General features: G+C 73.7%; 47 protein-coding genes and 4 pseudogenes (1 of these 51 only partly in view). 23 read left to right on the top strand and 28 right to left on the bottom strand.

Annotated elements, in window-relative coordinates:
- Window positions 1-1,476, top strand: partial view of a PP2C family serine/threonine-protein phosphatase gene (locus ACZ5OX_RS02465; protein ID WP_465628328.1) — the 3' portion only. It extends 243 nt beyond the left edge of the window; 1,476 of the gene's 1,719 nt are visible here — the last part of the coding sequence; its start codon lies beyond the left edge, outside the window; its stop codon occupies window positions 1,474-1,476.
- A 127-nt stretch (window positions 1,477-1,603) separates the two neighbouring features.
- Here the strand turns inward: ACZ5OX_RS02465 and ACZ5OX_RS02460 are convergent, their stop codons facing one another.
- The 4 genes from ACZ5OX_RS02460 to ureA form a co-directional block, all read right to left on the bottom strand.
- Window positions 1,604-2,203 (bottom strand): TetR/AcrR family transcriptional regulator, encoded by a 600-nt coding sequence (locus ACZ5OX_RS02460; RefSeq protein WP_465628326.1) that lies wholly within the window; start codon window positions 2,201-2,203, stop codon window positions 1,604-1,606.
- A gap of 76 nt (window positions 2,204-2,279) precedes the next feature.
- A complete protein-coding gene (locus ACZ5OX_RS02455) occupies window positions 2,280-3,329 on the bottom strand; it encodes an agmatine deiminase family protein (RefSeq protein ID WP_465628324.1) in 1,050 nt (349 codons plus the stop codon).
- Between the two features lie 44 nt (window positions 3,330-3,373).
- Entirely contained in the window at window positions 3,374-5,095 is a 1,722-nt protein-coding gene (locus ACZ5OX_RS02450; RefSeq protein ID WP_465628322.1) for an urease subunit alpha, read from the bottom strand.
- Window positions 5,092-5,802: an urease subunit gamma gene (ureA, locus tag ACZ5OX_RS02445; RefSeq protein WP_465628320.1), complete on the bottom strand. Its 711-nt coding sequence runs from the start codon at window positions 5,800-5,802 to the stop codon at window positions 5,092-5,094. The genes ACZ5OX_RS02450 and ureA overlap by 4 nt, the downstream gene beginning before the upstream one ends.
- Window positions 5,803-6,357: 555 nt before the next feature.
- On the opposite strand from ureA, the gene ACZ5OX_RS02440 reads away from it, so the two are divergent.
- Window positions 6,358-6,873, top strand: coding sequence for an ATP-binding protein (locus ACZ5OX_RS02440; RefSeq protein ID WP_465628318.1), 516 nt, complete (start codon window positions 6,358-6,360; stop codon window positions 6,871-6,873).
- A 453-nt stretch (window positions 6,874-7,326) separates the two neighbouring features.
- Window positions 7,327-9,624 (top strand): SpoIIE family protein phosphatase, encoded by a 2,298-nt coding sequence (locus ACZ5OX_RS02435; RefSeq protein ID WP_465628316.1) that lies wholly within the window; start codon window positions 7,327-7,329, stop codon window positions 9,622-9,624.
- 180 nt (window positions 9,625-9,804) lie between these two features.
- Here ACZ5OX_RS02435 and ACZ5OX_RS02430 read toward each other — a convergent pair whose 3' ends face one another.
- The 4 genes from ACZ5OX_RS02430 to ACZ5OX_RS02415 form a co-directional block, all read right to left on the bottom strand.
- Window positions 9,805-10,725, bottom strand: coding sequence for a (2Fe-2S)-binding protein (locus ACZ5OX_RS02430; RefSeq protein ID WP_465628314.1), 921 nt, complete (start codon window positions 10,723-10,725; stop codon window positions 9,805-9,807).
- A 160-nt stretch (window positions 10,726-10,885) separates the two neighbouring features.
- Window positions 10,886-11,728, bottom strand: coding sequence for a tetratricopeptide repeat protein (locus ACZ5OX_RS02425; protein ID WP_449810033.1), 843 nt, complete (start codon window positions 11,726-11,728; stop codon window positions 10,886-10,888).
- A gap of 284 nt (window positions 11,729-12,012) precedes the next feature.
- Window positions 12,013-12,861: a hypothetical protein gene (locus tag ACZ5OX_RS02420; RefSeq protein WP_465628313.1), complete on the bottom strand. Its 849-nt coding sequence runs from the start codon at window positions 12,859-12,861 to the stop codon at window positions 12,013-12,015.
- Window positions 12,862-13,035: 174 nt separating this feature from the next.
- On the bottom strand, window positions 13,036-13,674 hold the full coding sequence (locus ACZ5OX_RS02415) for a nucleotidyltransferase family protein (RefSeq protein ID WP_465628312.1): 639 nt from the start codon (window positions 13,672-13,674) through the stop codon (window positions 13,036-13,038).
- Window positions 13,675-13,889: 215 nt separating this feature from the next.
- On the opposite strand from ACZ5OX_RS02415, the gene ACZ5OX_RS02410 reads away from it, so the two are divergent.
- Entirely contained in the window at window positions 13,890-14,669 is a 780-nt protein-coding gene (locus ACZ5OX_RS02410) for an HNH endonuclease family protein (protein ID WP_449792839.1), read from the top strand.
- Between the two features lie 83 nt (window positions 14,670-14,752).
- Window positions 14,753-16,321: an alpha/beta hydrolase gene (locus ACZ5OX_RS02405; RefSeq protein WP_465628311.1), complete on the top strand. Its 1,569-nt coding sequence runs from the start codon at window positions 14,753-14,755 to the stop codon at window positions 16,319-16,321.
- A gap of 64 nt (window positions 16,322-16,385) precedes the next feature.
- Here the strand turns inward: ACZ5OX_RS02405 and ACZ5OX_RS02400 are convergent, their stop codons facing one another.
- Complete coding sequence (locus tag ACZ5OX_RS02400; protein ID WP_465628310.1) at window positions 16,386-18,842, bottom strand: glycosyltransferase family 39 protein; 2,457 nt, start codon at window positions 18,840-18,842, stop codon at window positions 16,386-16,388.
- 71 nt (window positions 18,843-18,913) lie between these two features.
- A complete protein-coding gene (locus tag ACZ5OX_RS02395; RefSeq protein WP_465628309.1) occupies window positions 18,914-20,035 on the bottom strand; it encodes an alpha/beta hydrolase in 1,122 nt (373 codons plus the stop codon).
- A gap of 150 nt (window positions 20,036-20,185) precedes the next feature.
- Here ACZ5OX_RS02395 and ACZ5OX_RS02390 point away from each other — a divergent pair, with 150 nt between their 5' ends.
- The 5 genes and pseudogenes from ACZ5OX_RS02390 (at window position 20,186) to ACZ5OX_RS02370 (ending at window position 24,546) form a co-directional block, all read left to right on the top strand.
- Window positions 20,186-21,103 (top strand): hypothetical protein, encoded by a 918-nt coding sequence (locus ACZ5OX_RS02390; protein WP_465628308.1) that lies wholly within the window; start codon window positions 20,186-20,188, stop codon window positions 21,101-21,103.
- 107 nt (window positions 21,104-21,210) lie between these two features.
- Window positions 21,211-21,897: pseudogene (locus tag ACZ5OX_RS02385) on the top strand (S1 family peptidase); the annotation flags it as partial.
- 207 nt (window positions 21,898-22,104) lie between these two features.
- Window positions 22,105-22,830, top strand: a pseudogene (locus ACZ5OX_RS02380) (Ig domain-containing protein); the annotation flags it as partial.
- Window positions 22,831-22,932: 102 nt separating this feature from the next.
- On the top strand, window positions 22,933-23,598 hold the full coding sequence (locus tag ACZ5OX_RS02375) for an HAD family hydrolase (protein ID WP_465628307.1): 666 nt from the start codon (window positions 22,933-22,935) through the stop codon (window positions 23,596-23,598).
- Window positions 23,599-23,646: 48 nt separating this feature from the next.
- On the top strand, window positions 23,647-24,546 hold the full coding sequence (locus ACZ5OX_RS02370) for an aminoglycoside phosphotransferase family protein (protein WP_465628305.1): 900 nt from the start codon (window positions 23,647-23,649) through the stop codon (window positions 24,544-24,546).
- A gap of 57 nt (window positions 24,547-24,603) precedes the next feature.
- Here the strand turns inward: ACZ5OX_RS02370 and ACZ5OX_RS02365 are convergent, their stop codons facing one another.
- The 5 genes from ACZ5OX_RS02365 to ACZ5OX_RS02345 form a co-directional block, all read right to left on the bottom strand.
- Window positions 24,604-25,134, bottom strand: coding sequence for an RICIN domain-containing protein (locus tag ACZ5OX_RS02365; RefSeq protein WP_465628303.1), 531 nt, complete (start codon window positions 25,132-25,134; stop codon window positions 24,604-24,606).
- A gap of 128 nt (window positions 25,135-25,262) precedes the next feature.
- Window positions 25,263-26,249: an AraC-like ligand-binding domain-containing protein gene (locus ACZ5OX_RS02360; protein ID WP_465628301.1), complete on the bottom strand. Its 987-nt coding sequence runs from the start codon at window positions 26,247-26,249 to the stop codon at window positions 25,263-25,265.
- A 353-nt stretch (window positions 26,250-26,602) separates the two neighbouring features.
- Window positions 26,603-27,154 carry a hypothetical protein gene (locus tag ACZ5OX_RS02355; protein WP_465628299.1) on the bottom strand — a complete coding sequence of 184 codons (552 nt, stop codon included), beginning with the start codon at window positions 27,152-27,154 and terminating at the stop codon, window positions 26,603-26,605.
- Between the two features lie 14 nt (window positions 27,155-27,168).
- The gene (locus ACZ5OX_RS02350) at window positions 27,169-27,561 is read right to left on the bottom strand and encodes an ATP-binding protein (protein ID WP_465628297.1); all 393 of its coding nucleotides are present in this window, start codon (window positions 27,559-27,561) and stop codon (window positions 27,169-27,171) included.
- Window positions 27,562-28,026: 465 nt separating this feature from the next.
- The gene (locus ACZ5OX_RS02345; protein WP_465628295.1) at window positions 28,027-29,226 is read right to left on the bottom strand and encodes a helix-turn-helix domain-containing protein; all 1,200 of its coding nucleotides are present in this window, start codon (window positions 29,224-29,226) and stop codon (window positions 28,027-28,029) included.
- A gap of 482 nt (window positions 29,227-29,708) precedes the next feature.
- Here ACZ5OX_RS02345 and ACZ5OX_RS02340 point away from each other — a divergent pair, with 482 nt between their 5' ends.
- The 3 genes from ACZ5OX_RS02340 to ACZ5OX_RS02330 all read left to right on the top strand — a co-directional run bounded on the left by ACZ5OX_RS02340 (window position 29,709) and on the right by ACZ5OX_RS02330 (window position 32,053).
- Window positions 29,709-30,272 (top strand): NUDIX hydrolase, encoded by a 564-nt coding sequence (locus ACZ5OX_RS02340; protein ID WP_465628293.1) that lies wholly within the window; start codon window positions 29,709-29,711, stop codon window positions 30,270-30,272.
- Between the two features lie 385 nt (window positions 30,273-30,657).
- Complete coding sequence (locus ACZ5OX_RS02335) at window positions 30,658-31,017, top strand: hypothetical protein (protein ID WP_465628291.1); 360 nt, start codon at window positions 30,658-30,660, stop codon at window positions 31,015-31,017.
- Window positions 31,018-31,222: 205 nt separating this feature from the next.
- The gene (locus ACZ5OX_RS02330) at window positions 31,223-32,053 is read left to right on the top strand and encodes a hypothetical protein (RefSeq protein ID WP_465628289.1); all 831 of its coding nucleotides are present in this window, start codon (window positions 31,223-31,225) and stop codon (window positions 32,051-32,053) included.
- Here the strand turns inward: ACZ5OX_RS02330 and ACZ5OX_RS02325 are convergent.
- The 4 genes and pseudogenes from ACZ5OX_RS02325 to ACZ5OX_RS02310 all read right to left on the bottom strand — a co-directional run.
- Window positions 32,050-32,541, bottom strand: coding sequence for a VOC family protein (locus ACZ5OX_RS02325; RefSeq protein WP_465628287.1), 492 nt, complete (start codon window positions 32,539-32,541; stop codon window positions 32,050-32,052). The two genes, ACZ5OX_RS02330 and ACZ5OX_RS02325, sit on opposite strands and share 4 nt — an antisense overlap.
- 391 nt (window positions 32,542-32,932) lie before the next feature.
- Complete coding sequence (locus ACZ5OX_RS02320) at window positions 32,933-33,628, bottom strand: aspartate/glutamate racemase family protein (RefSeq protein WP_465628877.1); 696 nt, start codon at window positions 33,626-33,628, stop codon at window positions 32,933-32,935.
- Between the two features lie 67 nt (window positions 33,629-33,695).
- The gene (locus ACZ5OX_RS02315) at window positions 33,696-35,546 is read right to left on the bottom strand and encodes a CocE/NonD family hydrolase (protein WP_465628285.1); all 1,851 of its coding nucleotides are present in this window, start codon (window positions 35,544-35,546) and stop codon (window positions 33,696-33,698) included.
- A gap of 173 nt (window positions 35,547-35,719) precedes the next feature.
- Window positions 35,720-36,670 (bottom strand): annotated as a pseudogene (locus ACZ5OX_RS02310) (hydrolase); the annotation flags it as partial.
- Window positions 36,671-36,917: 247 nt separating this feature from the next.
- Here ACZ5OX_RS02310 and nicT point away from each other — a divergent pair.
- Window positions 36,918-38,042 (top strand): Nickel transporter NicT, encoded by a 1,125-nt coding sequence (gene nicT, locus ACZ5OX_RS02305; protein ID WP_465628284.1) that lies wholly within the window; start codon window positions 36,918-36,920, stop codon window positions 38,040-38,042.
- A 97-nt stretch (window positions 38,043-38,139) separates the two neighbouring features.
- Here nicT and ACZ5OX_RS02300 read toward each other — a convergent pair whose 3' ends face one another.
- Entirely contained in the window at window positions 38,140-39,078 is a 939-nt protein-coding gene (locus ACZ5OX_RS02300) for an SGNH/GDSL hydrolase family protein (RefSeq protein WP_465628283.1), read from the bottom strand.
- 336 nt (window positions 39,079-39,414) lie between these two features.
- On the opposite strand from ACZ5OX_RS02300, the gene ACZ5OX_RS02295 reads away from it, so the two are divergent.
- Window positions 39,415-41,070, top strand: a complete 1,656-nt coding sequence (locus tag ACZ5OX_RS02295; protein ID WP_465628282.1) for an FAD-binding dehydrogenase — start codon at window positions 39,415-39,417, stop codon at window positions 41,068-41,070.
- Window positions 41,071-41,196: 126 nt separating this feature from the next.
- Here ACZ5OX_RS02295 and ACZ5OX_RS02290 read toward each other — a convergent pair whose 3' ends face one another.
- Entirely contained in the window at window positions 41,197-42,186 is a 990-nt protein-coding gene (locus tag ACZ5OX_RS02290) for an AraC family transcriptional regulator (protein ID WP_465628281.1), read from the bottom strand.
- A gap of 334 nt (window positions 42,187-42,520) precedes the next feature.
- Between ACZ5OX_RS02290 and ACZ5OX_RS02285 the strand changes: the two genes are divergently transcribed.
- From ACZ5OX_RS02285 to ACZ5OX_RS02275, 3 genes are all read left to right on the top strand, one after another.
- Entirely contained in the window at window positions 42,521-42,937 is a 417-nt protein-coding gene (locus ACZ5OX_RS02285) for a (2Fe-2S) ferredoxin domain-containing protein (protein ID WP_402410993.1), read from the top strand.
- A gap of 150 nt (window positions 42,938-43,087) precedes the next feature.
- Window positions 43,088-43,342, top strand: coding sequence for a hypothetical protein (locus ACZ5OX_RS02280; protein WP_359912273.1), 255 nt, complete (start codon window positions 43,088-43,090; stop codon window positions 43,340-43,342).
- 209 nt (window positions 43,343-43,551) lie between these two features.
- The gene (locus ACZ5OX_RS02275; protein ID WP_465628280.1) at window positions 43,552-45,219 is read left to right on the top strand and encodes a purple acid phosphatase family protein; all 1,668 of its coding nucleotides are present in this window, start codon (window positions 43,552-43,554) and stop codon (window positions 45,217-45,219) included.
- A gap of 58 nt (window positions 45,220-45,277) precedes the next feature.
- Here ACZ5OX_RS02275 and ACZ5OX_RS02270 read toward each other — a convergent pair whose 3' ends face one another.
- Window positions 45,278-45,610 carry a YnfA family protein gene (locus ACZ5OX_RS02270; RefSeq protein WP_465628279.1) on the bottom strand — a complete coding sequence of 111 codons (333 nt, stop codon included), beginning with the start codon at window positions 45,608-45,610 and terminating at the stop codon, window positions 45,278-45,280.
- Between the two features lie 19 nt (window positions 45,611-45,629).
- Window positions 45,630-46,844: a pyridoxal phosphate-dependent aminotransferase gene (locus ACZ5OX_RS02265; RefSeq protein ID WP_392868994.1), complete on the bottom strand. Its 1,215-nt coding sequence runs from the start codon at window positions 46,842-46,844 to the stop codon at window positions 45,630-45,632.
- Window positions 46,845-46,941: 97 nt separating this feature from the next.
- Between ACZ5OX_RS02265 and ACZ5OX_RS02260 the strand changes: the two are divergent.
- Both ACZ5OX_RS02260 and ACZ5OX_RS02255 read left to right on the top strand, forming a co-directional pair.
- A pseudogene (locus ACZ5OX_RS02260) lies at window positions 46,942-47,295 on the top strand (winged helix-turn-helix transcriptional regulator); the annotation flags it as partial.
- Window positions 47,296-47,547: 252 nt separating this feature from the next.
- On the top strand, window positions 47,548-48,321 hold the full coding sequence (locus tag ACZ5OX_RS02255) for an SGNH/GDSL hydrolase family protein (protein ID WP_449789968.1): 774 nt from the start codon (window positions 47,548-47,550) through the stop codon (window positions 48,319-48,321).
- Here ACZ5OX_RS02255 and ACZ5OX_RS02250 read toward each other — a convergent pair.
- Entirely contained in the window at window positions 48,318-48,986 is a 669-nt protein-coding gene (locus ACZ5OX_RS02250; RefSeq protein ID WP_465628278.1) for a GNAT family N-acetyltransferase, read from the bottom strand. The genes ACZ5OX_RS02255 and ACZ5OX_RS02250 overlap by 4 nt on opposite strands.
- A 145-nt stretch (window positions 48,987-49,131) precedes the next feature.
- Between ACZ5OX_RS02250 and ACZ5OX_RS02245 the strand changes: the two genes are divergently transcribed.
- On the top strand, window positions 49,132-50,085 hold the full coding sequence (locus ACZ5OX_RS02245) for a pentapeptide repeat-containing protein (RefSeq protein ID WP_465628277.1): 954 nt from the start codon (window positions 49,132-49,134) through the stop codon (window positions 50,083-50,085).
- 15 nt (window positions 50,086-50,100) lie between these two features.
- Here ACZ5OX_RS02245 and ACZ5OX_RS02240 read toward each other — a convergent pair whose 3' ends face one another.
- The 3 genes from ACZ5OX_RS02240 to ACZ5OX_RS02230 form a co-directional block, all read right to left on the bottom strand.
- Window positions 50,101-50,670, bottom strand: a complete 570-nt coding sequence (locus ACZ5OX_RS02240; RefSeq protein WP_465628276.1) for a DinB family protein — start codon at window positions 50,668-50,670, stop codon at window positions 50,101-50,103.
- A 95-nt stretch (window positions 50,671-50,765) separates the two neighbouring features.
- Window positions 50,766-51,500: a tyrosine-protein phosphatase gene (locus ACZ5OX_RS02235; protein WP_465628275.1), complete on the bottom strand. Its 735-nt coding sequence runs from the start codon at window positions 51,498-51,500 to the stop codon at window positions 50,766-50,768.
- Window positions 51,501-51,522: 22 nt separating this feature from the next.
- Window positions 51,523-52,158 carry a TetR/AcrR family transcriptional regulator gene (locus tag ACZ5OX_RS02230; protein ID WP_465628274.1) on the bottom strand — a complete coding sequence of 212 codons (636 nt, stop codon included), beginning with the start codon at window positions 52,156-52,158 and terminating at the stop codon, window positions 51,523-51,525.
- A 184-nt stretch (window positions 52,159-52,342) separates the two neighbouring features.
- Here ACZ5OX_RS02230 and ACZ5OX_RS02225 point away from each other — a divergent pair, with 184 nt between their 5' ends.
- The gene (locus ACZ5OX_RS02225) at window positions 52,343-52,684 is read left to right on the top strand and encodes a DUF5713 family protein (RefSeq protein ID WP_465628273.1); all 342 of its coding nucleotides are present in this window, start codon (window positions 52,343-52,345) and stop codon (window positions 52,682-52,684) included.
- Window positions 52,685-52,710: 26 nt separating this feature from the next.
- Here the strand turns inward: ACZ5OX_RS02225 and ACZ5OX_RS02220 are convergent, their stop codons facing one another.
- Window positions 52,711-53,610: an aminoglycoside phosphotransferase family protein gene (locus ACZ5OX_RS02220; RefSeq protein ID WP_465628272.1), complete on the bottom strand. Its 900-nt coding sequence runs from the start codon at window positions 53,608-53,610 to the stop codon at window positions 52,711-52,713.
- Window positions 53,611-53,869: 259 nt separating this feature from the next.
- On the opposite strand from ACZ5OX_RS02220, the gene ACZ5OX_RS02215 reads away from it, so the two are divergent.
- Window positions 53,870-56,359, top strand: a complete 2,490-nt coding sequence (locus ACZ5OX_RS02215; RefSeq protein ID WP_465628271.1) for a Tex family protein — start codon at window positions 53,870-53,872, stop codon at window positions 56,357-56,359.
- Window positions 56,360-56,452 lie beyond the last annotated feature (93 nt).

Here is a 56,452-nt window from a genome sequence, read left to right as displayed (position 1 = left end):
CCGGCGGGCCCGGACACCCGGGACAGCATCGACGACTGGTTCGACACCGCGGTCGGCGTGATCGGCGGCGGATCGGCGGGGATCGGGCGACAGCGGACCTCCACGGAGACCCACCGGTTCCCGGCACCCGCCTTCGCCGACGACACACCGAAGGCCGCGCCCGCACCGAAGCCCGCGCCGGTCCCTGAACCCGAGCCCGCACCGAAGGCCGCGCCCGTCCCTGAACCCGAGCCCGAGCCGACGCCCGCGCCAGCACCGGAGGCCGCGCCCGTCCCTGAGCCGGCATCGGCAGCCGAACCAGCCCCGGAGCCCGCGGCCGTACCCGTCTCGGACCCGGTCTCGTTGGAGAAGCCCACCCCGCCGCCCACCCCCGAGCCGGAACCCGAGCCCGAGCGCACCCCCGAACCGGAACCGGCCCCCACCCCCGACCCGGATCCCGAACCAGAACCCCAGGCCCCCGCCCCCGAGCCCGAACCCGTCCACACCCCCGAGCCCGACCCGGAGCCCGCGGCCCAGGCCGTCCTCGATCCCCGCCTGGCCGTCCGCGCACCGCTCGCCGGCGGCGCCGCCGTCCCGCACGTCGGCGAACGCCCCCCGACGTACGGACCCGAGCCGACCGCCGTACCCGAGGCGGATCCGGGCGCCCTGCACGCCCTCGTACCGGACACCGTGCTGGACGGCGCCCAGTACGGCTCCACCGTGCTGCGCGCCGCCTCCGTCCGGGGCGACTCCGCGCGCTACCGGGGCGAGCCGCGCCGCGACGCCCTGCTGGTCACCCGGTTCGGCGAGGGCCCCGACGGCCTGCTGCTCGCCGTCCTCGGCGGCTTCGACCGTGCGGGCGGCGGCGCGGAGGACGAGGCGCCCGCCCCGGAGGCGGTCGCGGCCGCCACCGGCGAGGCGTGCCACCAGCTCGCCGCCGCGATCGGGCGCAGCCGGGCCGGCCTGGCCGCCGACCTGCGTGACGGCGCCCGTGACCGGCTCCGCTACGGCCTCCAGCGGCTGGCCACCGGCGCGGCCGCCCCGCTGCGGGCCCTGGCGCCCCGGCCGGAGGAGACGCCGTCCCCGGCCTCGCTGCACTGCCTGCTGGTGTCACTGGACCCGGGGGCCGGCTACCGCGCGGCCTTCGGTGTCGGCCCGGGCGGGCTCTACCTGCTGCGCTCCGGCCACTGGATCGACGCGTACGCGGCCCGCCTGCTGCACCACCCGGACGGTCAGCCGCCGGTGCCGGAGGCTCCGGTGCCCGGCCCGCGTCCGTTCCGCTTCCGGCTCGTCCCCGCGACACCGGGCGACATCCTGCTCCTCTGCACTCCGGGTCTCGCCCGCCCCGTCGCCGACGAGCCGGCTGTCGCCCACTTCCTGTCCACCCACTGGACGCACCCCCACCCCCCGGGCACCGTCGACTTCCTCCGCCAGGTGCAGGTTCGTGCCAAGGGCTACGCCGACGACCGCACGGCCGCCGCCGTCTGGACCGAGTGACACCGCACCGGCCAGGGCCGGAACAGCCAGGGCCGGAACAGCTAGACCCGGACCGGCCAGGGCCGGAGCAGCCAGGGCCGGAACAGGCAGGACCGGCCAGGCCCGGACCGGCCGGGCCCGGGGCGCGTCAGGCGCGCAGCAGGACGCCTGTGACGGCGGTGGCCTGGGTGAGGGCGGCGGGGCGGTGGGCGTCCGGGAGGCCGATGGCGACGGGGACGGCGAGGCCGTCGAGCAGGGCGCGGATCTGTACCGCGCGGTCGGCGGCGGGTCCCGGGGTGAAGTGGCCGGCGGCGGTGCCCTCCTCGATGAGGGTGACCAGGTCGGCCTGCCAGGGGGCCTCGATCTCCTGCTGCCCCTGGCGGATCTCGGCGCTCGCGGGGGAGCGGCCCCACACCTCGACCCAGAGGATCCAGCGCGGGTCGCCCGGGCCCTCCGGCAGGTAGAGGCGCAGGTAGGCGTCGAGGCGCTGCCAGGGGTCGAGGGAGTGGTCGGCGAGGGCCTCACGGCGGCGGGCGCCGAGTCGGCCCTCGCTCCAGCGGAGGGTCTCCAGCAGCAGCTGGTCCTTGCTGCCGAAGTAGTAGAGCAGGTGTCCGGCGCTCATCTGGAGCTGTTTGCCGAGCCCGGCCATGGTGAGTTTGGCGAGCCCGTGTTCGGCGATCGCGGCCCGCGCGGTGGCGAAGACCTCCTCGCGGGGGCGGGCCGGCCGGCGCGGGCGGGGGTCGGCCATGTGCGGGTCTCCTCGGTGGAACGGCGCTCGGAAGGCTACCCGGGTGGGCGCGCGGGGCGCCCACCCGGGTGGGGCGTCAGAGCGCCTTCGGCTGCTGCTGGGTGATGCAGTGGATGCCGCCGCCGTTGGCGAAGATCTCGCGGGCGTCCACGAGTTCGACGGTGCGGCCCGGGTAGGCCTCGGCGAGGATCGCGGCGGCCTCCTGGTCGCGCGGGTCGTCGAAGGCGCACAGGACGACCGCGCCGTTGGCCACGTAGTGGTTGATGTACGAGTAGTCGACGGGCTCGCCGTCCTCGTCCAGCAGGACGGTGGGGGCGGGCAGTTCGATGACCTCCAGCTGTCGGCCCTGGGCGTCGGTGGAGGCGCGCAGGACGGCGACCAGCTCGCGGCAGACCTCGTGGTCCGGGTGCGAGGGGTCGGGCTGGACGTGGGCGACCACGACGCCCGGGCGCACGAAGGAGGCGACGATGTCGATGTGTCCGCGGGTGCCGAACTCGTCGTAGTCGCGGGTGAGTCCGCGCGGCAGCCAGATCGCCTTGGTGGTGCCGAGGAAGGCGTGCAGCTCGGCCTCGACCTCCTCCTTGGTCCAGTCCGCGTTGCGGCCCTCGCCGAGCTGGACGGTCTCGGTGACCAGCACCGTGCCCTCGCCGTCGACGTGGATGCCGCCGCCCTCGTTGATCAGCCGGGAGGCGAAGCGCTGAACATTCGTCAGTTCGCTGATGTGCTCGGCGATGTGCTGGTCCTTGTTCCAGCGGGCCCAGGACTGCGCGCCCCAGCCGTTGAAGATCCAGTCGGCGGCGGCCAGCGAGCCCTTGCCGTCGATCAGGAAGGACGGGCCGATGTCGCGCATCCACGCGTCGTTCAGCGGGCGTTCGACGATCTCGACCCGCTCGGAGACGTACTTGCGCGCCTCCTCCGTCTCGCCGGTGTTGACGATCAGCGTGACCGGCTCGTACCCGACGATGGTGTCGGCGACGGCGGCCCAGGCCTGGCGGGCGGCGTGCAGCTGCTCGGGGCCGTCGAACGTCGGGTTGGCGGTGGGGAAGGCCATCCAGGTGCGCTCGTGCGGGTGCCACTCGGCGGGCATCCGGTAGCCGAGCGAGGCGGGCGTGGTGGTGGTCATCATCGAGTCCTAAGGGAATCCTGGGCCTTGGCCGGATCGTCGGGGGGTCAGAGGAAGTAGAGGCGGCTGAGCGAGACGCTGTCCGCGGGCTCGGAGCGCAGCGGCGAGCCGTCCAGCGAGACCAGGCCGGTCTCGGTGACCTCGACCCGGCCGATGCGGGCGTTGCGCACCATGTCGCGCGGCCCGATGCCGCGGGTGTTGCGCACGCCGACCCGGCGGCGGCGGGTGGGCAGCCCGTCGGCGGCCTGGTCGAGGTAGGCGCCGTCGGCGGCGACCTGGGCGACGAAGGCCACCGAGATGTCGGCGGCGGTCGCGCCGTGGGCGCCGAACTGCGGCCCCAGGACGAGGGGTTCGCAGCGGTCGGTGGAGGCGTTGGGGTCGCCGACCACGCCGTACGCGGGGAAGCCGGCCTTGAGGACCAGCTGCGGCTTGGCGCCGAAGTGGTCCGGGCGCCACAGCACGAGGTCGGCGAGCTTGCCGACCTCGATCGAGCCGACCTCGTGCGCGAGGCCGTGCGCGATGGCCGGGTTGATGGTGAGTTTGGCGATGTAGCGCAGCACGCGCTCGTTGTCGTCGCCGCCCTCCGTCGTCCCGTACGAGCCGGTGCCGTCGAGCGGGCCGAGTTCGGCCTTCATCTTCCCGGCCATGGCGAAGGTGCGGCGCACCGTCTCGCCGGCCCTGCCCATGCCCTGGGCGTCGGAGGAGGTGATGCCGATGACCCCGAGGTCGTGCAGCACGTCCTCGGCGCCCATGGTGCCGGCCCGGATGCGGTCGCGGGCCATCGCGGCGTCGCCGGGCAGGTCGGGCTTGAGGTCGTGGGCGGAGACGATCATGTCGTAGTGCTCGCCGAGGGCGTCCCGGCCGAACGGCAGCGTCGGGTTGGTGGAGGAGCCGATGACGTTCGGCACGCCCGCCATCTTGAGCACGTTGGGGACGTGTCCGCCGCCGCAGCCCTCGATGTGGAAGGCGTGGATGGTGCGGCCTTCGAGGACCTTCAGGGTGTCCTCGACGGAGAGGCACTCGTTCAGGCCGTCGGTGTGCAGGGCGACCTGCACGTCGTACTCCTCGGCGACCCGCAGCGCGGTGTCCAGGGCGCGGGTGTGCGCGCCCATGTCCTCGTGCACCTTGAAGCCGGACGCGCCGCCCTCGGCCAGCGCCTCGATCAGCGGGGCCTCGTCGGAGGACGAACCGCGGCCCAGGAAGCCGATGTTGACGGGCCAGGCGTCGAAGGCGTTGAAGGCGTGGCGCAGCGCCCAGGGGGAGTTGACGCCGACGCCCCAGACCGGGCCGAACTCCTGGCCGATGATCGTGGTGACGCCGGAGGCCAGCGAGGCCTCCATGATCCGCGGCGAGAGCAGGTGGACGTGGGTGTCGACGGCGCCGGCGGTGGCGATCAGGCCCTCGCCGGAGACGATGGTGGTGCCGGTGCCGACGACCACGTCCACGCCGTCCAGGGTGTCCGGGTTGCCGGCCCGCCCGATCGAGGCGATCCGGCCGCCGATCAGGCCGATCGAGGTCTTGCGGATGCCCTGGGCCGCGTCGATCACCAGCACGTTGCTGATCACCACGTCGCAGGTGTCCCGGACGGCGGCGGGCTTGAGGTGCAGGCCGTCGCGGGCGGTCTTGCCGAAGCCGGCCAGGAACTCGTCGCCGGGCGCCTGGGAGTCGGACTCCACGCGGACGATCAGTCCGCTGTCGCCGAGCCGGACGCGGTCCCCGGCGCGCGGGCCGTGGACGGCGATGTAGTCGTGCGGGCTGATCGAGGTCATTCCCCCACCTCCGGGTCGTCGAAGCTGGTCAGGTAGCCGGTCGCGCGGGCCTTCGCCAGGGCGGCCTCCTTGGCGCCGGGCGCGTCCAGCGGGCCGTCCACGAGCCCGGCGAAGCCGATCGCGACCCGCTCGCCGCCGATCGGCACCAGGCCGACCTCGACGGTGGTGCCGGGGTCGAAGCGCACCGAGGAGCCGGCCGGGACGGCCAGGTGGGTTCCGTAGGCGGCGGCCCGGTCGAAGGCCAGACGCGGGTTGGCCTCGAAGAAGTGGAAGTGCGAGGTGACCGAGATCGGCACCCCGGAGGTGTTGTGGACGGGGAGCAGCAGCGTCTCCTCGACCGGGTCGTAGCCGGTGCCGTCGCCGATCAGCGCGCTGCCGGGGGCCTCGTCGCCGAGCGAGCCGGCTCCCTTGAACGGGTCGTTGACGACGGCGAGGCGGGTGCCGTCCTCGAACACGGCCTCGACCTGGACGACGGTGACCACGTCCGGCACGCCGGGCAGCACGTCGGCGGCGGTCAGCACGGAGCGGCCGGCCTCGATGGCCTCGGCCAGGCGCCGGCCGTCGCGGGCGGCCTCGCAGACGGTGTCCGCGATCAGGGCGGTGGCCTCGGGGATGTTGAGGCGCACGCCCCGGGCGCGGCGGGCGCGGGCCAGTTCGGCTGCCGTGAAGATCAGCAGCCGGTCCCGTTCGGTGGGGGTCAGTCGCACGGTTCCTCGCTCGCGGGTCGTCGGGCCCCTCGGCCGGGCGGGGGGCCTCGGCTCGGGCCTCGGGGGCCGCCTGGGGAGATGTTAGAACGTCGTTCAAACATCTCGGGTCATTGAACCCGGACCGGGCCGCCCTGTCCAGCGTTGCCGCTCCGCGGGCGTTCGGCCTGCCGGGCGGGGGATGGGGGTGAGGGGCCCGGCGGGGGAGCGGGGGCGACGGCTGCGACGGGGCCGTGGGCCGGAGCCGGGGCCCGGCGCGCGGCGGGAGCGGGGCAAGGGGCGCGTGGTCGGGCGTGCGGTCCGTACGGGCGCCGGGTGTGCGCGGGATCGGGCGGGGGCGTCCTCGAAAACGGCCTCTGCGCTTCGCAAACCTGTCCGGCGCGGGCAGTTGGATCACGCGAACCACCCCGTGCCCCTTTCACCCCACGTGATCGGACGCACACTGTTGCAAACGCCGTCAACTGGGCATGAGGATGAGTGGTCAGAACGAGGGGGCCACCCGGCCGGCGGGGGATCCGGAGGCAGGGGGCCCGGATTCCAGGGCGGGGGCATCTGTTGATGGACGGTCAGTCGCGATTCCCGCGGCAGCGGACGAGTTCCGGCGACGCCTACCGGTCCGGGCCGGTCCAGGGGCCGGTCGTCGGCACCGGGACGGCCCTGCCGGGCACACCGGCTCCGGGGTGTGCCCTGCACCGGCGGTTGCACCTCACGCTCGACCCGGCGGACCTGGTCGGGGTGGGCGCGGTCAGGCACCGGCTGCGTTCGGCGTTGAGCCACTGGGGGGTGCCGGAGCTGTCCGACACCGCCGAGCTGCTCTCCTCCGAGCTGGTCACCAACGCGCTGCTGCACACCGGCAAGGGCGCGGTGTTCGACGCGGTGCTCGGCACGGACCACCGGCTGCGCATCGAGGTGCAGGACGGCACCAGCAGACTTCCCGGGCGCCGCCGCGATCCGGAGGCCGAGTACGCCACCTCGGGGCGCGGCCTGCAGCTGGTGGAGGCGCTCGCGGACTCCTGGGGCGTGCAGCTGCGCGGCGACGGCAAGGTCACCTGGTTCGAACTCGCCACGCCCTGAGCCGCGCACCCGTCGACGCCCGGGACCTGCGCCCTTACGGTTCCGGGCCGCCATCGCCGGTATGGCCGTACGATTGTTCGTCGTCGATTGATTCGCTGTCGAAGCAAGCCCTGAACAGAAGGCGGGCCGGAAGGTTTCCGGCCCGTTGGCATTGCCGCTCGGCCGAACATTGGCCAGGATGGTGGGAATGTGTGTCCACGTGCGGGAAGCAGCGGGGAGACCGAACCTCGACTGGCCACCGCCCGTCGCACCGTCCTATCCAGCACGACCCATCACACCGCCACGCGGCCCGTCCGGACGGTCGGCGCGGTCCGCCACGGCAGCGGCAGGAGCAGCATGCCCACTGAGCCCGAGTCGCCGGGGCCGGCGCTTCCTCCCGGCGCGTCGCCCGTCGTCGAGCCGCGAACGGTAGAGCCGAGGACCGTGGAGTCGAGGACCACCGAGCCGAGAGCCGTGGAACCGCGGACCGCCGAGCCGAGAGCCGTGGAGCCGGGAGCCGTCGGACCGCGCGTCGCCGAGCAGCCGGGCGCCCCGGAGCCGCGCACCCTCGGGAACGGCCGGGTCAGGCCGCCCGCCCAGCCCTCGCGCCGCGGCTCCGCGGTGCGCCCGTCCCCGAGCCTCGCCGCCGCCCGGCTCGCGCCCGTGCTCTCCGGGGGGCTGCCGCCCTCCACCGCGGACACCATGCCGGACTGGCTGGAGCCCGCGATGGCCGCCAACGGCATCGGCTCCTTCGACTGGGACATCCGCCGCGACGTCCTGGAGGGCGACCAGCGGGCCTGCGCGATCGTCGGACTGGACGCCCTGGAGCGGGTCCGCTTCGACCGCACCGCCGCCTCCTTCCTGACCCTGCTGCACCCCGAGGACGCGCCCGTGGTGCGCCGCCGGGTCGAGCGCGCGGTCGCCGAGCTGGGCCAGTGCGGCGCCTACTACCGCACCGTCGGGGCGAACGGCGGCATGCGCGCGGTGCGCTTCCGCGGCCGGGTGCTCGCCGACGCCTTCGGTCGGGCCTCCCGGATGGTCGGCTTCGTCTGGGACGCCACCGTCGAGCTGCACAAGCGCGACCACGCCGACCGGATGGCCCAGCTGCGCGAGGAGCGTTCCCGCTTCATCAAGGAGGCGGCGCGCGCCCTCTCCGAAGCCGTCACCGTGCGTGACGTGGCCCGGGTGTTCACCGAGCTGCCGCTGCCCGGACTGCCGCCGGACGGTCTGGTGCTGGCCTCCTTCGAGGCCGGACGGGCCCAGATCCTCGGCGCCTCCGGCTACCGCGCCGACACGCTGGCCGTCTGGGACCGCACCGTGCTGCCGACCGGCCACCCGGCCGCCGAGGCGCTGCGCCACCGGGCGCCGGTCTTCGTCTCGACCCGCGAGGAGTTCCGCGACGGCTACCTCGAGGTGTGGGAGCCGACCAGCCGCAGCGGCCGGGGCTCCTGGGCGTACCTGCCACTGGTCGCCAGCGGCCGGGCGATCGGCGTCTGCGTGGTCAGCTTCGACGACGAGCGCGAGCTGGACGCCGACGAGCGCACCCTGCTGTCCACCCTGGGCGGGCTGGTCGCCCAGTCGCTGGCCCGGGCCCGGCTGCACGACGCCGAGCACGAGCTCGCGGCCGGCCTCCAGCGGGTGATGCTGCCGCGCACCGTCCCGTCCGTCCCGGGCGTGACCACCGCCGTGCGCTACCTCGCGGCCGGCTCCGGCCTCCAGATCGGCGGCGACTGGTACGACGTGGTGCCGCTGCCCGGCGGGCACGTCGGCCTGGTGATCGGCGACGTCCAGGGCCACGACGTGCACGCTGCCGGGATCATGGGCCAGCTGCGGATCGCGCTGCGCGCCTACGCGGCCGAGGGTCACCCGCCCGCCGCCGTGATGGCCCGCGCCTCCCGCTTCCTCGCCGACCTGGACACCGACCACTTCGCGACCTGCACCTACGCCGAGGTCAACGTGGACTACGGCGTGGTCTACGCGGTCCGGGCCGGCCACCTCGACCCGGTGGTGCGCCGCGCGGACGGCACCGCCGCCGTGGTGCCGGTGGCCGGCGGGCTGCCGCTGGGCATCGACCCGGACCAGGAGTACCGCGTCACCCGGTTCAGCCTGGACCCTGGCGAGACCGTGCTGCTCTGTACCGACGGCCTGGTCGAGGCGCGCGGCATGGACCTCGACGAGGGCGTCGCCCGGCTCACCCGGACGCTCGCCCGCCCGCTGCCGGACGCCGCCGAGGCCGCCCACGACCCGCTGGAGGAGCTGGCCGACCGGATCGCCTCCCAGGCCGCCGACTCCAGCGAGCGCGAGGACGACATAGCGCTGCTGCTCCTGCGCTGGGACGGCCCGGCCGGCGGCCTGGCCGCCCAGCAGCTGCGCCGCCGCATCGGCCAGGCCGACCTCGCGCGGGTCGCCGAGGTCCGGGCCGAGCTGCGCGACGCGCTGCGCCGCTGGGGCGTCGCCGAGTTCATCGACACCGCCGAGCTGCTCTCCTCCGAACTGGTCACCAACGCCATCCGGCACACCGACCGGGACGCCATGTTCACCGCCCGGCTCTACCGGGAGCCGGAGGCGGACGGTGGCCGGGCCCGGCTGCGGGTCGAGGTGGAGGACGAGTCGGACCTCTGGCCGACCCGCCGCACGCCGGGGGAGCAGGCCTCCTCCGGACGCGGGCTGATGCTGGTCGAGGCACTCGCGGACTCCTGGGGCGTGGAGCCGCGCGGCTCCGGCAAACGGATGTGGTTCGAGCTCAGCGGGACGGCGTCGGCGGCGGCCTGAGGCCCCGTCGGCTCAGGCCCGGCTGGACGACCGCGCCCCGGCCGGGGAATGGCGGATTCGCCGGCAATGCGCCGAGGAGAGGGATTCCTGACCCGGTGACGATCGCACGGTCATAGGAATGTGCGGCGGATTGTTCCTGGAATGACGGGCTTTTCGAACCTGATGTCGCACAGATTTTCGTCAACGCCGCGTGACGCGAGGGCAGCCGCCGCACATGTCCTGCGGATCCGCGGTGTAGACGAGGCAGCAACTGGCCCGGGATCGCTCCGGGCCCGGGGCGCCGCCCGACCCGGGCGCCGGGGGCGCGAAGCCGGCGCCCGGAGTGAAGGGGGCCGGTGCGGGGGCGGGTCGGCCGTCCGCGCCGGGCGTGTGCGCGGGGTCGAGGGGCTCGCCGGGCGCCAGCAGCGTGGACAGTTCGGCGCGCGCCCGCTCCTGCTCCCCGAGCAGCCCGCCCGCGTAGCAGAGCCCCTCCACCACCGCGTCGGTGGCCATCGCCCACAGCACCCGGGGTCCGCGCCGCGCCTCCGGGCCGAAGGCGGTGAGCACCGGGGCCAGGAAGGCGCCCAGCGCGGACCGCAGCGCGGCGGCCAGCGCCGGCTCGTCCGGCACCGCCCCGGCCTGGCCCGAGCCGGCCGCCGGATCCTCCGGCAGGCAGACGAACTCCGCCGGGCGGACGGTCAGTTCGACCGCGTCCGGGTGTCGGTGCAGCGCGACGTCCCCGAGTGCGAGCAGCGGGACGCGCCGCTCCAGGAACCAGGGCAGCGTGAACAGCAGCGAGACCGGCCAGACGAAGCGGTGCAGCCCGAAGCCGGCCGCGACGTCCGGGCGCAGCGGCCGCCCGTAGCGGGCGAGGCCCTGCCGGGCGTCGTGGGCGATCAGCTCGCGGACCGTCTCGGGGCGGGCGGCGAGGTCGGCGGCGGTCAGCCAGCCGTCGCCGTGCCGGGGCCGGGCGCAGCGCACCGTCAGGATGGGGGTGAGCCCGGACAGCCGGTGGTACGAGGGCGCGCCCGGGGTGGTGGGCGCGGGAGCGGGGACGGGGGTGCGCGCGCCGGTGGTGCGGGGGGCGCGCGGCGTGGGGCCGGGCCGGGTGCTCGCGGTCATGGGCGGCCCCATCGGGTCGACCGGGGCGCCCATGGTCCGCCCGGCGGTGCCCGGCGGCGGTGGCGCGCCGGACGCGGCCGGACCGGGGCATGGCGGTGCCCGGGGAACGGCAAGGCGACCTGGCCGGGGTACTGCTCCCCCCGGCCAGGTTAGCCTCACCTTAGCTGATTGTCCCCCCGGTCTCGCTCGCGATGCGTCCGTCCGTGAGAGCCCCCGGCGTGCGGCGGAGCCCCAGCTGGCGCGCGAGCCAGACCGGCACTCCGCCCAGGGCGGCCACCAGCCGGGCCGCCTCGGCCCGCAGCCGCGCCGCCTCGGGCGGCTCGGACACCTCGGCGAGCGCGGCGAGCGCCGGCGCCACCCCCACCGTGAAGCCGAGTTGCTCGCGCAGCCGTAGGGAGGCGTCGAAGCCCTCCCGGGCGTTCCCGCGGTCCCCGCGGGAGAGCGCCAGTGCGGCCAGGTGTCGCCAGGTGTACGAGCGCAGCAGTTCGTCCCCGCGCTCACCGGCGCCGTCGTGCGCCCGGCGGTAGGCGATCCAGGCGGCGCTGCGGTCGCGCAGCAGGTTCTCGGCGACCAGCCCGCGCCGGAAGTCCAGCAGCGGGCGGCCCGGGGCGTCCGGTGGCAGCAGGGCCGAGGTGCGGCCGAGCGCGGCCTGCGCCTCGTCCAGCCGGTCCCGCGGGCCGAGCACGCTCGCCACGTACGCGAGGAAGCCGCGGGCGCAGGCGGCGGCCGCGCGCTGTTCGGTGCCGGAGGCCAGCGCCTCCGCCAGGCGCAGCGCCTGCTCCGCCTGGGTCCAGTTCGCGGCGGTGAACAGGCACTGCTCGATGAGGAGTTCGGCCCGTCCCAGGGCCGTGGCCGGGTCGTGCTCGGCGGCCGGTCGCAGCAGTTCGGCGGCCTCCTGCCAGCACCCCCGGGACCTCAGCCGCCACACGGTGTCACCCGGCTCCTCCGCTGCCGCCCGCCCCCGCCCCTCCGGGCCGCTCGGGTCCCATCCGTGCTCCGACAACGCCACCTCCTTGTGTGCGCCATCCGGCAAGGGCGCGGACCCGCCCCTGAGGCCCTGCCGCCACGACCCGTGCGCATGGCGACGACAGGGCGAAAGGCCCGCGCTGTGGCCGCAATTCAACACGGGGGTGAGCTTGTGCACCAGATCACGAGCGAAGGTTGTTGCTTTTGGAGGAAAAATGATCTAGGGGTGCGCACGGGAGGAGACGCGGAGGAGACGCGGAGGAGGGGAAGGAGGAGGGGAAGAGGAGGGGGAAGGGGCCGCCCGCCGGGCGGCCCGGTGGGTCAGGAGGTCCAGCCGGTCTCCATCAGGGCCTCGGCGGCGCCGTTCGCGGGCTGCGGCACACCCGCCAGGTCCAGGCTGAACAGGGCGACCAGCAGCTGTTCGCCCCGCACGGTGGCCTGGTGCGAATAACCCGCGAGGGTGAACATCGCGGCGGCCATCTCCTCGGCGTGCAGGGTCTGCAGCCACAGGCACTCGACCGACTTCACGTCGGCGGGCTCGGTCCAGGTGTCCACCTGGGCGACCATCCGGCTGCCCAGCAGGGTGACCCCGTCGCGCTCCTGGGCCTCGGTCAGCTCCAGGTCGTCGAAGCCGAGCCACTCCAGGTAGCGGGCGGCGGTGAACACCGCGTCCTGCGAGGTGCGCACCGGGTGCGGGCGGAACGGCGTGCGGTGGCGGAACGGGCGGGAGCGGCCGGCCGCGGGCGGCGCGGGCGGGGCCGGGGTGGGCACGTTCACCGGGTGGGCCGGGTACGGGCGGGCGGCCTGCGGGCCGGGGGCGGCGAGCGGGGCGGCGGTGCCGGTGCCCAGCCGGGTGGCGCGGTCGACCGGTAGCCGGACGGTGGCGCCGCAGTTGCAGGTGAACTCGGGCTGCGGCCACTGGTCGGAGCGGCCGCAGTGCGGGCAGCGCATGCTCAGCCAGGAGTCCTCCCAGGAGCGGAAGCGCACCTGCACCGGCACCCCGCCGCGCAGCAGCGGCACCTTGAGCGAGGCCCCGCACGGGCAGGGCAGGGACGGCGGTTCGTAGAGGTGCTCGCGGCGGCAGGCGGGGCAGCGGATGGCCCGGGCGCCACCGCCCGGCCCCGGCCGCGTGGGGTCGTGTCCGGTGTAGTCGTCGGGCAGTCCGGCCATCGCGGGCTCCGTCCGTCGGTGTCGGGTGGGTGGGACGATTCCCATGCTCCCCGAAATGTCCGGCGCCGGACGCGGAATGGGGCAATCCTCAGGGACGGATCAGGGGCTCCTGCCCACCCGGGTAGGGGTGGAATCCTTCCGCGGGGGGATGCCCGGCGGGCCGGACCTGGACGTTCACCCAGCGGACCAGCGGGCCAGGTCGGCGGGGGTGTCGAGGTCGTCAGGGACGGCGACGTCGGCGCACTCGACCAGGACGAGCTCCGCCGCGTGCGCCGTCAGCAGGGCGCGGGCCCCGGCGTCGCCCCGGGCGCCCGCCGCCGCCTCGGCGAAGTGCCGGGCGCCGATCAGCACCGGGTGCCCGCGCCGCCCGTCGTAGGCCGCGGCGGCCAGGTCGGCGCCCGCCCGGTGGGCGGCCAGCAGCCGGGACACCGCGGCCGGGGTGACGCCCGGGGTGTCCACCAGCATCACCAGCGCCGCCGAGGCGTGCGGCGGCAGCGCGGCCAGGCCGGCCCGCAGCGAGGTGCCCATGCCCTGCTTCCAGTCCGGATTGCCGACCAGCCGGCAGCCCGGCAGGTGCGCGGTGGCCCGTACCCGGTCGCCCTGCGCGCCCAGCACCACGGTGACGTCCGCGCAGCCGCCGGCCCGGACCACCGCCGCCGCGTGCTCCACCAGCGGCCGGCCCCCGTACCGCAGCAGTGCCTTGGGGCGCCCGCCGAGGCGGCTCCCGCCCCCGGCGGCGAGGATCAGGGCGGCGACCGGGCCCGGCCCGGCGGGTGTCGGTGGTGTCTGCACGGGGTCAGGTGGTGTCTGCACGGGGCCAGCCTGCCCGGTCCGGGCCGGGGCGTGCGCGGCGGGGGCCGGCGAGGGGCGCCGCGTTCGCCGGCCGGACGCCCTCGCGGGGGAGGGGGTGTGAGCGGGTGTGAGCTTCGACATGCTCGGGGCCGCCGCGTGGCGTCGGCTTGACCTGCTCTCGGGGCGGCTGATCTGCTGGTTCGCCGTCAACCCGCCCCTGACCCCGGGAGTTCTCCGTGCCCGCCCGCCGCTCCACGCTGTCCGCCGCCACCGTGTTCCTGATATGCGCGCTCGCGCTGGTCGGCTGGTTGATCGGCGGCCGCGACCACAAGTCGACCGGCCCCAAGGCCGACGGCGGCACCGCCGCCCCCGCCGCCGGGGCCACCGGCACCAGCCCGCTGCAGAACCCGGACGGCACCAAGCCCGGCCTGGCGCCGCTGACCACCCCCGAGGAGCAGAAGGCCGGCCGGGACGTCATAGCCAAGGTCGCCACCGCCGCCGTCGGAACCAAGGACGGCTACGACCGCAACGAGTTCGGCCCCGCCTGGACGGACAACGTCGACGGCGTCCCGTTCGGCGGCAACAAGTGCGACACCCGCAACGACCTGCTCGCCCGCGACGGCACCGGCGTCGAGCACAAGGACGGCTCGGACTGCACCGTCACCGCGATGACCATCTGGGACCCGTACACCGGCAAGAGCGTCCAGTGGACCAAGCAGCAGGCCTCCAAGATCCAGATCGACCACGTGATGCCGCTGTCCTACGACTGGCAGATGGGTGCCAGCAAGTGGGACAAGGCCAAGCGCGTCCAGATCGCCAACGACCCGCTCAACCTGATCCCCGCCGACGGCTCGCAGAACGCCTCCAAGGGCGACTCCGGCCCGGCCACCTGGCTGCCCGCCAACACCGAGATCCGCTGCTCCTACGCGGTGCGCTTCGCCCAGGTCTCGCTGAAGTACCAGCTGCCCGTCTCCGAGGCCGACAAGAAGGCCATGCTCCAGCAGTGCGGCGGCTGACGAAACGTTAATCCCGTGCAGCCGGGGGCGGGTGCGGTGTGCGCGCGGCGCGTGCCGGGTGGTACTTGTGGGCGGTGGCCCCGATGATCCCCCGGCTCCCCCGCCCGCCCGGGCGCACCCTGCCCGCCCTCGCCGCCGCACTCGCCCTCGCGCTGTCGAGCGGCTGCACGGGCGCCGCCCCCGGCCCGCCCGCCCGGCCGCCGCTGGCCGAGCGGGTCGCCGCCACCGCCGCGCCCGCCCTGCGCGCGCTCTACGACCAGCGGATCGACTGGCGGCACTGCCCCGACGAGGACGGCGACGACCCGGACCGGGCCGCCGTGCGGTGCGCCACCCTCAAGGTCCCGCTGGACTACGCCGACCCGGGCGGGCCCACCGTCGACGTCGCCCTCGCCATGGTGCCCGCCGCCGACCGCGCGCACCGGCTCGGCGCCCTGCTGCTCAACCCCGGCGGCCCCGGCAACTCCGGCGTCGACATGGTCCGTTGGGGATGGAAGGGCTACCAGGGGCCGCTGCACGACCGGTACGACCTGGTCGGCTTCGACCCGCGCGGCGCCGGGGACACCACCCCGGTCCACTGCCTGGACGACCGCACCCGCGACCAGTGGGACGCCACCGACGACCCGGCCTACGACCACGGCCGGATCCTCGCCGAGGCCTGCCGCGCCCGGCACGCCGACCTGCTCCCGCACCTCGGCACCCGCGACACCGCCCGCGACCTCGACGTCCTGCGCGGCGCCCTCGGCGAACGCCGGCTGGACTTCCTCGGCTTCTCCTACGGCACCCACCTCGGCGCCGTCTACGCGGAGCAGTTCCCCGACCGCACCGGCCGGCTCGTCCTCGACGGCGCCGTCGACCACGGCGCCTCCGCCGCGCGGCTCGGCACCGAACAGGCCGCCGCCGCCGAGGCCGGGCTCCGGGCCTTCGCCGCCGCCTGCGCCACCGACGACGGAGCGGCCTGCCCACTCGGCGCCGACCCCGCCGCCGCCCCGCAGCGCCTCGCCCGCTTCCTCGACGGACTGCGCGACCACCCGCTGCGCGCCGCCGACGGCCGCGCGCTCACCGCCGCGCTCGGCTGGGACGCCGCCCTGGACGTGCTCTCCGACGGCCGCCGCTCCTGGCCCCGGCTGCGCGAGGCCCTCGCACCGGCCGTCACCCGGGGCGAGGCCGAGGGTCTGCTCGCCCTCGCCGACGGCGCCGACCGCCGCGACGAGGACGGCCGCTACCGGACCCCGGCCGACGCCTACGCCGCCATCTCCTGCGCGGACGGCCCGCCCCCGCCCACCGACGCGGAACTGCGCCCGGCCCTCGCCGAACTCGCCGCCCGCGCCCCGCTGGTCAGCGGCCACGACCCGGTGGGCACCCTGCTCGACCCGGACTGCCGCCCCTGGCCGTTCCACAGCCCCGAGCCGCCGCGGCCGATCCGGGCGGCGGGCAGCGCCCCGATCCTGGTGATCGGCTCCACCGGCGACCCGGTCACCCCGTACGTCTGGGCGCAGCGGCTCGCCGCCGGGCTGGAGCGCGGGGTGCTGCTCACCCGGGACGGCGACGGGCACACCGGGTACGACAAGAGCGGCTGCGTCCGGGACGCGGTGGCCTCCTACCTGGTGGACGGCCGGCTGCCGGCGTCCGGGACGCACTGCCCGTCGGACTGAGGAACCGGGGACGGGAGAGGGGGTGTGCCGCGCGAACGCGGCACGCCCCCTCGGGGGTTCGGGCTCAGGAGGTGGGAGCCGTCAGGTCGTAGAAGGTGGTGGAGCCGATGGTCTTCGCCGTGTAGTGCGCCGTCACCCAGGACTCGATCCGGGCGGACTCGCTCTGCTGCCCGCCTTCGTCGCCGCCCGCGCCGCCGCCGAAGCCGCGGTGGGAGCCGCCCGTGCCGATGAACCAGTGCACCTTCCCCTCCTCGACGTACTTCCGGAAGCCGGCCAGGGTCAGCGAGGGGTCGGTGCCGTTGAAGCCGCCGAGGGCCATCACCGGTTCACCGGTGGCGAGTTGGTAGCCGGCCGCGGTCTGCGAGCCGATCGTGGCGGCCGCCCAGGTGTAGTGGTCGGCGTTCTCCTCGATCATGGCGGCGACCTCGCCGGTCACCTTGGGGCCGTCGAGCAGCCCGCCCATGCCGCCGGGCGGCGGGCCGCCGGCCGAGCCGCCGGTGAGGCCGCCCGGGGCCTCGGGGGTCGGCAGGCCGGGGACCATGCCGGTGCCGGTGCCGCCGGTGCCGCCGGTGCCGCGCTCGTGGCGGCCGTTGGCGTGCTCGGAGCCCGCACCGCCGCCGTCGAAGCCCTGGGCGCCGTTGAAGCCCTGCCCACCGTTGAAGCCCTGCCCGCCGGTGAAGCCCTGGGCACCCGGGAAGCCCGGCAGGCCGCCCTGGCCGTTCTGACCACCGTGGCCGTTCTGACCACCTTGGCCGAACCAGCGCCCGTTGCCGCCACCGGGGAAGCCCTTCGCGCCGTTGCCGCCCCTGCGCCCCGTGCCGCCGGGCCCGGACGCGCCGTCCACGCCCGGCCCCGCGGTCACGATCGAGCCGGTGTGCGGGGTGTTCACCGTGTCCACCGCGTACGCCGCCGGTCCGCCGAGCGCCGCCGCCACGCCCACCAGGCCCGCCACCGAGGCGATCCGCGCGCCGGTCCGGCCGCGGGCCCGTCCGGCCACCTGCCCGGCGACCAGCGCGGCCGCCGCCACCAGACCGCCGACCAGCACCGCCCAGCGCAGCCACGGCAGGAAGCCCGGGCTGCGGCCGAGCAGCACGAACGCCCAGACCGCCGTCACCGCGAGCGTCCCGGCCAGCACCAGCGCCCAGGGCAGCCGGTGCCGGGCCCGCCACAGCCCGTCCACGCCCATGCCGACCAGCGCCGCGACCGCCGGGGCCAGCGCCACCGTGTAGTACTGGTGGAAGATCCCGGACATGAAGCTGAAGACCAGCATGGTGGACAGCAGCCAGCCGCCCCAGACCAGGAAGGCCGCGCGGGCGGTGTCGGTGCGGGCGTGGCGGCGGGTCGCCCAGAGGCCGACGGCCAGCAGGATCAGCGCGGCCGGCAGCAGCCAGGCGATCTGCCCGCCGATGTCCGTGCCGAACATCCGGGTCAGCCCGGTCTCGCCCCAGCCGCGGCCGCCGCCGTGCGCCGTGGCGCCGCCCGGCAGGTCCAGCCCGGCCGGCATCCGGCCGCCGCCGCCCACGCTGCCGCGCTCGTTGCCGTCGACCCGGCCGAGGCCGTTGTAGCCGAAGGTGAGCGAGAGGAAGCTGTTGTCCTGCGAGCCGCCGATGTACGGGCGGGCCGAGGCGGGCATCAGCTCGACGATCGCCACCCACCAGCCGCCCGAGACCAGCAGCGCCGCGCCCGCGAGCAGGCTCTGGCGCACCCGCCGCCAGAACCCGGTGGGCGCCGCCACCAGGTGGATCACCGCGAAGGCGGGCAGCACCAGGAAGGCCGCCAGGGTCTTGGTGAGGAAGGCGAGGCCGAACATCACCCCGGTGAAGACCAGCCACCGGGTGCCCGCCGCCTCGACCGCCCGCACCAGCCCGTACGCCGCCAGCGTCAGCAGCAGCACCAGCAGCGCGTCCGGGTTGTTGAAGCGGAACATCAGCGCCGCGACCGGGGTGAGCGCCAGCGCGGCGCCCGCCAGCAGGCCGCCCAGCGGGGAGAAGCGGCGGCGCACCGTCGCGTACAGCACGCCGACGGTGGCCGCGCCCATCACCGCCTGCGGGGCGAGGACCGACCAGGAGGAGAGGCCGAAGACCCGCGCCGACAGCGCCATCGGCCACAGCGCGGCCGGGGGCTTGTCGACGGTGATGAAGTTCGCCGCGTCCGAGGAGCCGAAGAAGAAGGCCTTCCAGCTCTGGGAGCCGGCCTGCACGGCGGCCGAGTAGAAGGAGTTGGCCCAGCCGGAGGCGCTCAGGCCCCACAGGTAGAGGACGGCGGTCGCGGCCAGCAGCGCGAGCAGCGCCGGGCGCACCCAGCGCGGGTCGTCCGCGCGCCCGCGCCAGGCGCGGGCGGGGAGGGTGCGCAGCCGGCCGGACCAGGAGGCCGGGCCCTTGGGGCCGGCCGGCGGCAGGGGCTGCTCGGGGAAGAGCGGTGCCGGGCCCGGCCGGACCGGGGCCGGCACCTCCGGCGGCGGGTGGTTCGCGGCCTCGGGCCACGGTTCGCCGGCCGGAGGGGAGTAGCTGCTCGTGATCATGCGCGATACGGTGCGTGGCGCGGCTGAGAGAACCGTGAGACGGGGCTGTGAGACGCGTGTGATCCGGAACGTCAGGCGGACGGCGGCATGGTGAGGTGCTTGCCCAGCCACTCCAGGGCCGGGGGGATCTCCCGGGTCCAGGTGTGGAAGTTGTGGCCGGCGGTGTCCAGGGTGATGGTGGACATCTTGGTGGGGGCCTTGAAGGCGGCGACCATGGCCTTGGTCTCGTCGTAGTTGTTCTCGTCGTACGCGGTGGTCAGCAGCAGCGAGACGGGGGCCGCGGGCTGGTTCTTCAGCCACCACAGCAGGTCGTTCTCCTGCTTCAGCTGGGCGCTGCCGCCGAACAGGTCGCCGGTGGTCGGGTCGTGGGCGGCGCTGTAGTAGCCGGAGAGAGCGACCGCCGCGCGGTAGGAGTCGGGCTTGCGCAGCGCGAACTTGAGCGCGCAGTAGCCGCCGGTGGAGTTGCCGATCACGGCCCGGTTGGCCGGGTCGGTGCCGATCCGGTAGGTGGTGGCGAGGGCCTTGGGCAGGTCGGAGGTGAAGAAGGTCTCCACCTGGGGGCCGTTCGGCACGTCCACGCACTCGGTGTCCCGGTCGCCGACCAGGGTGGGGCGGGTCATCACCAGGACGGTCGGCGGCAGCTTCTTCCGCTCTATCGCGTCCAGCGTCGACGCCGGGTACTGCATCAGCGAGATCAGCTTCTCCGGGGTGCCCGGGTAGCCGGTGAGCACCAGGGCCATCGGGAAGCGCTGCTTGGCGTAGTCCGGCTGGAAGTACTGCGGCGGCAGGTAGACGTACGCCTCGGTGGTCAGCCCGCTGCCGGCCCCCCGGACGTCGACCTTCTGGATCTGGCCGGAGCGCTCCGGGTCCGAGCCCTGCGCGGAGTAGAACTTCTGCTCACCGGTGACGGCCACCCCGGAGGCGTTGGGCTGGTGGTCGACCACCGTGCCGAGCCCGCCGCTGGTGCCCAGCAGGTCCGTCCAGGAGCTGTAGAAGCCGAAGTAGCTGTTGGCGATCAGACCCATCGCGGCCAGCACCGACACCTGGGTGGCCAGGAACGCGCCGATCCGGCCCAGCCACGCCTTCCAGCCCTTCCCGCCGAACCGCGGCCACAGCCACATGGTGGCGGCGAAGACGGCTATCGCGAGGAGGGAGGTGATGATCTGGAGCGGGAGTCCGGTGAGACTGAGCACGGCCCCGATCGTAGTTGACCTCCGTGGACGGTCCTGGGGGCGGTCCCTTCCGGTGGCCGTCCGAATCGGGTTGACCGGGGTGGTTCGTGCTCGACAGCATGTCGCCCGACGCGTACGGGGAGTGCGCCGGGATGACGGTGGGGTGGGGTCGTGGAGTTCAGGGGTAGGGCGGTCATGGCGGTCGGCGGGGTGCTGCTGCTGGCGGCGTGTTCCGGTGGGGGTGGCGAAGGGGCGGCGGCGCCGAGCGCCTCGGCGGCGGTGGTGCCGAGCGCTTCGGCGACGCCGTTCGGCACGACGCTCGCCCAGTCCCTGGAGCCGGTCGCTGCCGGGCTGGCGAAGGTGGCCGCGGCGACGACGATGAAGGAGGTCGAGACCGCGCTCGCCGTCACCGAGTCCAACGCCGACCGCGCCGTCCGGAACCTGAAGGCCGCCGCCGCACCGGACGGGGCCGACGCGGCGCGTACCGAGCTGGTGGCGGGCCTGGACAGGCTCTCCTCCGAGGCGCTGACGATCCGCACCGACCTCAACCTCAAGAGGTACTGCACGGTCGGCGTCATCCGGGCGCAGCTCGGCGGCGGCCAGGGGGTGGTGGCGATCCCCGCCGCGCTCGCCAAGCTGGCGACGGCCGGCCAGCAGGCCGCCTTCACCGTCCCGCCGCTGCCCAAGCCGCAGCCGACGCCGCGTGTGCTGGAGAACGGCACCCTGGTCCGTGACGGCGGGAGCAACGGCAAGGGCACCTTGGAGGTCAGGAACAACAGCGCCACGGACGTGGTCTTCACGATCGGGGTGGACGGCACGTCGGTGGCCTCGGTGTACGCGGCCAAGGGGAAGGAGGCCGTCATCGAGGGCGTCAAGGCGGGCTCGTACGACTTCTACTACCTCGCCGGGGAGGACTGGGATTCCGACGAGAAGCAGTTCTGGCAGAACTGTCGTTCCGTCAAGTTCTCCGAGAAGTACGACTTCAAGCCGGCCGGGACGACCTGGACGATGACCCTCGGCGCGAAGGAGGGCGAGGGTACCCCCGCCAAGACCGAGTCGGGGAGCGTGGCCACCGCCCCGCAGCCATAACCCCGGCCCGTAACGGGCATACCGGGACGGGTCGTTGCCGTCGGGTGGCACAACAGGCCATGGAGGGTGGCGAGTTCGGTCACAATCCTTGACCCCTTGAAGTGGCCATGGCACTTTCGTGCGGCGCGGGCGTCGGCGACCAGTCGTACACCCCGCGATCCCCCACAAGGAGAGCCATGTTCAAGAGGATTGTCGCGGTGGCCGGTACGAGCGCCGTCGTCGCGGGCGGGCTGGCCTTCGCGGCCGCCCCCGCGCACGCCGTTCAGGCGGCCGACCTGACCTCCACCATCGCCCTGAGCAACTGCTCGGCCTCGCTGGTCCGTTACCCCACCTCGGTGGCCGGCGACCGCGCGCTGATGCTCACCAACGGGCACTGCCTGCCGACCATGCCCTCGGCCGGCCAGGTGATCCAGAACGCCACCGCCAGCCGTAGCGGCACCCTGCTCGACGGCGCGGGCAACAGCCTGGGCACCGTCCAGGCCGACAAGGTGCTCTATGCGACGATGACCGGCACCGACGTCGCGCTCTACCAACTCACCGACACCTACGGGTCGATCACCTCCAAGTACGGCGCCACCGCGCTGACCATCAGCGACACGCACCCGACCGACGGCGCGTCGATGTACATACCCTCGTCGTACTGGAAGCAGGTCTGGAACTGCTCCGTGAACGGCTTCGTGCCGACCCTGCGCGAGGACGAGTGGACCTGGCACGACTCGCTGCGCTACAGCTCCGGCTGCAACACCACCCACGGCACCTCCGGTTCGCCGATCGTCGACTCCGCCAGCGGGCGGATCATCGGCATCAACAACACCGGCAACGACGACGGCGCCATGTGCACCCTCAACAACCCGTGCGAGGTGGCCGCCGACGGCACCACCAAGGCCTACAAGGGCCAGAGCTACGGCGAGGAGACGTACTGGTTCACCACCTGCCTGAACTCCTCCACCCGGGCCATCGACCTCAACACGGCCGGCTGCCTGCTCACCAAGCCGGCCGGCAGCGGCGCCGTCACCGTCACCAACCCGGGCAACCAGTCCACCGCCGTGGGCGGTTCGGTCAACCTCCAGATCAGCGCCTCCGGCGGCACCGCCCCGCTGTCCTACGCCGCGACCGGTCTGCCCGCCGGGCTGTCCATCAACTCCTCCACCGGTGTCATCTCCGGTACCGTCTCCGCCGCCGGCAGCTCCACCGTGACCGTCACCGTGACGGACGCGGCGGGCAAGTCGGCCTCCACCAGCTTCACCTGGGCCGTCTCGACCGGTGGCGGTGGCTGCACCCCGGCGCAGCTGCTGGGCAACGAGGGCTTCGAGACCGGTACGGCCACCCCGTGGACGGCGTCCAGCGGCGTGGTGGACAGCAGCACCTCCCAGGCGGCCCACAGCGGTTCCTGGAAGGCGTGGCTGAACGGCTACGGCTCCACCCACTCGGACTCGCTGTCGCAGACGGTGACCATCCCGGCGGGCTGCAAGGCGACGCTGAGCTTCTGGTTGCACATCGACACCGCCGAGTCGGGCAGCACCGCGTACGACAAGCTGACCGTGTCGGTCAACGGCACCACGCTGAAGACCTACTCCAACGTGGACGCCGCGGCGGGCTACCAGCAGCGCACCTTCGACCTGTCGTCCTACGCGGGCCAGTCGGTCACGGTGAAGTTCGCCGGGACCGAGGACGCCTCGCTCCAGACCAGCTTCGTGATCGACGACACCTCCGTCCAGACCGGCTGAGCCGGGACCGGCTCCTGACGGGCCGGTGAACCAGGACAGGTGAGGGGCCCGGTGGCTACGGCTGCCGGGCCCTTGTCGTGACGGCCTCCCTATCCTGGTCGGATGATCAAGCCCATCGAGCTGGTGATATTCGACTGTGACGGCGTCCTGGTGGACAGCGAGGTGATCGCCGTCCGGGTGCTGGTGCGGCTGGGCCGGGAGTACGGCTGGCCGCTGACCGAGACGGAGGCGATCGAGCGTTTCGTCGGTCGGTCGGAGCCGGCCAACAACGCGCTGGTCGCCGAGCGGCTCGGGGCGGAGGTGGCGGCCGTGTGGGGCAGGCGCTTCCACGAACTGCACGCCGAGGCGGTCGACGCCGGGCTGACCCCCGTGGACGGCCTGCCGGAGGCGCTGGCCGCGATCACCCTGCCCACCTGCGTGGCCTCCAGCGGCACCCACGAGAAGATGCGCCACACCCTGGGCCGGACCGGCCTCCACGACCACTTCGCCGGGCGGATCTTCAGTGCCACCGAGGTCGGGCGCGGCAAGCCCGCGCCCGACCTCTTCCTGCACGCCGCGCGCTCGATGGGCGTCGACCCGGCCGCCTGCGTGGTGGTCGAGGACAGCCGGCCCGGTGTGGAGGCCGCCCGCGCCGCCGGGATGCGCGCGCTCGGCTACGCGGGCGGCGTCACGGCCGCGGAGCGGCTGGCCGGGCCGGGCACCGTGGTCTTCGACGACATGCGGGAGCTGCCCGGACTGATTGCCGCGGGCGCCCTCGCCGCGGGCTAGGCGCAATTCGGTTGCCGGGCCCGTCCGGCGGTGGCAGGGTCGGGCCCCATGGCCTCCTCCTCCCGCAAGCTGCACCCCGACGAGCTGGACATCGACGAGTCGTTGGTGCGCCGGATGGTCGCCGAGCACTTCCCGCAGTGGGCCGGCCTGTCGGTCGAGCCGGTGATGCCGACCGGGACCAGCAACGCGATGTACCGGCTGGGTACCGAGCTGGTGGTGCGCATCCCGAGGATCCCCGGGGTGGTCGAGGAGATCGCCAAGGAGGACCGCTGGTTGCGGCACCTGGCCCCGCGGCTGCCCGTCCCGGTGCCGGTCCCACTGGCCGTGGGCGGGGCGGTCGACGGCTGCCCCTGGCCCTGGTCGGTGCTGCGCTGGCTCGACGGCACCACCCCCGTCACCGGGCGGATCGCCGAACCCGGGCTGCTGGCCCGGGACTTGGCCGGCTTCGTGACCGCCATCCGCCGGATCGACCCGGCCGACGGGCCCGCCGCCCACCGCAGCGAGTCGCTGGCGGAGCGCGACGCCTGGACCAGGAAGGCGATCGCGGCCGTGCCGGACCTGGTCGACGCCGCCGCCGCGACCGCCGCCTGGGAGCACGCCCTGGAGGCCCCCGCGCCAACCGGCCCCCCGGTCTGGCTCCACGGCGACCTCCAGCCCGGCAACCTGCTGGTGGGCCCGGACGGCCGGCTCGCCGCCGTCATCGACTTCGGCTGCGCGGGCCTCGGCGAACCGGCCGTCGACCTGATCCCCGCCTGGTACGTCCTGCCCGCCGCCGCCCGCCCCGCCTTCCGCGCGGCCGCGGCCCCCGACGACGCGGCCTGGGACCGCGCCCGCGGCTGGGCCCTGTCCATCGCCCTGATGGAGGTGTCCTACTACCGGGACAGCGACCCGCGGATGACCTCCATCGCCCGCCACGTGATCGCCGAGGTGCTGGCCGAGCACGCGTAGCGGGCCGGGCCGCTCCCTGCCGGGCGGCAGGCCTGGCGGGGAGCGGCCGGCGGCTTGTTACCAGTACCAGAGCGCGCCGGACTGGCCCTTGTACTCCCACTGCTGGGCGTTGGCCCCGTTCGCGCCGGAGGAACTGGTGATCTCCAGGACCTTGCCGCTGTGGTTCCGGATCACCGACCGGTTCGACCGGACCCCTTCCACCCACCACTTCGCGCCGTCCTGGCCGTTGCACGACCACTGCTGGGCCTCGGCGCCGTTCGAGGTGGAGGAGCTCTGGATCTCCAGGCACTTGCCGCTGTTGGCGTTCACGAGGTTCCAGTAGCCGTTGCCCGCGGACTGCCACCGCCACTTCGAGCCGGCCTGGCCCTTGCAGTCCCACTGCTGGGCCCGGGCACCGTTCGCGGTGGAGGAGCTGGTGATCTCCAGGCACTTGCCGTTGTCGTTCTTGATCTCGATCGTGGCCGAGAGGCCGGCGTGCGAGTCGGCGAAGGCCTGGCCGCCGCCGAGGCCGGTCAGGGTGAGCGCCAGGGCGGCGACGCCGACGGCGGCGGCGGAGCGCCGGGTCCTGCGGAGTCCGTTGCTGGACATGGATGGTCCCCCTTCGAGGGTGTCGGTGTTGGTCGCGTCCGCCACTCGATCCCCCGTGTCGGACGCACCATCAGCTTGCCGATCCCATCCGGCTGTTGTCGTTAGCATGCGGTCCACTGCCGCTTGGTTCAGAGTCCACCGCCGGCCGTCACGGCGCCGTGGCGGTAGTCGCGGGGCGGCAGGCCGTACGCGCCGCGGAAGGCGCGGGTGAAGTCCGCGGCGCGGGGGAACCCGCAGCGGGCCGCGATGACGTGGACGGGCGTGGCGGCCAGGGCCGGGTCGCCGAGGTCGCGGCGGGCCCGTTCGAGGCGCTGGTGGCGGATCCAGGCGGCGACGGTCTCCTCCTCGCCCTCGAAGAGGCGGTGCAGGTAGCTGACCGAGATGTGGTGCGCGGCGGCGACCGCGCCGGGGTCGAGGTCCGGTTCGTGCAGGTGGGCCCGGATGAAGGCCCGGATGCGCTGGATCAGGGCCCGGCGCCGGCTCTCCGGCGGTACGGCGTCCTCGGCGTCGAGGTGGTGGGCGAGCAGCGCCGACACCAGGTCGAGGGCGACGGTGCCCAGCCGGGGTGCGTCGCCGGCCCGGTAGGCGCCGGGGTCGGCGGCGATGCCGGCGAGCAGTTGGACGAGCAGGGCGCCCATGCCCGCGTTCCCGGGCATCCGGCGGGCGATCAGCGTGCCGGTCCGGTCCGGTGGGAGCGGCAGTGCCTGCCGGGGGACGGTCAGCCACGCCCCGCGGATCCGCTGCCGCGGGTCCTCGGTGCTCACGCGCAGGAAGGTGGGACGGGTGCTGTCGTGCAGCACCAGCTCCTGCGGGTGCCACTCGCCGCGGCCGTCGTCCCGTGCGGCGGGCCCGGTGAACGGGAGCGAGAGGAGGTAGAACTCCGGGTCGGAGGAGCGGATCAGGCGCGACGGCCGGCGGATGGTGCTCGACGGGGTCTCCATGCCCCAGAGCCGCAGCTCACCGAGCGTCAGGATGCGCAACTCGGCCCGGAAGTCTGCGGCGTGTTCGGTGCTGGCCTCGAACGGCGCGCTCATCCCGGAGAGTTGGTTCCGCCAGTACTCGAAGCGGTCGGACGGTTCCACGTCCTCGGTCCGGTACACCGACTCGGTCAGCATGCTCGCCCTCCCCTGGCTGGCCTTCCTCGTCCCAGCATTTTCACACCGCTGACGGATCCGGGCCGGGGAGGAGGGGATCAGCCGACGAGGCCGCCCTCGGGCGGGGCTCCGCGCCGGACGGCTTCGGCCGGAAGCGGTGCTCTCTTCGGGCGGCCCGGTCGAGAACGGCCGGGCCGCCCGAAGAGAGCAGGCCGGAACAGCGGCAACAGCTGCGCCCCACCCGCCCGCCCCTTCCAGGAACCGCAAGAGCAACGGCGGCCTGGCCAAGCTTGGCCAGGCCGCCGAAACCACCGCCGAGCAGCACCCCCGTCGCCGCTTCGGGATAGGAAGTCGGTGGGGCCGACTTCCTGCGCTTATGGGCGGGTTGCGCGGGTGCGGCAGTGGGTGAGGGCGTACTGGATGCGGCGGTCGGAGGGGAGGGTGGTGGCGAGGAGTTCGCCGGCGGTGACGAGGGTGGTCCAGTAGAGGGCGGGGTTTCCGGTGCGGGGGAGGGGGTGGGCGGCGGCGAGGGAGAGGTAGGCGGCGGTGAGGTTGCCGGTGGTGAACCAGCGGTTGAGGCCGTGGCGGTGGCCGGGGCGGATGCCGCCCATGGCATCGACGGCGGTCAGGAAGTGTTCGACGACGGCGAGTTCGGTGTCGGTGAGGGACTTGGGGACGTCGAAGACGCCGAGGGCTTCGAGGAGTTCGCCGGTGTCGCTCGCGGAGTCGGGGAGGGGGTCGGCGAGTAGGGCGTCGTAGCAGTCGGCGAGGCGGCGGGTGGTCTCGGCCTGGGGGATGGAGAGGGCGAGGCAGACGGCTCGGGCGACGGGCAGGGGTCGGTGGCCGAGGCGGGCGAGGAGGGCGTAGGTGGCGGCGGGGGTGGTGCCACGGGAGAGGGTGTGCCGGGCGAGGGTGGCGAGGTGCATAGGGAATCGGGCTTTCAGATGGTGGTGGGGGCGACAAGAGCCCAGGCGAACTTGCCGACGCCGCACGGGCGGGAGGCACAGCCCCAGCGCTCGGCGAGCTCGTTCACGAGGTAGAGGCCGCGCCCGTGCTCGTCGTCAGGCGCGGCGGTACGGACCGACGGGTGGCCGCTGCCGGCGTCGTGCACCTCCAGCCGCAGGCGGGAGCCAGTGAGGGCGAAGCGGACCTCGATGTGTTGGTCGGCGGGGGCGTCGGAGTGCTGGACGGCATTGGCGAAGAGCTCGCCGAGGAGCAGTTCGGCGGTATCGCGATAGCGGTCGCCGGAAGGCAGCCCGGAGAGGTAGGCCCGGAGCAAGTAGCGGGCCAGCGGCGTGGATTCGGTCCGCGAGTCGAGGCGCGCGACGAACATGCGAGGACGACGGGACGTGAGCATGAGGGTACCTCGAAGGGGCGGGGCGGGAGCATGTCAAGGAAGTACGACGTACGCCAGACCTGCCGCCGATCGGGGTCTGATCACCTGACCGGGGGCGGGGCGTGCTGCAAGCGGAGAGAGAGCCGTCTCCGAACTCACGAGGCCCGGCGGGCCCGGGGGGCGGCGGTCGGGGCGAACTCTGCCCAGCCGGCCGCTGCGGCGGCCAGGGCGTTCCGCCGTAGGCGATCCTCGGCGGATCTGCGCGGCCCGGGCGGCGTCTGGGCAGGGCACGAAGGGCGGGGTGCGGCGGCCATCGCGGGCTCCAAGGGATGCGGCAGTGCAGTGGCGTTGGTGAGCCCGGACCTGACCGGGCTCAGACCCCGAGGCTTCGCCTCTCGGGGGTGCTGAACTCCACGATGCCGCTGATGGAAGTCCTTGAATTTCACCAGAAGTGAAAGGTCGTCAGATGCCCGTTCGGGTGATCCAGGTTGACAGTCGCAGACTCCGGCGGCTAGCGGAGCGTGACAGTGCGGTCACCGTCTCGCGGGCGAGCGGGTGCCGGGATACCTGGTCGGGTGCGACCGCGTACGCGGCGTCGAGCTGGTCGAGTGCAGCCTCCGGCCTGGCCATCCATCGGTAGGCGCGGGCCAGGTCGATGTGGTGATGCCCGATCCTGGTTGGCGCCCATCCGGTGGGGAACCGCAGCCCCTTCGCGGCGGCCACCGCCCGGTCGTGCTCGCCGGCCTCCACCAAAGTCATCACCCGGTGCACCTGCACGTTGGTGGGCCCGAAGTGCAGCGACAGGTCCGGCCGCTCGCCGGTCTGGGCGGCTACTTTTTCAGCCTCGTCCAGGTGGTGCTGCATCAGGTCCTTCTGTCGGGCGCGGGCGGCGACCACGGCCGAGCCGAGGTGCAGCTGCCCGGTGGTGACCAGTGCGCTTGGAGTCTTGATGTCGGTACCCTCCAGGTGTCCGCGGCCGGATTCCTGGAGGCGCCGGCAGGCCGCGAGGTCGCCAACGCGCAGGTAAGCGGTGACCCGCAGGTACTCGCGGGCGGCCCGCAACGCGGGCGCCTGGTCCCCGGCCCGCTCCGCAGCCCAGTCCATCCGGGCCAGCGCGGTCGCGGACAAGTCGCTCAGCCCGATGGCGATCCCGACCGAGTGCCCGCACCGGTAGGCCTCCGCCAGCAGACCCCATGCCTGCCGCTGCTGATCACCGGTGAACTCGTGCGCGGCCGTGTGCAGCTCGACCAGGAGGCCTGGCAGCATCGCCACCATCGGCCTGTACTTTGCGGCCTGGGCCAGCGCGTTCGCCTGCCGCACCGCCGCCCGGAGCGCAGGTAGGGCACGAGGCCGAACGGCCTCCTGTGGAGGCAGGTCGTACAGGTCGAGGGTCGTACGGATCGGCCCCATCAATGGGACCAGCGGATCATCTGTCACCCCGTCAATGTGCGAGACCGGCTGAAGGTCGCCTGGATCGACTCCCAAGGCCCTGGCCACCGCTGCCACGAACTCTGGCGTCGCCGGCTTGTGCCCGGCCACCACCTTCGTGAGCAGGCTGTACGAGACGTGAGCACGATCAGCAAGTTGCCGATGGCTCAGGCCTCTCACATCTTCGTAGGCGGCGATGCGCTGGCCGGTGCTGATTCCGTCCGGAGGTGCCACGCTGGCCCCATCTCGTGAATGCCTTGAACCTGTATGCGGGACCGTACCCCTGAACTCGCCCGGTCACAGATCATTCGGGCAAACAATGTTGACGCTGGTCGGCCCCGGCGGTAGGCCGAGACGCCCCGTCGGACGGCGCGGTGATCACAGGTATGACGCCACCGGGACCAACCCGCCACCGGCTCCAGTTCGGGCGAGCAGTTCTTCGGGCGGCCCGGCCGAGAACGGCCGGGCCGCCCGATCTCAAGGGGAAGGGCCGTCCTCACCTTCGACCTCGCCGAGGTGCGGCTCGCCCAAGGCGACTTCGAAGCCGCGTGTGTCACGGCACACTCCGCCCTCGACCTGGCGCGGGCCAGCATCATCCAACCGATCGTCCTGCGCGCCCGAGCGCTTCAGGTGTCCCTGTCACCCTGGTCGGCCGAGAGGCCTGTACGGGAGCTTGCCGCGCGCGTGAGAGAGTCGGGAACGCAACTGGTGCGCGTGTGAGGGAGGAACTGCTCGTGGAGTGGGAGGTGTTCGGGCGTCGGCAGGTCTACGGGAGCCCGTGGGTCGAGGTCTGGCTCGATGACGTCGACATCCCCGGTGTCGGCCGGATCGACCACCACGTCGTCCGCTATCCCCGCTCCTCGACCACCGCCGTCGTCACCAACGAGGCCGGCGAGTTCCTGCTCCTCTACCGGCACCGGTTCATCACCGGCCGCTGGGGCTGGGAGGTGCCGGCCGGTTGGGCCGAGCCCGGCGAGGAGCCGGCCGCAGCCATCGTCCGCGAGGTCGAGGAGGAGACCGGCTGGCGTCCCGGCCAGGTCGAGCTGTTGACCGAGTACGACGCCATGTCCGGTATCGGCGACGCCCACTTCCACGTCTACCACGTCACCGGCTGCACCCGGATCGGCGAGCCCGAGGACGTGTCCGAGGCGACCCGCGTGGAGTGGGTACCCGAAAGCGAGGTCGTGAGGCTTCTGACGAACGGCGAGGTCGCTGACGGTCCGTCGCACGCCGCCCTGTCCTATTTCCTCGGCCCGCATCGACTCGCTCGGTGCTCCTGACCGCCTCGCCACACGTCAGCCGACGCCCCACGGCGGGCGGCCGGGACGCCCTGTTCACAGGTACGACGCCACCGGGACCAACTCGCCACCGGATCCAGTTCGGACGAGCAGTTCCACTCCGCCCGAACCTCGCCGGTCTTCTGGTAGCGGGCCAGGGCTTCGGTGTCGAGCGTGCCGTCGGCGTCGGTGAACCAGACTTCCGGCAGCGGGCCGTACTCCTCCTCGTACGCGCCCATCCAGGAGATGAGACCGCTGCCAGTGCTCTCGACGTGGGCCGGCGGCCGGCCGGGGGTAGCCTCGTTCCGTTCGTGGCCGACCGCCGGGCCTCAGCCCTGTACCAGCAGATTTCGGCGCTTGACGGTGCCGCCTGACAAAGGATCAACGCATGTCGTCTGACGGGCAATTCTTTCGCGAAGCGTGGATCGCCGGTGTGTCGAAGCACTACCCGGGCGAGCCGAAGGCAGGCTATGTCGCCCCGTGGGTCGACACCCCCGAGTGGGAGCGCGAGTGCGCCGCCGCCGTGTTCGGCCAAGTCCGTGACTTCATTCTGGTGAGCGGCGGCAACACGTCCAAGCTCACCCGGGAGCAGAAGGGCCGCTTCGTCGCGACGTGTTGGATCGCTCAGATCCACAAGCACATCGAGAATCCGAAGCCGGGCTACGTCGCCGACTGGGTCGATCTGCCGTCGTGGCAGCAGGAGACCGATGCGGACGTCTTCGAGGCGATCGAACGCGCCCATTCCTGAGTGCTGTGCTCGGCGTGGGAAGTCGGTGGGGCCGACTTCCCACGCCGAAGGTGGGGGCGTACTTGGTGCGGCGGGCAGGGCTTTGCGCGCGAACCGTTCGCACTCTGTGTAGCTACTGTGCTACTTTCCGCATCATCAACCGAACATAGGAGACCCCGGCGGTGCGGGAACACCCCGGGGTCTGGCACCAGGAGAACAGCTCCAGATGCGGATTCATCGTAACGCGCACACGCGCGCGTTCACTATTCTTCCGAACGGCCTGTTGCAGGACCGTCGGCTCAGTTACACCGCCCGTGGCCTCCTCACCGACCTGCTCTCCCGTCCCGACGGGTGGCGGGAGGACGGGCGGCAGATGGCGGACAGCAGTCCGCAGGGGCGGGGCGCCGTCCGGCGGGCGCTCAAAGAACTGAAGGACGCCGGGTACTACCGGGTCGACACGGTCCGGAGGGCCGACGGCACCGTCCGCTCCGAGGCCCACGTCTACGACACCCCGCAGCCCGCACCGGCTGCCACCCGCCCGGCTTCCGGTGGGCGAGGGACCGGCGGCGCTGTCATCCCTCCCGTAAAGGACCCGGGGCAAGAACCCACCCTCCCGGATGAACGGACGCGGGCAGCCGTGGCCACCCTGTTCCGGGTGATCAGGCCCGAACCGCGCCTGCACCTCGGCGAGGCCGAGGCGCAGGCACTGGCGCCGCTCGTCGCGCAGTGGCTGGAACGGGGCTGCGGCGAGGCCGAGTTGGCCCAGGCCCTGATCCCCGGACTGCCACAGCCGATGCACTCCCCGGCGGCGATCCTCCGCGACCGGCTACAACGCAAGCTGCCGCCGGAATGCCCCGAAGCCCCACCCAGCCCATACGCCGAGTGCGGTCGCTGCCACGATCCGGTGCCCCGGCCCGGCATCTGTCGCGCCTGCGCGGGCCTCGGCACGAGGGCCGTTGCCGTCGGCACCGGCGCGCCCGCCACCCCCGGCGGCGTCGCCCGGGCCCGGGCGGCCCTGCGTGGCCGGCCCCGACAACCCGCCGCCGCGAACTCCTAACTGGCGAAGCCGCCCTCGGGGTGGATGATCTCCAGGTTGGTGCCGTCCGGGTCGTTGAAGTAGGCGACCTGGGTGCCGAGGGCGGCGTTCGGGGTGACCTCGCCCTCGATGAAGGTGTAGTCGTCGCCGAGGAATTCGTAGCCGGCGTCCTTCATCCGCTGGTGGACGGCGTCGAAGTCGTCGACCCGCAGGCACAGGTGCATCGAGCCGGGCCGGTTGGCGACGCCGTTGGTCCGCTCGCCGACCGGATCCTGGAACTGGATGAGGTCGATGCCGAGGCTGTTGTCCAGGTTGATCGTGGCGTAGCGCAGCTTCGCGACGGGCAGGCCCTGCGACTTCCCGAACGGCACGCTGTGCATCGTTCCCTTGGCGACGGGCTCCCGTCCGGTGAGGGCCGTGTAGAAGGCGATCGACGCGTCCAGGTCCGAGACCGAGATGCCGACGTGGGCGGCGCGGGTGATGCCCATCGGGGTGGCGGAAACGGCCATGGTCGTCCCTCCCGGGGTGCCGGAGAACAGGTCCGCTCACCATTCTCCCGACCTCCGTCGATCGCGCACGTCGGGACGCGGTGCGGGACGCAGTGCGGGCCGTGGTGCGGGCCGTGGTGCGGGCCACGGTGCGGCGCCGGCGGAGCTCAGGAGCCGTCGCGGGGCACCCGGTGCTGCGACTCCCGGGTGAACACCTCTGATCCGCCCTCCAGGGCCAGTAGTTGGACGATGCTGATGAAGTGCCCGGCGTCGCAGCGCAGTTGGGTGCGGGTCTGGACGGTGACGTCCCATCCGATGTCGGGGTGCGGGGTCCTCGCCCGACGGCCCTTCCCTGTCCGGCGATCCCTCCCCGTCCGGAGGCCGCCTCGCGTAAAGGCCGCCTCCGGACCCGTCAGAGGCCGGCCAGGGCGGCGTCGACCGCCGCTTCGGCGTGCAGTCGGGTGGTGGGGAAGACGGGCACCGGGCTGTCCTCCGGCCGGATCAGCAGTTCGATCTCGGTGCAGCCGAGGACGATCCCTTCCGCGCCCCCGGCCACCAGTTCCCCGATCACTCGCCGGTACGCCGCCCGGGACTCCTCGCGGACCTGTCCGACGCACAGTTCCTCGTAGATCACCCGGTGGACCAGGGCGCGCGAGTCCGCCTGCGGCACCAGGACGTCCAGGCCGCCCGCCGCCAACCGGCCGCGGTAGAAGTCCTGTTCCATCGTGAAGGCCGTCCCGAGCAGCCCGACCCGTCGCAGGCCCGCCGCCCGGACGGCCGCCGCCGTGGTGTCGGCCAGGTGCAGCAGGGGGACGGAGACCGCCGCCGCGACCTGGTCGGCGACCTTGTGCATGGTGTTGGTGCAGATCAGCAGCAGGTCGGCGCCCGCCGCCTCCAGTGACCGGGCCGCGTCGGCGAGGAGCTCGCCGGCCTCCTCCCACCGGCCGGCCGCCTGTAGCCGCTCGATCTGCGCGAAGTCGACGGAGTAGAGCACGAGTCGGGCGGAGTGCAGTCCGCCGAGGCGCTCGCGGGTGAGCCGGTTCAGCAGGCGGTAGTACTCGGCGGTGGATTCCCAGCTCATGCCGCCGATCAGGCCGACGGTCTTCATGGTCTTCATGGGGGCCATTTATAAGCCAGAGTCCAAATATGAGGCAAGTGCATAAGAAAATCTTTGATCAACTCTCCCGGACCACCCGGTGCTGCCACTCCCGGGTGAACACCACCGAGCCCGCCTCCAGTGCTCGCAGTTGCACGACGCTGATGAAGTGTTCGGCGTCGCAGCGCAGTTGGGTGCGGGTCTGGACGGTGACGTCCCAGCCGATGTCGGGCCGCTCCAGCCGGACGGTGTGGTCGGTGCGGGCCTGGGCGCTGAGCGGGGCGCCGGTGAGCACGCGGTAGGCGGTGACGGTGTGCTCGTCGCGGACCAGGCCGTCGGGGTGGGTGCGGGTGCCGTCGCCGGCGGGGGAGAGCTCGGTGCGCCACTCGTGGCGGCCGATGTCGTGCACGGTGACGTGTTCGGGCCGGGCGGTGAGCGGCTCGGTGAGGTGGACGTCGAGGGGCTCGGGCAGCTCCGGGGGCTCGAAGGTGACGGGTGGGGCGCCGATGTCGGCGGCGAGGTGGCGCACCGGCAGGCTCAGGGTGGAGCGGGACGGGTCGACGCCGTACCCGGTGTCGTCGGCCGGGGGCCACACCCAGGGCCAGTAGACCGAGGAGAGGGCGAGGCGCAGCCGGTGCCCGGCGGGGAAGGTCCAGGCGCAGGCCGCGAGTTCGACCTCGGCGTCCGGCCCCTCGGCGGCCAGGACGCCCCGGGTGACCAGCTCGGAGGTGCCGTCCGGGTCGACGGCGCACAGCCGCACCGCGACCTGGGCGGGCACGCCGTCCTCGCGCAGCCGCAGCCGTACGGTGGGGGCGCCGAGCAGTTCGACCGGCTCGGGCAGCGGCTGGGAGTCGAAGCAGACCGAGCGGCCGTCCTCCTCGCGCTGGTCCGGCGGCCGGTCGGCGGGGCGGCCGTGCGGGACGTAGGCGCCGGCGTTGAGGCCGGTGTGCTGCGGGGAGCGGACCCGCACGTACCGGTCGTCGGAGGCGGTGCCGGCGGTGCGCAGCGGCCCGTCCAGGCCGTAGTGGATCTCGCGGACGTCGGGGGAGGGCCAGGCCTCGTCACCGGTCCAGCGGGTGCCGAGCCAGCTGCGCAGGGCGGGTTCCTTGAGGGCGCCGGTGTCGATGCCGCGCAGCCAGTGGTCCCACCAGCGCAGGGTGTCGGGCAGGGCGGGCTCGGGCAGGCCGTGCGGCCAGGGGCCGATCAGGGCGCGGGCGGTGGGGGACTCGGCGAGCAGCCGCAGCACGAAGGAGCAGGACGGGTCGCCCCAGCCGGTCACCGCGAGGGCGGGGACGGACACCGGGACGGTGGACTCGCCGGCTGCGAGCCAGTCCTCGACGGGCGGCCGCAGCGACTCCAGCCTGGCGAGCCAGGCGGCCCGCCAGGCGTCGCCGACGTGCCGCGGGTCCGGCGGCAGTGCGGCGTCGGCGATCAGCGCGGTGAGCCGGTTGTGGAGGTCGGCGGCGAGTACGGCTCCGCCGAGCCGGTGGCCGCCCTCGGGGCAGGCGGTGACGACGGCGCCGACGGTCTCGGGGGCCCGGGCGGCTAGGCGCAGGGCGGTGGTGCCGGCCGTGCCGACGCCGAGCAGGCCGAGCCGGCCGTTGCACCAGGGGCGGCGGGCGAGCCAGTCGACCACGGCGGTGCCGTCGGCCAGCTCCTGCGCGCCGCCGGGCTCGCCGGGGACGCCCTCGGAGTTGCCGTGCCCGCGGGTGTCGACCCGGACGGCGGCGTAGCCGTGGCCCGCGTACCAGGGGTGGCGGCGGGAGTCCTCGGCGGCGGTCCGGTCGGTGAGGCGGCCGCCGGAGTACTCCAGCAGTGCGGGGCCGGGTTCGCCGCCGACCGGCCGCCACAGCCGGGCGGCCAGTCGTGTGCCGTCGGGCAGCGGGACGCGCAGGTCCTCGCGGGTGGTGTGGAAGGGGTAGGACGGCATGGCCGCTCCCATCGGTCCCGGGCGTCGGCGTCGCGACGGTTCGGTACTTCGACAGTAGGGGAGGGCGCGGTTCTTGGCCTGATGAGAGGCGGTTCTCGGCCTGATGAGAGGGGCCCGGCCGAGGGGGCGCCGCCGCCGGAGACGGGGCGCCCCCTCGGGTGCGCGGCCGGTCAGGCCTTGCTCAGCCAGGCGGTGGCGTTGAGGGCGAGGGCGGCGTCGGTGCCCGCCGGGTCGTCCCAGCCGTTGTACAGGGTGTTGCCGGACTGGCCGGTGCCGTCGTCGATCGGGGAGCTGTCGCCCCAGATCGCGACCCGGCCGGAGCCGAAGGTGCTGGTGACGAAGAAGGCGCCGGTGTTCCCGCTGTAGCCGGTCCGGTAGACCAGGCCCTTGACGTTCGGGTTGTCGGCGGGCTTGAGGGTGAAGGTGGTGCCGTTGCGCAGGATCGAGCCGGTGACGGTGCCGAAGGAGCCGTGCAGCACCGGGTCGGTCGCGTCGTTGACCGCGCGCGGGTTGTCGGTGGTGATGTTGAGCAGGTCGACGGAGAAGCCGAAGGGGTCGTTGTTGTTCACCCCGTTGCTGGTCAGCAGGTCGTTGATGATCTTCGGGGAGTCCCAGCCGTCGTTGTTGCGGTCGCTGTTGACGTGGTCGGAGATCAGGAAGAGCCCGCCGCCGTTCTGGACGAACTTCATGATCGCGGTCTTCTCGCTCGCGCTGAACCGGATGTTGGGCTCCGGGATCACGAAGGTGTCGAAGTTGGCGAGGTCGAGCGCGGCGCCGGTGCCGTAGCTGATGGTTGAGCCGGCCGGGAGGGTCTTCAGGCTGTACTGGCCGGTCTTCTGGAGGGCGACGCCCCAGGCGGACAGGGCGCCGGTCCAGCTCTTCTCGGTGGTGGGGGCGGCGTTCTGGGCGAGCGGGTCGGGCTGGCTGGTGCTGATGATCCAGTCGGCGTTGCCCGCGGTCTCGGCCTTGCTGTTGTCGAACAGCACCCGGTGCGGGGTCGCGCTGACCGCGGCGGCCTTGGCGGCGGTGGTGGTGGGCGCGGCGGTGGCGGCGGGGGTGGTGAGACCGGCCGCGAGCAGCGCCGCTCCGGCGAGGGCGGCGGCGGTTCGAATACGGATCGTCATGAGCCGTTCCTCCGTGGGGAGTTGAGGGGGCAGCGCTCAGTTTTCGCGCGTAGAACGGGAGTATCCGCGCGTAGAGCGCCCGGTGAAAGTCCCCGGAGGTTAAGAAGCCCTGTACGAGTCGTGACGATCTTCGGGAGGGGGGTGGAGACGAAGGGAGACGAATCCGTAATTGCGCATGACTTGCAACTGCGCGCACCGAGGCGGAAAGATGGCCCAGCTTCGACCGCCCGACCGAAAGGACACGACGATGACCGCCCCCCGATGGCGCGACCGACTCACCCGTGAGGAGTGGATCCGCCTGGCCGGAATGGGCGGCTTCATCCTCGCGCTGCACGTCATCGGCTGGTTCACGCTGCTCGCCCTGGTGGAGCCCGAGCACTACGACGTCGGCGGCCAGGTGTTCGGCGCGGGCATGGGCCTGACCGCCTACACCCTCGGCATGCGGCACGCCTTCGACGCGGACCACATCGCCGCCATCGACAACACCACCCGCAAGCTGATGGGCCAGGGCAAGCGTCCGCTGTCGGTCGGCTTCTGGTTCTCGCTCGGGCACTCCTCGATCGTCTTCGGCCTCTGCGCGCTGCTGGCCTTCGGCATCCGCTCGCTGGCCGGCCAGCTGGAGTCCGACGACTCGACGCTGCACGAGATGACCGGCCTGATCGGCGTCACCGTCTCCGGCACCTTCCTGCTGCTGCTCGGCCTGATCAACCTGGGCGCCTTCAACGGCATCCTCAAGGTCTTCCGCCGGATGCGCCACGGTGACTACGACGAGGCGGAGCTGGAGCGCCAGTTGGAGCGGCGCGGGCTGATGAACCGCATCCTCGGCCGGGTCACCAGGGCCGTCACCAAGCCCTGGCACATGTACCCGGTGGGCCTGCTGTTCGGCCTGGGCTTCGACACCGCCACCGAGGTGTCCCTGCTGGTGCTGGCGGGCGGCGCGGCGGCCTTCTCGCTGCCCTGGTACGCGCTGCTCACCCTGCCGATCCTGTTCGCGGCCGGGATGAGCCTGCTGGACACCATCGACGGCTCGTTCATGAACTTCGCGTACGAGTGGGCCTTCTCCAAGCCGGTCCGCAAGATCTACTACAACCTGACCGTCACCGGGCTGTCGGTGCTGGTCGCGCTGGTGATCGGCTCGATCGAGCTGATCGGTCTGCTCGGCGAGAAGCTGGACATCACCAGCGGCCCGGTCGCCTGGATCGGCGGGCTCGACCTCAACTTCGTCGGCTACGCGATCGTCGGGCTGTTCGTGCTCACCTGGGCCGCGGCGATCGCCTACTGGAAGTTCGGCAACGTCGAGGAGAAGTGGTCGGCCGGGCTGGCCGCCGGTGCCTCCGCCACCACCGCCGCCACCGCCGCGAAGTCCGAGTAGCGCGCGTACCGAACCGAGGGGCCGGTGACCGGGGTCTGGTCACCGGCCCCTCGGGGCTTTCCGGGCCCGGGCCGGCGGGCGGCGGCGGGCGGCGGCGTTACTTCAGCGCCGCGAGCACCGCCTGCGCCATCACCCGCTCGCCGGTCGCGTTCGGGTGGAACGGTACGGCGGGCGAGCCGGGCAGCGCGCCCTCGATCCAGCGGTCGTCCGAGCAGACGTCGTGCCCGAGGGTCGGTGTGGCGGTGTCCACGTAGGTCGCGCCGTTGGCGGCCGCGGTGGACTTCAGGGCGGCGTTCAGCTTGTCCAGCACGCCGTGCATGTACTCGACGTCGCCCGGGGTCACCGGCTGGCGCAGGACGCACTTCGAGCCGTCGGCGGGCAGCACGGACGGGTAGCCGACCAGCAGCACCCTGGCGCCCGGCGCCTTGGCGTGGATCCGCCGGAGGGTGTCGGCCAGCTGCGGGACGATGGTGGTGCGGATCCGCTCGGCCAGGTCGTCGGTGCCGTACTGCCAGGACATGCTGCTCCAGTCCCAGTAGCCGTGGTGGTAGACGTCCTTGCAGGGCGTGCCGAGCGGGTTGACGACGGCGCCGGCGATGCAGGTGGCGACCAGTTCGCCGAGGCCGAGGTCGCTGGCCGCGAGGTCGTTGCCGCCGATCCCGAGGGTGACCAGGTCGGTGTCGGCGGTCACCGAGTCCAGCTGGGGGTCGTTGACCCGGATGAAGGCGTCGTACTGGGGCTGGGTCATCGCCTTGATCTTGGCGGCGGAGCAGGTGGCGTCGGTGTACGCGTCGGCCTTGAGGGCGGCGGCGACCAGGTGGCCGTAGTTGCGGTCGGAGCGCAGGCACAGGCCGGCCGACTGGCCCGGCACGCCGGCGCCCGCGGCGTAGGAGTCGCCGAGCGCCACGTAGTGCTTCGGCGCCGGGGTGGCGGCCTGGGCGGCGGTGGAGGTGAGCGCGAGCGCGGCGCCGAGGGCGACGGCGGCGAGTGCGGTGGAATTCCGGAGGTGCCGGGATTTCCGGGCAGGGCGGAGCACGGTTCCTCCTGGGGGGAGAGAAACGACGGGTGGGGGTCGTGCCGAGCCGGGCCGCAGCTACTCGCAGGTAAGTTACTGCCAGGTTTCCCGGGCGTCCATGGTTTGCGCGGAAATTGCCGATATTCCGTCAGACGGCCTCGGACGGCATTTCGCAATTCGCCCGACCGCGGGCCGCGCGGCTGTTGACGGCAATTCCGAAACGCCCCGGAGCGGAATTCGGCCCGACGGTTGTCACCCGCCGGTTGACCGGACCTCGCCGCAGACCGCAGTATCGGGCGCACAGCGACGGCGTGTCCCGGGCGCGCCGCCACCGCGACCCGCGACGGAGGACTGCGCATGGCCCTGGACGCCGACGTCATCGTCATCGGGGCGGGCCTCGCGGGCCTCGCCGCCACCGCCGAACTCGCCGACGCGGGACGGAAGGTGGTCCTGCTCGACCAGGAACCCGCGGCCTCCTTCGGTGGCCAGGCGCACTGGTCCTTCGGCGGCCTCTTCCTGGTCGACTCGCCCGAGCAGCGCCGGATGCGGATACGCGACTCGCACGCCCTCGCCTGGCAGGACTGGCTCGGCACGGCCGGCTTCGACCGGCCCGAGGACGCCTGGCCGCGCCGCTGGGCCGAGGCGTACGTGGACTTCGCGGCGGGCGAGAAGCGCTCCTGGCTGCACGGAATGGGCGTGCGGTTCTTCCCGGTGGTCGGCTGGGCCGAGCGCGGCGGTTTCCTCGCCGACGGGCCCGGCAACTCGGTGCCGCGCTTCCACATCACCTGGGGCACCGGGCCCGGGCTGCTGGCGCCCTTCGTCCGCAGGGTCCGGGCGGCCGCCGCGCGCGGCCTGGTGGACCTGCGCTTCCGGCACCGGGTCACCGGGCTGTCCGCCACCGCGGGCGCCGTCGACACCGTCACCGGCGAGGTGCTGGTGCCGAGCCCGGCGGGCCGGGGCGAGGCCAGCTCGCGCGAGGTCGCCGGGAGCTTCGAACTGCGCGCCCAGGCCGTGGTCGTCACCTCCGGCGGCATCGGCGGCAACCACGACCTGGTCCGCAAGGCCTGGCCGGCCCGGCTCGGCACCCCGCCCGCCAGGCTGCTCTCCGGCGTGCCCGCCCACGTGGACGGACTGATGCTGGAGGTCGCCGGCCGGGCCGGGGCCAGCCTGATCAACGGCGACCGGATGTGGCACTACACCGAGGGCATCGAGAACTGGGACCCGATCTGGGCCCGGCACGGCATCCGCATCCTGCCCGGCCCCTCCTCGCTCTGGCTGGACGCGCGCGGCGAGCGGCTGCCCGTCCCGCTGTTCCCCGGTTTCGACACCCTCGGGACGCTCGAACACATCATGTCCACCGGGTACGAGTACACCTGGTTCGTGCTCAACCAGCGCATCGTCGAGAAGGAGTTCACCCTCTCCGGCTCCGAGCAGAACCCCGACCTGACCGGGAAGTCGGTGCGCGGCGTGCTCGGGCGCGCGCTGCCCGGTGCCCCCGGGCCGGTCCGGGGCCACCTGCGGCACGGGCCGGACTTCGTGGTCGCCGGGAACCTCGCCGACCTCGCCCGGGGCATGAACGCCAGGGCCGGCGAGCCGCTGATCGACCCGGACGGGCTGCGCCGCACCGTCGAGGACCGCGACCGGCAGGTGGTCAACCCCTTCGCCAAGGACCTCCAGGTCACCGCGATCCACGGCGCCCGCCGCCACCTCGGCGACCGGCTCATCCGCACCGCCGCCCCGCACCGCATCCTCGACCCGGCCGCCGCCCCGCTGATCGCCGTCCGGCTGAACATCCTGACCCGCAAGTCGCTGGGCGGACTGGAGACCGACCTGTCCTCCCGGGTGCTGCGGCCGGACGGCGAGGTGCTGCCCGGGGTGTACGCGGCCGGCGAGGCCGCCGGGTTCGGCGGCGGGGGCGTGCACGGGTACCGCTCGCTGGAGGGGACCTTTCTGGGCGGCTGCCTGTTCTCGGGCCGTACGGCGGGACGGGCGGCGGCGCGGGCGGTCGGGTAGCGGGGCGCGAGGAGCGCGGGAGCGCCGGGGCGCGGAAGCGCGGTGCGGGGCGGGCGGGGGAGGGCGAGCGGCCCCGCGACGCGGTGCGCCCCCCGGTCGGGGGCGCACCGGCTGCCGGGCCCTCGGTCAGGCGTTGCGGCCGAGGGTCTGCGAGGGCGAGTGCCCGTACACGCGGCGGTAGTCCGCGCTGAACCGCCCGAGGTGGGTGAAGCCCCAGCGGCAGGCCACCTCGGTCACCGTGCCGGTGGCCCGGCCGTCGGCGATGGCGAGCAGGTCGTGGTGGGCGCGGTCGAGCCGTACGCGCCGCAGGTAGGCCAGCGGCGTGGTGTCCAGGTGGCGCCGGAACCCCTCCCGCAGGGTGCGCAGGCTGACCCGGGCGGCCTGGGCGATGTCGGCCACGGACAGCGCCTCGGCGGCGTGTTCGGCGCAGTAGTCGGTGGCCCGGCGCAGGGCGCTCGGCAGCAGTGCGCAGCCGCGGTCGGCCGTCTCCCGGCCCAGCGAGTGGGGTTGGGCGTCCAGCAAACCCTCGATCAGCAGCTTCTCGAAGTGCTGCAGGCCCAGGCGGGACTGGCGGCCCAGCGCCGAGACGGCGAACTCGCGGAAGGCCCCGGCCAGTTCGAGCCAGCACCGGACGGCCGGGTCGGCCGGGTCGAGGACCGGCGCGAAACGCAGCCGCTCCTGCGGCAGGTCGCCCAGCCGGACGGCGAGCGCCTGCTCCACCGTCTGCCGGGACATCGCCAGGGCCCCGTTCAGGGCCGCGGCGTCCCATTCCATGGTGACCCGGTCGCCCGGCCCGGCCACGGACAGCACGGACGCCAGCTCGGTGCCGTTGGCGACGACCCGGCCGCCCCCGGCGTACGGCAGGATGACGTTGTAGAAGTCCGGCAGCTCCCCCGTCCGCAGGCACACCGGTGCCCCGTACCCGAGGTCGTAGAGCGCCACCGGGCCCTCGTGGAAGGAGCGGAACCGGCCCGGGAGCCGCTGTTCGCCCAGCACCGTCAGTCGGTGCGGGGCCAGGCGCTCGCCCACCACCTGGCGGAGCTCCTCGATGCTGTTCCCCTCGTACAGCGAGACCGGACCGGTCGTGCATCTGGGCGGTGCTGTTTCGGTGACCACGGATTCCCCCTGGGCCGTGAGATCGACGCCGTGGGACCGCAACCCGATCGGACCCCCCGATCCGCCGCCCCCCGGCCTGAACCCCCCGATCTACACCCCGGGAGCGACATTCCGGCGGCGACACTCCGGGAACGGCGTCCCGGTGGCCGACATCTACCGGTCCGTGCCTCCAGGGCCCGCCTCCTGGGTCCTTGCCGGGTCCGCGCAGGCCCGAGGGGCAGGCCCCCGGGCGGCCGTCCGGCGGGACCCGCGGCCGGGGCGCCGGAGGGGTGACGGGTACAGTGCGGAGGCCGGTGCGCAGCGCGCCGCCGACCAGGAGGGGTCAGGAGAACCGATGAGCCGCCGAGACCGCGACGGTGCCCGGGACCGCAAGCGGGGCGCCGGCGCCCCGGTGACCGTCACGGTCTGCCGGGGCTGCTGCTGCGGCACCGAGGCGAAGCACCCCGGGGTGGACCACGCGGGCCAGTACGAGCGGCTGCGGACGGCGGTGGGCTCGGCGGGCCGGGTCCGGGCGGTCACCTGCCTGGACGTGTGCACCCAGTCCAACGTGGTGGTGGTCGGCCCCTCCGCCGAGGGCCGGGCGGCGGGCGGCCGGCCGGTCTGGCTGGGCTTCGTGCTGATGGACGAGATGATCGACGACATCGCCGCCTGGGTGCGCGCGGGCGGTCCGGGCCTGGCCGATCCGCCGGGGCTGCTCGACCTCCAGCTGATCTCGGTCTCCCGGCGGGTGCGCGAGGGCCTGCCCGAGTGAGACGGCGCCCCGGCACTACGGGCTGATCGTCAGATCGTATCCACCAGAGGCGGAGCAGGGCCTGTCCCCGGGTCATCACCACTACCATGACCGGTGGCGTCGGACCGTCCCGGACGGCGCCGAGCCGTCTGCGCGCGAGGGAGGAAGCCGATGACGACGGTCTGCCGCATCTGCGCGGGCACCGGCCGGACCGCCGGGCTCAGCTGCCGGACCTGCCAGGGCACCGGCACCACCGAGGTGGGCGGCGGGGGCGGCAACTGCTTCCTCTGCGACGGCACCGGGGTGTACGTGCGCTACCGGGTGGACGCGACCGGCGCCAAGCACGCGTACCGGGACGAGATCTGCCGCACCTGCGACGGCACCGGCAACCGGGCCGCCACCCAGTGGGACGAGCCCTCCGGCTGACCCCTGGCCGCACTCGCGGGCGGCCCCGCCGTCACCCGACGGACCCCCAAGTCGAGGGGCGGAAGCGGGCCATGATGCGGCGTCGGAACGGTACGGACACGTCCTTTGCCGAATCATGGTCGAACATTGACGTTCGAATGGGAGGTACGCTGCGACCCGTTCACCCGGCGTCCGTGCGTGATCAACGCGCCGCTGGAAGAGTCCCGCGCATGGATATCCCCAACATGGGCGTGCCGGCCAAGCTTGCCGACCGCATGAGCATGGCCGAGCAGCACGAGTACCTGCGGGCCCGCTTCTCCCGCCGCCGGATGCTGCGCGCCGGTGCCGTGACCGTGGGCGCCGTCGCCGTCGGCGGCGCGCTGGGCGGCGGGACGGCCTTCGCCGCCCCGGCCGGCCCGCAGCTGCTGACCGGTGGCACGACCGACGGCATCGACGGGTCGCTGGTCGCGCCGATCGGCCGTCACCTCCAGTTCGGCCCGGAGCCGGACACCCAGTTCCGCATCTCCTGGCAGGTGCCGGCCCCGGTCAAGAAGCCGTTCCTGCGCTTCGGCAAGACCCCGTGGGAACTGAGCCACAAGGTCCAGGCCGAGGTCCGCGCCCTGCACACCCCGGCGCTGACCCCCACCAGCCAGCCGGTGGACCAGTACTACCTGCACGTGGCGCTGGAGGACCTGCGCCCCGACACCACCTACTACTACGGTGTCGGCCACGAGGGCTTCGACCCGGCCTCGCAGCAGCGGATCTCCACCCTGCACACCTTCCGCACCGCGCCCTCCCGCGACCACCGCTGGGGCAAGGTGTACGAGCCGTTCACCTTCACCGCCTTCGGCGACCAGGGCGTCAGCTCGCACGCGGCCGGCAACGACCACATCATCAAGGCCCAGAACCCGGCCTTCCACCTGCACGCCGGCGACATCTGCTACGCCGACCCGGCCGGTTCCGGCACCGACCCGGACAAGTCCGTCTTCAACGCGAAGACCTGGGACGACTTCCTGGTGCAGACCGAGACGGTCGCCGCCGAGATCCCGTGGATGGTCGCGTACGGCAACCACGACATCGAGGCCTGGTACTCGCCGAACGGCTACGGCGGCGAGAACGCCCGCTTCTTCCTGCCGAACAACGGCCCGGACCCGCGCGCCGTCCCCGGTGTCTACACCTTCCGCTACAAGAACGTCGGCGTCGTCTCGCTGGACGCCAACGACGTCTCCTACGAGATCCCGGCCAACCTGGGCATCTCGGCGAACAAGCAGACCAAGTGGCTGGAGCGCACCCTCAACGACCTGCGCAACGACGAGACCATCGACTTCGTCGTGGTCTTCTTCCACCACTGCGCCTTCTCCACTACCGTCGCGCACGCCTCCGACGGCGGTGTCCGCGAGGCCTGGGTGCCGCTGTTCGAGAAGTACCGGGTGGACCTGGTCATCAACGGCCACAACCACATCTACGAGCGCACCGACGCGATCCTCGGCAACAAGGTCTCGAAGCAGGTGCCGAGCGGCGCCACCATCGAGCCGGCCAAGGACGGCGTGGTCTACGTCACCGCGGGTGCGGCCGGCCGCAGCCTGTACAAGTTCGACGTGCCGGACACCTACGAGGGGCACGAGAACCACCAGGACGAGGTCAAGACCTACTTCTGGAGCAAGGGCAGGGTGAAGACCCCCGAGGCCATCCAGTGGTCACGGGTGCGCTACACCGGCTACTCCTTCATCAAGGTCGACGTCACCCCGAAGCACCTGGGCCAGAAGTCGGTCATGAAGGTCACCGCGCTCGCCGAGGACGGCACGCAGATCGACAACTACACGATCCTGCGCGAGGTCGGCGAGGGCTGGGACTCGAACCGGGACGACGACGGCCAGGGCGGCGGCTGGGGCTGGTAGTCCCGTCGGGCCCTGGGGAGCCCCGGCGCCGGAGGTCCGGCGCCGGGGCCCGTGCACGTCAGCGCCGGGGCCCGTACATGATCACGCCGACCCCGGCCAGGCAGATCAGCGCGCCCAGCACGTCGTAGCGGGTCGGCCGGAAGCCGTCCACCGCCACGCCCCACAGCAGCGAGCCGGCCACGAACACCCCGCCGTAGGCGGCCAGCACCCGGCCGAAGTGGCTGTCCGGCTGCAGCGCGGCGACGAAGCCGTACGCGCCGAGCACCACCACGCCGACGCCGGCCAGCCACCACGGCCGCGACTCGCGCACGCTCTGCCAGACCAGCCAGCAACCGCCGATCTCGGCGAGGGCGGCGAGGGCGAACAGGGCGACGGAGCGCAGGACGGTCATGGCCGCCCAGCGTACGTGGTCAGCTCTGGCGGTAGGTGGCCAGGAAGCGGCCGATCCGGTTGATGGCCGTCTCCAGGTCGTCGGCCCGGGGCAGGGTGACGAAGCGGAAGTGGTCCGGGCGGGGCCAGTTGAAGCCGGTGCCCTGGACGACGTGGATCTTCTCGCGCAGCAGCAGGTCCAGCACGAACCGCTCGTCGTCGACGATCCGGTGCACGGCCGGGTCCAGTCGGGCGAAGGCGTACAGCGCGCCCTTGGGCTTGACGCAGCTGACGCCGGGGATCTCGTTGAGCGCCTTGACCGCGATGTCGCGCTGTTCGGTGAGCCGGCCGCCGGGCAGCACCAGGTCGTTGATGGACTGGTGGCCGCCGAGTGCGGCCTGCACGGCGTACTGGGCGGGCACGTTGGGGCACAGCCGCATGCCGGAGAGCATGGTCAGGCCCTCCAGGTAGTCGGTGGCGTGCTGCTTGGGGCCGGAGACCACCAGCCAGCCGCTGCGGAAGCCGGCCACCCGGTAGGCCTTGGAGAGGCCGTTGAAGGTGAGCGTCAGCACGTCGTCGGCCAGCGCGGCCAGGCAGTGGTGTTCGGCGCCGTCGTAGAGGATCTTGTCGTAGATCTCGTCGGCCAGCACCATCAGGTGGTGGCGGCGGGCCAGGTCGAGGATGCCCTCCAGCAGTTCCTTCGGATAGACCGCGCCGGTGGGGTTGTTGGGGTTGATGACGACGATCGCCCTGGTGCGGGCGGTGATCTTGGCGGCGATGTCGTCCAGGTCCGGGTACCACTCGGCCTCTTCGTCGCACAGGTAGTGCACGGCCTTGCCGCCGGCCAGCCGGACCGCGGCCGTCCAGAGCGGGTAGTCGGGCATCGGCACGAGCACCTCGTCGCCGTCGTCCACCAGCGCGGTGACGGCCATCTGGATCAGCTCGGAGACGCCGTTGCCGAGGTAGACGTCGTTGACGGTGACGCCCTGCACGCCGCGCTGCTGGTAGTACTGCACCACCGCGCGACGGGCCGGCAGGATGCCGCGCGAGTCGCTGTAGCCGTGCGCCGCGGGCAGGTTGCGGATGATGTCCTGGATGATCTCCTCGGGCGCCTCGAAGCCGAACGGGGCGGGGTTGCCGGTGTTCAGCCGCAGCACGCTGTGCCCGGCCTCCTCCAGGGCGTTGGCCTGGTCGACCACCGGGCCCCGGATCTCGTAGCACACGTCATTCAGCTTGCTGGACTGCCGAAACTCCATCTGCGGCCTCCCGACCGTCACCACCGCTCCGTTGCTTCAGCTTTGTTCTACCAAGTGTGTACTTGGAAAGTCCAACCTCTTGGCTATGCTGATCCGCATGTCACGCCGAAGCTACGACCAGTACTGCGCCGTCGCCCGCGCCCTGGACGCGGTGGGGGAGCGCTGGAGCCTCCTGATCGTCCGTGAGCTCCTCGGCGGCCCGCGCCGCTACACCGACCTGCACGCCGACCTGCCCGGCGTCTCCACCGACATCCTGGCCGCCCGGCTCAAGCAGTTGGAGGGCGACGGGCTGATCCTCCGCCGCCGGCTGGAACGGCCCGCCAACGCGATGGTCTACGAGCTGACCGGGCGCGGCCGCGAACTGCGACCGGTCGTCGAGGCCCTGGGGGAGTGGGGCCTGGCCGCCCTCGGCGAGCAGCGGCCCACCGACGCCGTCCGGGAGCACTGGTTCACGCCCCGGAAGCAGGAGGAGGCGGCGGTCGCGGCCGGCTGACGGCCGCGCGCCCGGGTGCCGCGGTGGGCAAGGCAGCCCGCCGCGATGGGCGGTGGGGCCCGCCGCGGTGGACGGTGGGGCCCGCTGCGGTGGGCGGTGGGGCCCGCTGCGGTGGGCGGTGGGGCCCGCTGCGGCCGAGGGCGGGCACGCACGTACGATCGTCGGATCGTCGAATCGCCTTGGTCGGCCCAGGAGAGCGGAGGCCAGCCCGTGCCCACCCCCTACCGCAGCTACGTCGCCGTCGGAGACTCCTTCACCGAGGGCATGTGCGACGACCTGTTGCCGAACGGCCACTACCAGGGCTGGGCCGACCGGGTCGCCGCGGCACTGGCCGCCGAGAACGGCACCGGCTTCCGGTACGCCAACCTCGCCGTCCGCGGCAAGCTCATCGGCCAGATCCACGACGAGCAGCTCGCCCCCGCCGCCGCGATGGGCGCCGAGCTGGTCACCCTGGCCGGCGGCCTCAACGACGTGCTGCGCCCCGGCTGCGACATCGCCGCCGTCGAGCGGCAGCTCGGCCGCTGCGCCGCCGAGCTGCGTGCCACCGGTGCCACCGTCGTGCTGTTCACCAGCACCGACCCCACCCGCCGCCTGGCCGGCAGCGCCCGGCTGTTGCCCGCCATCCTGCGGCTGAAGGCCTTCGTCCAGGAGCTGGGCCGGCAGGACGGCTTCGCGGTGGTCGACCTGTTCTCCGCGCCCTGCTTCGACGACCGCCGGCTGTGGGCCGAGGACCGCCTGCACCTGTCGCCGGAGGGCCACCGCCGGGTCGCCGAGGGCGTGCTGGAGGCGCTCGGCCGCCCCGCCGCCTTCGACTGGCGCGCCCCGCTGCCCGCCGCCGCCCCGGCCGGCCGCGCCGAGCGACTGCGCGAGGACGCCCGCTGGCTGGGCACCCACGTCGGCCCGTGGATCGGCCGCCGCCTCACCGGCCGCTCCTCCGGCGACGGCCGCCCGGCGAAGCGGCCGGAGCTGCTGCCGTACGGCTAGGCCCTCCGCCGGGCTCCCGGGGGCGTCGGGTCCAGGACCAGGCTCGCCATCGGGGCGTGTGTGGTCCAGCCGAGCGCCGTGTAGAGCGCCTGTCCCTCCGGGGTGCCGACCAGCACGCCGGTGCGCGCGCCCCGCTCGTACGCGGCGCACTGGAGCGTCCGCATCACCACGGCGCCCAGGCCCCGGCGGCGGTGCTCGGGCGCGGTGGTGATCTGGTCCGGTACGGCCACCGGGCCGGCCAGGCCCGCCTGGCCGCGGGCGGCGAGGTGCCCGTCCTCGGTGCGCACCAGCACCCGCAGGACCCCGCCCCGCTCCCAGGTGGTCACGGTGTACCCGGCCGGGCCACCGGGCCGCTCGGCGGCGAGCGGGACGCTCATCAGGAAGCCCGGTACGTCCATGCGCCACCGCTCGTCCAGCCAGGGGCGCACGGTGTCGTCCTCGGCGAACAGCTTCAGCCAGGTGGTCGGCGCGGTGACGGTCCCGGCGAGCTCGCGGACCTCGGCCTCGGTCGGCTCCGGCAGCACGTGCCGGCCCACCTCGCCGACCGGCGCGCCGACGTCGATGCTCCAGCCCCAGGGCCGGTCCACCGGCTCGGCGGAGCCGCGCGAGACGGCCCAGCCGGAGATCCACATCCGGACCAGCTCCCTGACGTCCGGGTCCCGCATGCCGCCCACCCCCGTGTGTAATGGTCTCGTGTGTAATGGTCTCTAGTGCGCCGCATAACTTACCGGTGCGGAGGGCCGTCCGCCCAGTAGGATTTCCGGGTCCACGGCGCCGCCCGGCGCCCGACTGCTGGAAGGACCCCGGAACGTGCGCGAGACCGAGTCGCCGCAGGACCCCACGGCGGCCGCGCCGACCCCGCTCCGGGCCGACTGCGGCAGCTGCTTCGGCCTCTGCTGCGTCGCCCTGCCGTTCGCCGCCGGCACCGACTTCGCCATGAACAAACTGGCCGGCAGCCCCTGCCACAACCTCCAGGCCGACTTCCGCTGCGGCATCCACACCCGGCTGCGCGACACGGGCTTCCAGGGCTGCACCGTCTACGACTGCTTCGGCGCCGGGCAGCGGGTCTCCCAGGTGACCTTCGGCGGCCGCAGCTGGCGCGAGGAGCCGGACAGCGCCAAGGCGATGTTCGACGTCTTCCCGATCGTGCGGCAGCTGCACGAGCTGCTCCGGTACCTCACCGAGGCGCTCACCTTCGCCCCCGCCCTCCCCGTCCACGACGAACTGCGGCGGGCGCTGGCGGAGACCGACCGGCTGGCCGGCGGCACCCCCGAGGAGATCCTCGCCGTCGACGTCCCGGCCCACCGGCAGCGGGTCAGTGACCTGCTGCTGCGCGCCAGTGAACTGGTCCGCGCCGCCGTCCCGCGCCGCCGCGAGCACCGGGGCGCCGACCTCTTCGGCGCCCGCCTGCGCGGCGCCGACCTCCAGGGCGCCAACCTGCGCGGCGCCCTGCTCGTCGCGGCCGACCTCTCCGGCGCGGACCTGCGCCTCGCCGACCTGGTCGGTGCCGACCTGCGGGACGCCAACCTGGCCGGCGCGGACCTCGGCACGGCCCTTTTCCTCACCCAGGCCCAGCTCGACGCCGCCCGCGGCGACGCCACCACCCGCCTCCCGGACGCCCTCGCCCGGCCCGGCCACTGGCCCGAGACCGCGCCGGCCCCGGCGGCCAAGGGCGGCTCCGGACCCCGCTCCGGCAAGGGCGGCTCCGGACCCGGCTCCGGCAAGGGCGGCGGCCGCCCCGCCCGGGGCAACCGCCGCCGCTGACGCCTGCCGGCGCCGCTACTGGCCCACCCGACCGTCGACGCACTCGCGCAGCAGGTCGGCGTGGCCGCAGTGGCGGGCGTACTCCTCGATCCGGTGCACCTGCAGCTCCCTGATCGAGATCCGCTCCTTGCCGACCCGCTCGCCCAGGTCCTGGTAGTCGGCCAACTCGGCGTCCAGCGCGGCCTGTTCGCGCTCCAGGTCGCGGAACGCGGCGTCCGCCACGGCCTGCTCGCCGACGGCCCCGTCGAAGTCCGCGTCCCGTGGGCCGTACAGCCTGGGCAGCGGCTCGCCGTCGGTGATCCAGTTCCGCCAGTCCCGCTCCACCTCGGCCAGGTGCCGGACCAGCCCGAGCAGCGACATCGTCGACGGCGGCACCGAGCGGCGGGCCAGCTGCTCCGGGGCCAGGCCGTCGCACTTCATCCGCAGGGTCAGCCGGTAGTTCGTCAGAAAGCCCTGGAGCGTGGCGAGTTCGCCGTCGGGGCCGGGTCCTTCGTTGTTGCGGGGGTCGTCGTCCGGGTCGGCCCACATGTCGGGGTGGACGGTCGCCTCGGTCCATCGCGCGGGTTGTTCGCTCATGCCGTGCATCGTCGGCCCCGACCGCCCTCCCCGCCACTGGTTATCGCCCCTGCGGCCAGGCGGGGTGCGGCCAGGCCTGGCGAGGCGCCCGCGCGCTCAGCCGCTCAGCCGGTCAGCAGCCGGGCGCGCAGGGCGTCGGCCTGCGCGCGGTCGATGCCGAGGACGCCGGTCAGGTAGGCCTCGACGGAGCCGTGGCGGTCGGCGAGGTCGGCGAGGGCGAGCCGGATCACGGTCTCGGGGGCGCGCCCGTAGCCGGGCCAGCGCAGCGTGCGGCCCGGGTGGGCGGCGTGCCACTCGGCGACGAAGTGCGCGGTGGCGAGCTCGGTGAGGGCGAAGTCGGCGGCGATGACGTCCTCGTCGACGCCGAGCAGGGTGAGCAGCAGGGCGGCGATCAGCCCGGTGCGGTCCTTGCCGGAGGCGCAGTGGAAGACCACCGGGGCCTCGGCGGCGGTGATCACGTCCAGGGCCTGGCGGATCTCCTTCACCCCGTCCTCGGCGACCTCGGCGAAGCGGTCCGCGAGGTAGCGCCAGGGGTCGAGCTCCGGGTCGATCTCGGCCTGGTCGTACGGGCGGTGCTCGATCGAGAGGTTGTGGTACTCCAGGCCCTCGAACTCGGGCACCCGGCCCTTTGCGGCGATCTCCCAGGGGTAGCGCAGGTCGATCACGGTCCGTACGCCCAGCGCCCGCAGCCGGTCGAGGTCCGCGGGCGAGGTGAGCTTGCCGAGCGAGTCGGAGCGGTAGAGCAGTCCCCACCGGACGGACCGTCCGTCGGAGGCCGGATAGCCGCCCAGGTCGCGGAAGTTGTGCAGGGCGTCGAAGGAGTGGTGGCGCGTCGTCATGCGCGCACTCTAGAAGAAGACCTCAGGCCCCGGCGGGCGGGTAGCCGTGGGCGAGCAGGTCGAAGGCGCGGGTGGCGTCCCCGACGGCCTCGGCGTGCAGGTCGTCGGCGGTGCGGCCGTCCTGGATGCGACGCCAGTTGTGCAGGGCGAGGACCCGCTGGGTGGCGGTGACCTGCGCGGCGAGCAGGGCGGCGGTGAGCTCCCGGGGCCCGGGCAGCCCGGGGTCCTCGCGCAGCGCCGAGGCCAGTGACCGCTCGGCGCGCGCCACGTACTCGCCGACCCGGGCGGCCAGGCTGGGAGTGCCGTAGACCAGGCCGGTGAAGGCGAGTACCGCCGGGTGGTCGTTGAGGCCGGTGACCGGGTCGCGCCGGCCGAGGCCGGCCAGGAAGTCCCGCAGCAGCGCGTCGAGCACCGGCTCGCCGGGCAGCCGGGTGCGGATCACCTCCGCGGACTGCTCCTGGTGGTCGGCGAAGCGGTGGACGACCAGGTCCTCCTTGCTGGGGAAGTAGGAGAACAGCGTCGGCTTGGAGACCTCGGCGGCCGCCGCGACGTCCGCCACCGAAACCCGGTCGAAGCCGTGCTCGAGGAAGAGCGCGATGGCCGCCTCCGAGATGGCCCGCCTGGTCCGCTCCTTCTTCAGCTCCCGCAGTCCGGTCATGCGGCCCAGGCTAGCAGCGGGCATTGACCGGGGCAGGTTTTGGACCCGGTCGCCCGTCGGGTGTGTCCCCGGCGGATACGCCCCGGACCGGCGCCCGCGGCCCGGGCGCCGTCGTTGTCAGTGCCGTCGGGCACGATCGGCCCGTCGGTACTCCTGTGGCACGGACGGAAGCGGAGAGGGCATCGTGGCGATCACGAATCAGCGGGTGGCGGAGCACGCGTTCCTGCGGGGGATGTACCGGGACCCGTACTTCCCCGATCACGTCGTCGACAAGGGCAAGGCGATCCTGGTGCGGCTGTGCGAGCGGATCGAGGCCGAGCGGCCGGCGGACCTGACGGCCCTGTACGTGCTCTCCCACGCCGCGACGGAGGAGTTCAACCTCCTGGAGGCGGAGTTCGAGGCGGCCGGGAGCGAAATCGAGACGGTGGCGCGGGAGGAGATCGCCGAGGACTTCTGGATCGTCGCGACGGCCTACGGCTTCATGGACGTGGACGTGGAGGAGCTGGTCGCGCCCCGTAACTGGTGACCGGCGGGCCGGTTGTCGTAGGGCCCCTACGCGCTGCGGTCGGCGAGCACCTCGCGGACGACGTGGCGGGCGTTGGCGGTCAGTGCCTGGTCGGTGTGGCGGTAGTACGGGATCGTCACCAGGGCGATGGAGAACGCCCAGGCCCGGCCGCGGGCCCACATGGCCTCGTCCGCGCCGAGGGCGGCGCGGAAGGCCGGGCGGGCGGTGGCGGGCAGCAGGTTCCAGGCGGCGATCAGGTCGGCGGTCGGGTCGCCGACGCCCATCAGGGCGAAGTCGAGGACGGCGGAGAGCCGGCCGGTGGGGGCGACCAGCAGGTTGCCGGGGGTGAGGTCGCCGTGCGTCCAGACCGGCGGCCCGGCGTACTCGGGCAGCCGAAGCGCCTTGTCCCACAGGGCGGTTGCGGCCGCCGTGTTGATCGAGCCGGCGAGCTGGGCGATGGCCGCGCGGGTGGCGCCGTCCCGGGAGGCGAGCGGGACGCTGCGCTGGGAGGGCGGGGCGCCGGCCGGGTCGGCGGCGCGCAGCGCGTTGACGAAGCGGGCCAGGTCGCCGGCCAGGTCCCCGGGCGCGGCCAGCGAGTTGACCACCGGGTTGGTGCCGCCCAGCCAGCGCAGCACCGACCACTGCCACGGGTAGCCGGCGGCGGGCTGGCCGACGTCGAGCGGTGCCGGAACGGGCAGCGGCAGCCGTGGCGCCAGCCGGGACAGCCACTGCCGCTCCCGCCGCAGGCCGTCGGCGGCCCAGGCCACCAGCGGCAGCCGGACGGCGAGTTCGGGCCCGAGGCGGAACATCGCGTTGTCCGCGCCGGGGGCGGAGACGGGGGTGATCGGGAGGCGCTCCCACTGGGGGAACTGGGCGGCGATCAGCCGCCGCACCAGGGCCGCGTCGACCACCGGTCCGTCGGGGTGCATCCGGGTGGCAGCGCACATGTCCGGCAGCGTACAGCGCCCGATCGTTTCCGTTCAGCAGGATTCCCGAACTGCGCACGTTCCGAGGCCGGTTCGTCGAGGATCCGCCCGAGCGGGGCCCGCCGGAAGGCGGCCGGCCGAAGCCCCGGCGCCGCCGCCCCGCCGGAGCGCGGCACCGCGCCACGCCCGGCCGCCCCGGGGGCGCCCGGGCGTCGCCGTCGGCACCTGCCAGAATGCAGGGCGTACGGCGCAAGCACTGATGGAGAAGGTGACCGGCTTCGTGACCACGCCAGTCGAACAGGTGGCCCGGCAGGCCCAGCAGGCGATCGAGCGGAAGATCGCCGAGGAACTGGGCGTCCGCGAAGGGCAGGTGAAGGCGGCCGTCGAACTGCTCGACGGCGGCGCGACCGTCCCGTTCGTGGCCCGCTACCGCAAGGAGGTCACCGGCTCCCTGGACGACGCCCAGCTGCGTGCCCTGGAGGAGCGGCTGCGCTACCTGCGCGAGCTGGAGGACCGCCGGGCGGCCGTCCTGGAGTCGATCGAGGCGCAGGGCAAGCTGGACGACGCGCTGCGCGCCCAGGTGCTCGCCGCCGACTCCAAGGCCCGCCTGGAGGACATCTACCTGCCGTTCAAGCCGAAGCGGCGCACCAAGGCGCAGATCGCCCGCGAGGCCGGCCTGGAGCCGCTCGCCGACACCCTGCTCGCCGACCCGTCCCAGGACCCGGCCGTGCTGGCCGCGCAGTACCTGAACGAGTCGGTCGCGGACGGCCCCGCCGCGCTGGAGGGCGCCCGGGCGATCCTGGTCGAGCGCTTCGGTGAGGACGCCGACCTGGTCGGCTCGCTGCGCGAGCGGATGTGGACCCGCGGCCGGCTGGTCGCCAGGGTCCGCGACGGCAAGGAGGGCGACGGCGCCAAGTTCGCCGACTACTTCGACTTCGCCGAGCCGTACACCAAGCTCCCCTCGCACCGCATCCTCGCGATGCTGCGCGGCGAGAAGGAGGAGGTGCTCGACCTCGACTTCTCCCCGTACGACGGCGACACCGAGGGCGACCTGCCCGGCGAGAACGACTACGAGCAGCGGATCGCCGCCCGCTTCGGCATCGCCGACCGCGGCCGCCCGGCCGACAAGTGGCTCGGCGACACCGTCCGCTGGGCCTGGCGCACCCGCATCCTGGTCCGGCTCGGCATCGACCTGCGGTCCCGGCTGCGCGCCGAGGCCGAGGACGAGGCGGTGCGGGTCTTCGCCGCGAACCTGCGCGACCTGCTGCTCGCCGCCCCGGCCGGCACCCGCGCCACCATGGGCCTGGACCCGGGTTTCCGCACCGGGGTGAAGGTCGCCGTGGTGGACGCCACCGGCAAGGTCGTCGCGTACGACACGATCTACCCGCACCAGCCCGCCAACAAGTGGGACGCGGCGCTGGCGACCCTGGCGGCGCTGGCGAAGAAGCACGACGTCGACCTGATCGCGATCGGCAACGGCACCGCCTCCCGGGAGACCGACAAGCTCGCCGAGGACCTGCTGGGGCGCCACCCCGAGCTGAAGCTCACCAAGGCGATGGTCAGCGAGGCCGGCGCCTCGGTCTACTCGGCCTCCGCGTTCGCCTCGCAGGAGCTGCCTGACCTGGACGTGTCGATCCGCGGCGCGGTCTCGATCGCCCGCCGGCTCCAGGACCCGCTGGCCGAACTGGTCAAGATCGACCCCAAGTCGATCGGCGTCGGCCAGTACCAGCACGACCTGAGCGAGGTGAAGCTCTCCCGTTCGCTGGACGCAGTGGTCGAGGACTGCGTCAACGCCGTCGGCGTGGACGTCAACACCGCCTCGGCGCCGCTGCTCACCCGGGTCTCCGGGATCACCGGCACGCTGGCCGACAACATCGTGGCGCACCGCGACGCCAACGGCCCGTTCCGCACCCGCCGGCAGCTCAAGGACGTCTCCCGGCTCGGCCCCAAGGCCTTCGAGCAGTGCGCCGGCTTCCTGCGCATCCCCGGCGGCGAGGACCCGCTGGACGCCTCCAGCGTGCACCCCGAGGCCTACCCGGTGGTGCGCCGCATCCTGGCCGCGACCGGCGGGGAGCTGCGCGAACTGATCGGCAACGGCGAGCGGTTGCGGGCGCTGCGCCCGGCGGACTTCGCCGACGACACCTTCGGCGTCCCGACCGTCACCGACATCCTCGGCGAGCTGGACAAGCCGGGCCGGGACCCGCGCCCGGCCTTCCGCACCGCGACCTTCAAGGAGGGCGTCGACAAGATCGGCGACCTGGAGGTCGGCATGGTGCTGGAGGGCGTGGTCACCAACGTCGCCGCCTTCGGCGCGTTCGTGGACGTGGGCGTCCACCAGGACGGGCTGGTGCACGTCTCGGCGCTGTCGCGGAACTTCGTCAAGGACCCGCGCGAGGTGGTCAAGCCCGGCGACATCGTCAAGGTCCGGGTGCTCTCGGTGGACGTGCCGCGCAAGCGGATCGGGCTGACCCTGCGGCTGGACGACGAGGTCGGGCGCGAGCGCGGCGGGGACCGCGGCGACCGCGGCGAGCGGCAGGCCCGCCCGCCCCGCCAGGAGCGCCGCGGCGGCGGCCAGGGCGGTCAGAGCGGCCAGGGCGGCCAGGGCGGTCGCGGCGGCCAGGACCGGCGCGGTGGCGGCCAGGGCGGGGACCGCGGCGGCTTCGGCGGCGGCGCGCCGGCCAACAGCGCCATGGCGGACGCGCTGCGCCGGGCCGGCCTGGCCGGCGGCGGCGAGGGCGGCTCGGGCGCTCGCCGCTCCGGGCGGCGCTGAGCCGGGCCCTCGACCGACGACGGCCCGGGGGGGGGGGGGGGGGGGGGGGTGGTATGATAAGCCGTACAGTTGTTTTCCTCTGTCCTTCTCTCC

It is taken from the genome of Kitasatospora sp. NPDC032121, from assembly GCF_055580145.1.
Note: the sequence above shows the minus strand (reverse complement) of the source record. Positions and strands in the feature narration are given on the sequence as shown.

Bases quoted from the DNA above. Each gene is read 5' to 3' on its own strand.
- ACZ5OX_RS02460 (WP_465628326.1), bottom strand. From the start codon at position 2,203: ATGGCCGACCCCCGCCCGCGCCGGCCGGCCCGCCCCCGCGAGGAGGTC.
- ACZ5OX_RS02455 (WP_465628324.1), bottom strand. From the start codon at position 3,329: ATGATGACCACCACCACGCCCGCCTCGCTCGGCTACCGGATGCCCGCC.
- ACZ5OX_RS02450 (WP_465628322.1), bottom strand. From the start codon at position 5,095: ATGACCTCGATCAGCCCGCACGACTACATCGCCGTCCACGGCCCGCGC.
- ACZ5OX_RS02440 (WP_465628318.1), top strand. From the start codon at position 6,358: ATGGACGGTCAGTCGCGATTCCCGCGGCAGCGGACGAGTTCCGGCGAC.
- ACZ5OX_RS02430 (WP_465628314.1), bottom strand. From the start codon at position 10,725: ATGACCGCGAGCACCCGGCCCGGCCCCACGCCGCGCGCCCCCCGCACC.
- ACZ5OX_RS02420 (WP_465628313.1), bottom strand. From the start codon at position 12,861: ATGGCCGGACTGCCCGACGACTACACCGGACACGACCCCACGCGGCCG.
- ACZ5OX_RS02405 (WP_465628311.1), top strand. From the start codon at position 14,753: ATGATCCCCCGGCTCCCCCGCCCGCCCGGGCGCACCCTGCCCGCCCTC.
- ACZ5OX_RS02400 (WP_465628310.1), bottom strand. From the start codon at position 18,842: ATGATCACGAGCAGCTACTCCCCTCCGGCCGGCGAACCGTGGCCCGAG.
- ACZ5OX_RS02375 (WP_465628307.1), top strand. From the start codon at position 22,933: ATGATCAAGCCCATCGAGCTGGTGATATTCGACTGTGACGGCGTCCTG.
- ACZ5OX_RS02370 (WP_465628305.1), top strand. From the start codon at position 23,647: ATGGCCTCCTCCTCCCGCAAGCTGCACCCCGACGAGCTGGACATCGAC.
- ACZ5OX_RS02365 (WP_465628303.1), bottom strand. From the start codon at position 25,134: ATGTCCAGCAACGGACTCCGCAGGACCCGGCGCTCCGCCGCCGCCGTC.
- ACZ5OX_RS02360 (WP_465628301.1), bottom strand. From the start codon at position 26,249: ATGCTGACCGAGTCGGTGTACCGGACCGAGGACGTGGAACCGTCCGAC.
- ACZ5OX_RS02355 (WP_465628299.1), bottom strand. From the start codon at position 27,154: ATGCACCTCGCCACCCTCGCCCGGCACACCCTCTCCCGTGGCACCACC.
- ACZ5OX_RS02350 (WP_465628297.1), bottom strand. From the start codon at position 27,561: ATGTTCGTCGCGCGCCTCGACTCGCGGACCGAATCCACGCCGCTGGCC.
- ACZ5OX_RS02335 (WP_465628291.1), top strand. From the start codon at position 30,658: ATGTCGTCTGACGGGCAATTCTTTCGCGAAGCGTGGATCGCCGGTGTG.
- ACZ5OX_RS02330 (WP_465628289.1), top strand. From the start codon at position 31,223: ATGCGGATTCATCGTAACGCGCACACGCGCGCGTTCACTATTCTTCCG.
- ACZ5OX_RS02325 (WP_465628287.1), bottom strand. From the start codon at position 32,541: ATGGCCGTTTCCGCCACCCCGATGGGCATCACCCGCGCCGCCCACGTC.
- ACZ5OX_RS02320 (WP_465628877.1), bottom strand. From the start codon at position 33,628: ATGAAGACCGTCGGCCTGATCGGCGGCATGAGCTGGGAATCCACCGCC.
- ACZ5OX_RS02315 (WP_465628285.1), bottom strand. From the start codon at position 35,546: ATGCCGTCCTACCCCTTCCACACCACCCGCGAGGACCTGCGCGTCCCG.
- nicT (WP_465628284.1), top strand. From the start codon at position 36,918: ATGACCGCCCCCCGATGGCGCGACCGACTCACCCGTGAGGAGTGGATC.
- ACZ5OX_RS02295 (WP_465628282.1), top strand. From the start codon at position 39,415: ATGGCCCTGGACGCCGACGTCATCGTCATCGGGGCGGGCCTCGCGGGC.
- ACZ5OX_RS02285 (WP_402410993.1), top strand. From the start codon at position 42,521: ATGAGCCGCCGAGACCGCGACGGTGCCCGGGACCGCAAGCGGGGCGCC.
- ACZ5OX_RS02280 (WP_359912273.1), top strand. From the start codon at position 43,088: ATGACGACGGTCTGCCGCATCTGCGCGGGCACCGGCCGGACCGCCGGG.
- ACZ5OX_RS02275 (WP_465628280.1), top strand. From the start codon at position 43,552: ATGGATATCCCCAACATGGGCGTGCCGGCCAAGCTTGCCGACCGCATG.
- ACZ5OX_RS02270 (WP_465628279.1), bottom strand. From the start codon at position 45,610: ATGACCGTCCTGCGCTCCGTCGCCCTGTTCGCCCTCGCCGCCCTCGCC.
- ACZ5OX_RS02265 (WP_392868994.1), bottom strand. From the start codon at position 46,844: ATGGAGTTTCGGCAGTCCAGCAAGCTGAATGACGTGTGCTACGAGATC.
- ACZ5OX_RS02250 (WP_465628278.1), bottom strand. From the start codon at position 48,986: ATGCGGGACCCGGACGTCAGGGAGCTGGTCCGGATGTGGATCTCCGGC.
- ACZ5OX_RS02240 (WP_465628276.1), bottom strand. From the start codon at position 50,670: ATGCACGGCATGAGCGAACAACCCGCGCGATGGACCGAGGCGACCGTC.
- ACZ5OX_RS02235 (WP_465628275.1), bottom strand. From the start codon at position 51,500: ATGACGACGCGCCACCACTCCTTCGACGCCCTGCACAACTTCCGCGAC.
- ACZ5OX_RS02230 (WP_465628274.1), bottom strand. From the start codon at position 52,158: ATGACCGGACTGCGGGAGCTGAAGAAGGAGCGGACCAGGCGGGCCATC.
- ACZ5OX_RS02220 (WP_465628272.1), bottom strand. From the start codon at position 53,610: ATGTGCGCTGCCACCCGGATGCACCCCGACGGACCGGTGGTCGACGCG.